This is a genomic window from Rothia nasimurium (assembly GCF_049068285.1).
GTDB lineage: Bacteria > Actinomycetota > Actinomycetes > Actinomycetales > Micrococcaceae > Rothia > Rothia nasimurium_I.
The window spans coordinates 1-57,671 of record NZ_JBLKPV010000011.1; the positions used below are offsets into that span (position 1 = coordinate 1).

Genomic DNA, 57,671 nt, shown 5'->3' on the forward strand with positions numbered 1-57,671 from the left:
CATGTCCTAAACCCTGATAACGCAACTGCTGAAAATTCGTTGAGGTACCTCAAAGAAATATTGTTCCAGCTCATGTGGTATCTGCAAGAGTTCACAGATGTTGATATCAAATCAAACCTTACCGATAACTTCCACGTTCCTGAAACTCAAGATCTTTACCAGACTGCCGCCAGGAAGCTCATCTATGTTCAAAGTGTTGATAATTCATCTGGGGAGCTAGGGTTTTTTGAAGGAACCCGCAAGGTGGGTGAAACCAGCGTTTCACAACACGATTTAGAGAAGGACTGGTCCCCCAATAGTGACTTCTTAAGGTCTCAAGCAGCTAGCCGCATTAACAGTTACATGAGAACATCTGGTCTGCCTTACAACCTGGAATGGGCCGAGCTCGCCTATATTAGCTCAACGAATACCTGGTTCAATGATAGAGATGTCCATAAGGTTCTTACAAATTCTGGATACAAGAGGGCTGAAAACCTATCAGGCAAGGAATGGTTTAAGGTTGATTTTATTGCAGCAAAAGAAGCAATTGTAGCTGTAAAAAATGGCCAGGATTCATTAGATTCAAAATACAAGGCACCATCAACACCAGAACAGGTCACAGTCGGAGAAATTACTCTTCGACCAAGCCAGCTTGATGCTTTAAATAAAACCAAGAGGGTATTCAAAACCAAGAAGAAGGATATGCTCTGGAATGCCAAAATGCGTTTTGGTAAGACCTTAACGACCTTACAGCTTATCAAGGATTTAGGTTTTAAGAAGGTACTATTGATGACCCACCGCCCGGTGGTCAAGGATTCTTGGTTTGAAGATTTCTCTAAAATGAAGATGGAGGAAGCTGGTTATAGCTATGGCTCCGTCAGAAAGGGGAAAAGTCTAGAAGAACTGAAGGCTGGAGATACTCCCTTCATCTACTTTGCTTCAATTCAGTATCTTCGCCATAGCGGCGGAGAAACTAATTTGAAAAATTTTGCTGACATTGACTGGGATTTTATCGTCATTGATGAAGCCCATGAGGGCACCCAAACCGAGCTCAGTGAACATGTCATGAAGGAGATTCGTAAAGAAAGTACAAAGGTACTGGAACTTTCTGGGACGCCCTTTAACCTCCTGAGCAAGTATGAAGATGATCAAATTTATACTTGGGACTACACCATGGAGCAGGAGGCCAAGCTCCGATTTTCGCTGGAAAACCCAGATCAGCCCAACCCTTACGGGGCTCTACCCAGGGTGAATATGTTTACCTTCCAGATGGAAAAACAGGAAGGTTATCTTGACGACCGGGGTTCCTTCAACTTCAGGGAATTCTTCAGGGTTGATGAAAACAATCAGTTCATCCACCAGTCTGATGTTTCTGCCTTCTTAGACAATATCTCTGGGCGGAAGAATAAGAATTCAAACTACCCCTTTGCTCGTGAAGAGTTCCGCCAGAGACTCCGGCATACCTTATGGCTACTTCCTGGTGTAAAGGAAGCGAAAGCACTTGAAGATTTACTTGTTGGCCACCCTGTTTTTGGTAAAGAGTACAACATTGTAAATGTCGTCAATAATAAGGATGGCGACAACGGGGGCGAAGCCACCCACGATGACCTAGAAAAAGTTCGTTCAGCTATCGGGGCCGATCCCAGCCAAAGTAAGTCAATCACATTGACGGTTCGCAAACTCACCACAGGTGTGAATGTCCCTGAGTGGACTGGTGTTGTGTTCCTTTCAAATACATCAAGTCCTACGAGTTATCTTCAGGCTGCTTTTAGGGCCCAGACGCCTTTCTCCGATCCGGTTCTTGGCCCCAAGGAAGAATGCTACGTCTTTGACTTTGCACCGGACAGGGCGCTGACCGTCATGGCTGAAGCAGCCCAAATCAATTCAGGGGTAGGCAAAAAGAACACCCAGGAGCAAAGAGACTCCATGGCTCAATTGCTCAATTTCATGCCGATCTTGAGCCACGAGGGCCATGACATGAAGTCGTTCAATGTCGACCAAATGTTAACTCAGCTGAAGAAGGTTTATGCGGAGAAGGCCGTTCGTTCAGGTTTTGAGGACGACAGCCTGTATAACGATGAGCTCCTCACCCTTACCTCAGATGACGCTTCACTCTTCAACCATGTAAAAGCAATTGTTGGCACTACTAAGACTGAGCGTAGCGCTAATGTGACTATTAGCGACAACGGTCTAACAGATGAAGAGTATGATACTGGCCAGAGGGCTCAGAAGAAAAAACCTCGTGAACGTACCCAGGAAGAAAAAGACGCTCTTGAGAAAATCAAGGCAGCCCAAAAGCAACGCAAGGCGATGATTTCTATTCTGCGTGGTGTTTCTATCCGTATTCCGATGATGATTTACGGTATGCCTGTAGATCTGAGTGAGGATATCACGATTGATGGATTCGTGAAATCTGTTGATGATGAGTCCTGGACCGAGTTCATGCCCAAAGGCTTTACCAAGGCCATGTTCCGGCAGATTACTAAATACTACGATTCTGAAGTCTTCATTGAGGCCGGAAAGATTATCCGTCGCAAGGCTAAATCATTTGACCAGCTCGACCTGGTGGAGCGGGCTGAAAAGGTTGCAGAGCTCTTTGGAACCTTCAAAAATCCAGATAAGGAAACTGTTCTAACTCCCTGGAGGGTAGTTAACCTGCAGCTAATCAAGACGCTTGGTGGCCTTAGCTTCTACGACGAAGACTTCAAGTACACCAGCTCAGGTGGTGTCTATCAGAGCAATTGGGTTTCTCAAGCTGGAATTACTGATAAGGTGTACCAGCCGGGTATACGGTTCTTGGATATCAATGCCAAGACCGGCCTCTATCCCCTCCATGTGGCTATGAGTCTCTACCATCAGGCTCTCTCTCAGAATGACGGTGGTAGGTTCGCCCCGGTTGAGGTCTATCAGAGGATCCTTAAGGAGCAGATCTTTGCAATTGCTAAGACTCCCATGGCTGCCACTATCACTCAGCGGACACTGGCAGGCTACCGGAGCTTAGAGACAAATATTGTTTATATAAAGGGTTTTGACCAGGACCTACAGGCCAACCTTAATGCAGGTCTAGAAAAAGTAGAAAAGGCTTTTAAATCAGTGAAGTTTGATGTTGTTGTGGGAAATCCGCCATACCAGAAGGACGCGGCTGGCGATAGTAGCAAGCAGGATCCCATCTATCATCGCTTTATGGAATTATCCTATAAACTTGCGAATAAGGTTGCTCTTATTACCCCTGCACGCTTCCTCTTTAACGCAGGCGGTACTCCAAAAGATTTTAATCAGAAGATGCTTGAGGATCAGCACCTTAAAGTCATCTATTATGAGCAGGATAGCTCCAAGGTTTTCCCTTCTACTGATATCAAGGGCGGAGTTGTTGTTACCTACCGGGACAAGGACATTGTTTCTGGTCCCATTGGTACATTTATTTCCAGCCAGGAACTAACTTCCATTGCGAACAAGGTAGCTCCCCTTCTAAATACTCCTTTGAGTACTATCATCAGCGGACGCGGCGTATACCAGCTTTCGAACATGGCTCATCAGGACTTTCCTGAGATTGAGCGTTTGCAGTCTAAAGGACATAAGAATGATATTGGCACCTCGGCCTTTAAAGTCCTCAAAGACACTGTGTTACATGAAGAGAAACCGACAGACGGCCATAAATACATCCAATTATTAGGACTTGACGAAAAGAAGAGGGCCTACCGCTGGATTCGGGAAGATTATGTTTCAGCACCAGCTAGCTTGAATAAGTATAAAGTAATTCTCCCAAAATCAAACGGTAGCGGCGCAATCGGAGAGGTCCTATCCACCCCCTCGTCGGGTCCCCCCTCGTCGGGTCCCCCCTCGTCGGGTCCCCCCTCGTCGGGTTCACCGAAACTTTTATTTCAATCGGTGAATTTGAAACTCAACTGGAAGCCGATAACTGTTTAAAGTATATCAAAACTAAGTTTTGCAGAGCAAATCTTGGGACATTAAAAATTACGCAAGATAATACCCGAGATAAATGGCAAAAAGTTCCCCTGCAGGATTTCAGCAAAAAATCTGACATTCCATGGCATCTAAACATAAGAGAGCTAGACCAATATTTATACCAAAAATACAACCTTTCACCTGAAGATATTGAATTCATAGAATCCAGAGTTAGCCCCATGGACTAACAAAACACCTGCCTGGCAAACCACATGCCAGGCAGGTATTTTTTAGAATGTTTTTCCACCTGAAAGGTGGAAAAATTTTAATTTTTCCCTAAAAGCCACCGGAATTACATATTCCGTAATAATTGCCACTAATAGGCTTTACCAGGCGTCCTTGCCCTCGTCCCATTCTTCGTTGCGCTTCTTGGCCTTTTCCATGGCCTGCTCTGCTTCTTCGCGGGTGGCAAAGGGGCCCCAGAGCTCGGTGATCTTTGACTGCTGGCCTTCTTCGACCTGGCCAGTACTCAGGTTGTACCAGTACTGGGTGTCGTGGGGGCCGGGGGTGTAGTCGTTCAGTGACATGGCGTCTCCTTCTCATTGCCAAAAGTGTTGCACGCACCACTCTACGCCCGGTTAGGCAAAAGATACAGCTTTTGGCACCGGCTGCAGGCCCCAGCCCTAGCTACAAGCCGATAAGCTAGAGAGCATGTCGACATCAACTGTAAGCCACAACCTCCCCGCCGAGCCGGGCAAAGCCCCCATAGGCAACCTGACCCCCGGCGTCGTTGCCCCCATGCGCCCGGTACCGGCGCACATCGTCCGCCCCGAATACGTAGGCAAGCCCGAAGCCAATGAAGGCCAAGGCTCAAACTTCTACACCCCCGAAGAAGTTGAAAAAGTGCGGGCCGCCGGCAAAATCGCCGCCGGAGCCATTGTAGAAGCCGAAAAAATAGCGGTACCCGGCACCACCACCAACGAGATTGACGTGCTGGTGCACGAATACATCTGCGACCACGGGGCCTACCCCTCAACCGTTGACTACCGGGGCTTCACCAAGAGCGTCTGCACCTCCCTCAACGAGGTCATCTGCCACGGTATCCCCGACTCCACCGTCCTTGAAGACGGCGATATTCTCAACCTCGACGTGACCGCCTACCTGCATGACATGCACGGGGACACCAACCGCACCCTGCTCGTAGGGAACGTGGACGAAGAATCCCGCCTGCTGGTCGAGCGCACCGAAGAAGCCCTCAACCGGGCCATGAAGGCCGTGCGCCCCGGCCGGGAAATCAACGTCATTGGCCGCGTCATTGAAAAGTACGCCGCCCGCTTCGGCTACGGCGTCGTGCGCGACTTCACCGGCCACGGGGTCGGCCGCGAATTCCACTCCGGCCTGATTATCCCCCACTACGACGCAGCCCCGGCCTACAACACCGTCATCGAAGAAGGCATGATCTTCACCATCGAACCCATGCTCACCCTCGGCACCATCGAATGGGACATGTGGGAGGACGACTGGACGGTCGTCACCCGCGACCGCAAGCGCACCGCCCAGTTCGAACACACCATGGTGGTCACCGCTGACGGCGTCGATATTTTGACCCTACCCTAAAACACAATCCCCCGGCCCTGCACCGGGACAACCTCACAAGGAGCACCCATGAGCGAGAACACCGCACCCCAGTTCCCTGCCCCCACCCCGGCCGACCTCCGCATCGGTATTGATATCGGTGGCACCGGCATGAAGGGCGGTATCGTTGATACCCGCACCGGTGAGCTCATCGGCGAGCGCTTCCGCATCCCAACCCCCCAGCCTGCAACCCCCGAAGCCTGCGCCGCTGTCGTCCAGGAAATCGTCGCTGAGTTGCAGGGCCGGGAGCTGGCTCCGGAGCCTTCTTCCTCTGTGGGTATTGACTTCCCCGCCATCGTGAAAAACGGGGTGACCCTGTCAGCAGCCAATGTTGATGATTCCTGGATTGGGGCTGATCTGGAGGGCATTATGAGCGCTGCCCTGGGTGGCCGCCCCGTCCACGCCCTCAATGACGCGGACGCAGCCGGTTTGGCTGAGGCTGTCTTCGGCCAGGGTAAGGGGGTCAAGGGCCTGGTGGCTGTTATTACCCTGGGCACCGGTATTGGTTCTGCCCTGATTATGAACGGGCAGCTGATTCCTAACACTGAGCTGGGCCACCTGGAAATTGATGGCCATAACGCTGAGTCTCGCGCCTCAGCCCGGGCCCGGGAGATCCACGAGTACTCCTGGAAGAAGTACGGCAAGAAGCTGCACCGCTACTTCTCCCATGTTGAGTTCCTCTTCTCCCCTGACCTTTTCGTCATCGGTGGCGGTATCTCGAAGAACCCCGAGAAGTTCATGCCCTATTTTGAGGATGAGATCCGCACCCCCATGGTCATGGCAACCTTGCGGAACAATGCCGGTATTGTGGGTGCTGCCCTCTGGGCGGCCCAGCAGGAAGGCTAAGAATCCCGGCAAGCGGGTGGAGTAGCCGTATGAGCTCCCCTCCCCCTGCTTGAGCTGTTATATCTCCCACACATTTTCACTCCTGTTGATGCAGGTTCAGGACGGCCCGCCCCGCCCACTAGCCCCTCTGGCTGGTGGTGCGGGGCAGGCCGTCCTTCTTGTGGCACGGCACCTTGTGTTTCTTTCATTTTTCTTTCATCTTGGCTCCCTACAGTGGAAGAAATACTCGCCCGCCCCGGTTTTACCGGCCCACGAAAATGCCATTACCGATGACTTCGACCTTTGAGGAGGAGCTACGCCTGGATCCTATCCGGGTTGTGCTCTATAGCCATGATTCCCAGGGATTAGGCCACGTCCGCCGAAACCTGGCCCTGGCCCACCATATTGCCCAGACCGTCCCGGCTCTGACCGGCCGCCCGGTGGCTGGCCTGCTGGTGTCGGGCCTGCCCCATGCGGCAGCGTTCCCCCTCCCTGCAGGTTTTGACTGGGTTTTTATTCCAAGTGTTCATAAGGCCAAGGGCCAGTACGCCTCCCGCTCCCTGGGCACAACCACCCAGTTGTTGGTGAAACTCCGCTCCCAGCTGCTTGAAGCCTCCCTGCTGGGGTTTGCCCCGGATGTAGTTATTATTGACCGCCATATTTACGGGGTAATGCGGGAGCTGCAGGGGCCTTTGGCCACCTTACGGCAGCACCATCCCGGTACCCATATCGTCCTGGGTTTGCGAGAGATTTTGGACGCCCCTGAGGTGGCCCACGCAGAGTGGTTCAAGAATGGGGACCCCCAGGACTTGCGGGAGGTCATTGACTCCCTGTGGGTCTACGGGGATCCTGTGATTCATGACCCCGTCAAGAGCGGGGAGATCCCTGCCGTCCTTGCCGATAAGGCGCGGTTTACCGGCTACCTGGCCCTGGGCCGGGAACTCACCGAGCCTGAGGGACAGGCCCACCCCGAGGCCCCCTTCGTCCTGACCACCGCTGGCGGTGGGGAGGACGGGTACGCCCTCCTAGAAACCATGGTGCAGGTTGCGCCACCGGCCGGGTATGACCATCTGGTGGTCACCGGCCCCCAGTTAGCAGCTGAACGGTTCCACCGCCTGGTGGAGCAGGCTGCCGCCGGGGTCCAGGTGATCCATTCCCTGCCCGGTTTAAGTCAGCTGATTGGGCAGGCCTCTGCCGTGGTCTGCATGGGCGGCTACAACACCACCAACGAGGTGCTTGCCACCGATACCCCGGCCCTCATCGTCCCGCGGGAGACCCCCCGCACCGAGCAGTTAATCCGGGCCAGGGCCCTGGCAGCTGCGGGGGTAGCAGACTACTGCCGCACCCAGGACCTCACCCCGGAGAAAGCCAGCGCCTGGGTAGCCCAGGCCACCAGCCAGACCCTTGATCGCAGCCACATCGAGAGGGACGGACTCTGGCGGGCAGCCACCCTGGTTGCTGAAATTCTGGCCCCAACCCCAGAGGCCCAGCCCGCCCCGTCACATCCCACTACCCCGTCACTTACCCAGCAGGAGGACGCATGAGCCGCATCGGCTACATACTCAAGGTCTACCCCCGTTTCTCAGAAACCTTTGTGGTCACTGAGATCCTGGCCCGGGAAGCTGCCGGTGAGGACCTATCCATTTACGCCCTGCGTCCGACCACCGATACCCGCTTCCACCCCGAGCTAGCCCGGGTGCAGGCCCCCGTCACCTGGATACCCCGCTCCTCCCAGGCCGCCCGCTTCTGGGAGCAGGTTGCTTCATCCCTCACGGACGAAGACATGCGCCAGCGTTTTGCAGCGATCCTTCCCCAGCTCCTAGACCTTTCAGCCAGCGACGTCGCCCAGGGGGTGGCCCTCGCTGCCCGGGTCCGCAAAGACGGTATCACCCACCTGCACGCCCACTTTGCCTCCCTGGCAGGACGCATGGCCTGGGTAGCTTCCCAGCTGACCGGGATCCCCTACACCGTCACCACCCACGCCAAAGACATCTTCCACGAGTCCGTGGACATGACCTGGCTGCGCCGGATCTGCGCTGACGCCCAATCGGTCATTGCTATCTCTGAGTATAACCGCGCCTACCTGGAGCGGGTTCTTGAGGGCACCGGGGCTAATATCGTCTTGCAGTACAACGCCTTAGAACTTGACCGCTTCCCCTTCCAGCTGCCCCCTGTCCCGTCCGCCGACCAGCCCCTGCAGATCGCAGCGGTCGGCCGCCACGTCCCTAAGAAGGGCTTTGTCCAGCTGCTGGACGCTCTAGCTCTGCTGGAGAAGCAGGGCATCGATTTCAGGCTCACCCTGGGAGGCTCCGGGGAACTGACAGGCCAGCTCAAAGAACAGGTCACCCGGCTTGATCTTGACCAGAAGGTGACCATGCCCGGGCCTCTCACCCAAGAAGAGGTGCGCCACATGCTGGCCGAGGCCCACGTCTTTGCTGCCCCCTGCGTCCCGGCAGAGGACGGCAACGTTGACGGGCTGCCCACAGTCGTCCTCGAAGCCATGGCCTGCGGAACCCCGGTTATCGCAACGGCCGTCACCGGCCTTCCCGAAGTAATCCACCACCAAACCACCGGCCTGCTCCTAGAACCCCACGATGTTGAGGCCCTGGCTGAGGCCCTGGCAGCAATCGCCTTAGGCCAGGTCGATACCCGGGCCCTGGCCACCGGCGCCCGAGCCCTCATCGACCAGAACTTTGACAGCCGCACCCAGGCCCAGGCCCTAGCAGCCCTTGAGAAAGTAGAAAACTAATGCGTATCGCCTACGTTTGTGTAGACCCCGGCATTCCGGTCTTTGGCACCAAGGGCGCCAGCGTCCATATCCAAGAGGTAGTGCGCGAGTTCCTAGCCCTCGGGCACGAGGTCAAGGTCTTTGCGGTGCGATCGGGCAAGCAGGTTCCAGCGGATCTAGTCAACCTGCCCACTGCCTTCTACCCCATTGCCACCAAGGAAGCAGCCGACCGGGAAGAAGCCCAGCAGGAAGTCTCCCACCAGATTGTGGCCGATATCCAGGCCTGGGGGGCTGACCTCGTCTACGAGCGCTACTCCCTCTTCTCAACCGTCATTGCTGACTCCGCCGCCCCCGGCGTCCTAGAAATCAATGCTCCCCTGATTGACGAGCAGAAACAGCACCGGGTTCTGGTTCACCAGCAGGCTGCAGAAGAGGCCCTGGTTGCCCAGCTGCGCTCGGCCACCCTAGCCTATGCCGTCTCAGACCAGGTTGCAGCCTGGGCCCAGCAGAAAGCAGCGGGGGCCACCGTCCCGGCCATCCCCAACGGGGTCAGCACCACCCGAATCACCCCCTCCCCCGAAGAGGCAGGGATTCCGGTCGTCACCTTCGTGGGCACCCTCAAGCCCTGGCACGGGGTAGCAGACCTCATCACCGCAGCCTCCCTAGCCCGCCAGCCCTGGCGCCTTCGTATCCTGGGAGATGGGCCCGAGAGGGAAAACCTCCAGGCCCAGGCCGCTGAACTTGGCCTAGAGGTCGAGTTCTCCGGTGCCCTAGCCCCCGAGGACATGCCCGCAGCCCTGGCCGGCTCCGCCATAGGAGTTGCCCCCTACCCGGCCCCGTCTGCCAGCGACGACCACTACTTCTCCCCCCTGAAGGTCTATGAGTATCTGGCAGCCGGCCTGCCCGTCGTCGCCACCGCCATCGGCCAAATCCCCGACATTATCGACGGGGCAGGCACCCTGGTTCCCGGTTCCGACGCCCCCGCCCTGGCAGCCGCTATCGACGAGCTGGCAGCTAACTCCCAGCTCAGGCAAACCTACGGCAGGCAGGCCCGTCACCTGGCCGAAACCCGTCATTCTTGGGCTCAGGTTGTCGAACAGGTCTTTACCCTAGCCCAGGTTCCGGGCGGTGACGTAGCCCGTGGCTAAACGCATTCAAAAGAAGGCCCTGCGCCGCACCCTCGAACTGATCGGGCCCGACATCAAGCCCCAGCGAACCCTGGCAGCCAGCGGCACCCTGGCCCTCCTCTTTGAGGTGGCTTTCCGGGTTCTCGAACCCTGGCCCCTGAAAATCGTGGTGGACGCCCTCTCCGTCAGCCTAGGTGCCCAGCAGACCGGCCCGGCTGCCTCCTGGACCCTGCTCATCTGGTGTGCTCTGGCCCTGGTCGGAATCGTCAGCATGCGGGCCCTGTCCAACTACCTGGCCACCGTTGCCTTTACCCTGGTCGGGTCGCGGGCTTCCACCCTGCTGCGGGCCCGCGTCTTCAACCATGTGCAGAGCCTGCCCCAGGGCTTCCATGCCCGCAACCGCTCAGCTGATACCGTCCAAAGAATTGTCGGGGACGTCGCCAAGCTCCAAGAAGTAGCCGTCACCGCCGGCCTGCCCCTGATTGCCAACATGCTGACCCTGGTGGTCATGCTGGTGGTTATGCTGATTATTGACCCCATTCTTTCCCTGGTGGTGGTCGTCGCCCTGGTCATCTTCCCCCTCATCTCCCGGGGAACGGCCAAGAAAATTGCCCAGGCCTCCCGCAAGACCCGCAAGGCTGAGGGCCAGCTGGCCAACACGGCCCAGGAATCCCTCTCCTCTATTAAGGTGGTGCAGGCCTACGGGCTGGAAGACCACATCGGCCAGCGGTTTGTCTCAGCGAATAAGAAGTCGCTGAAGGACGGGGTGCGGGCCCGGCGCCTGGCAGCCCGTCTAGAGCGCGGAACCGACGTCATCGTCGGCGTTGCCACAGCAGCTGTCATGCTTGGTGGAGCCTGGCGGGTGATGGAAAACCACATGACTATCGGCGACCTCGTCCTCTTTACCACCTACCTCAAGACCACCATGAAACCCCTGCGGGACATGGCCAAATACACCGGCCGTATCGCCCGGGCAACCGCCAGCGGCGAGCGCGTAGCTGACCTGATGGACATCGAAAATGACCTGGTTCAGCTGGCTGAACCTGAGAAGCTAGGGGCTATTGAAGGCCGCCTTGTCTTCTCTGATGTCTACACCGAATACGAGGGCCACCCGGTTCTTCGGGGCCTGAATCTGACGGTTGAGCCCGGTGAGTTTGTGGCTGTTATTGGCCCGTCAGGGGCGGGTAAGTCCACCCTGGTGAGCCTGCTGGGCCGCTCCCAAGACCCTGTCTGGGGAACGGTCAGTATCGATTCAACCACCATTGCAACCACCGATATGGAGGAGCTGCGCTCAAACATCTCCCTGTTGCACCAGGAGGCTGTACTCTTTACGGCGACTATCCGGGAGAACATCCGGTACGGCCGCTTTGATGCTACCGATGAAGAGATTGAGGCTGCTGCCCGGGCAGCCCACGCGGCCCCCTTCATTGAGAAGCTCCCGGACGGCTATGACACCATGGTCGGTGAGCGCGGTGGCACCCTCTCTGGTGGCCAGCGGCAGCGTATCGCCATTGCCCGGGCCCTGCTGCGCAATACCCCGATTGTGGTGCTCGATGAGGCAACCACCGGTTTGGATCCTGAGTCTGCCGGTTTGGTCATGGACGCCATTGAGCAGCTGGTGGACGGGAAGACGACCCTGGCGGTGACCCACGATACTGAAGTTGCCCTGCGGGCTGACCGGGTGGTCTGGTTGCAGGACGGCCAGGTTCAGATGGACGGGTCGCCCGCCGACCTGCTGAAGTCGTCAAAGGTTTTCCGGGCTTGGGTCTCTGCCGGTGAGCAGAGTCCCCATGAGCTAAGAGTGGAGGAATAGTGGGTATTGATGTAACGGTTCAAGCCCTCGACAGGTTCTTGGAACCCGGCTACCTGGCTGATCGGCTGGGTCAGCCGGTGGAAATTGCCAGCCTGCGGGTCAAGCCCGGCACCTCCCTGCTCGCTGCCCTACGGACGTCCTCACCCGCCGGGCTGCCCGGTGGGTCTGAGGCCAAGGACGGGCAGCCCCCGGCCTGGGTGCGGCTCATGTGGCCAGCAGGTTCCCGGAAGGTAGTCCGTCACCAACAGAAGGCACAGGCTCTCGGGCTTGAGGCTCCGGTGGTAGATGCGGCCCTACGATTCCTGCCGGGGGCTGTACTGCAGGTTGGCCCCCTGGCGGCTGACCCCAAGCTCATGAAGCCCCTGGCTGCTACCGGCGTCCTGACCCTGCCTGCTGCCCAGGTTCTGCGCTACAACCCGGCCCGCCGGGCCGTCGTTGCCTACCGGGACATGACCACCGGGGGCACCCGGGTGGTACGGGTCCTGGCCGGGGGGCAGGTGGCTGATATAGCCGTCCACCAGTTCTTAGCCGAGCACCTGCCCGTCCCCGATTGCCTGCCTGCCGATTCAGCCACGGGTCTGCCCGCCCTGGCCTTTGTGGGGGAGGCTGACCTCTCGAAGAATCAGACTCCTGAGCAGGCTGAGGCCGCCGGGGCCCTTTTCGCCCGCCTCCACGCTGTGACCCCCAGCCCCGATCTGGCCCAGCACCTCGAAGGGGCGCAATCTGACGGGGCCCAGCAGTTGCAGGTTCATGCTGCCGTCCTCGACTCCCTTGCCCCTGATCTAGCAGCCCGCTGCTTTAAACTAGCTGGCCGCCTACCTTCTCTGAGCGGCCAGGCGGTGCTCGTCCACGGGGACGCCTCCCCCGACCAGGTGCTGACAGAAGGCCGGGGGGCCGCCGCCCGCTACTGGCTCACCGACTTCGACCGGGCCCACCTGGCTCCGGCAGCAACTGACCTCGGCTCCTACCTGGCCACCAGCGATTCGGTGGCCGGGGCGGCCTTCCTGCAGGGCTACTACGGGGCCGGGGGAAACCCGGTAGCCGGGGACCAGATCCAGCTAGCCACCGCCCACGCCCTAGCCCACCGACTCACAGCCCCCCTGCGGGCCGGTCAGCCCAGCTGGCGCACCGATATCGCCCACCAACTCACCCGACTTGAGGAACTGCTATGACCCTCTCCCCTGCCCTGGCAGCCGTCCGCGCAGCCCATGCAGACCAAAACCCCGGACCTGTGCGCCGGGCCTGGCCGGGTGCCGACGGTAGCTTCACCGCTGAAATCAAGGACGGCTCCGGCCAGCTTCGCGCAGCCACCATCAGCGCCGACGGCCACCTCCAGCTGCTCCCCTACGGCCAGGACAGCAAACTGCCAGCCCTAGAAGCTGATCTTGCTGCCCCAGAAACCAGCCTGCTGGTCCACCGGGCCGGAAAACGGGCCGTCGTCAAGCACCCCGAACAGGTCACCAAGCATTTAAAGGCCGCCAAGGTCGCCGGGGTTGTCGCAGCCAGCCAGGCCGTGGGTAGTTTCGCCTCTGAGGTCGGGTTTACAACAGCCCAGGTCACAGACGTCACCGACCACTCCCTAGCCTTTAGCCTCATTCCCGGCACCACCCCCTACGATCTTGCCGATCAAAGTATCGAAGCCTGGCAGCGGTTCGCTACCCTCTGGCCCCGATTCCTGGCAGCCGGGGCCCACTACCGGGCAGCAGGAGGTGCCCTGCCCAGCCCCGCTTGCCCCTTCATCCCAGCAGACCACGGTGTCTCCCAGGAGAAGGCCGTCCTCGACCAGTGGCTGGCCCAGGCTGAAGCCCACGGCTCCCTCAGCGGGCCGGGAATCGATACAGGCGCTCTTGAGGGCCTCAAGGAAACAGCAGATGACACCATGGCCCAGCTGGTAGACGGCCAGCCCAGCCCCACCGCCCTACTCCACCGCGACCTACACGATAAGCAGCTGCTCTGGGACGGGGCCAACCTGGGTATCCTCGACCTCGACACCGCCGCCTGGGGCGAACCCGAACTCGATTTGGGCAACCTTCTTGCCCACCTTGAACTTAGGACGGTCCAGGGCCGGATTAGCTACGACACCTACCTCAGGCAGCTAGAACATGTTCAAGGAATGGCCGTCAACACCGTCAAAAACCTCGACCGGCTGAGCCTCTACACCCAGGCCGCCCGCATTCGAATCGCCTGCATCTACAGTTTCAGGCCCTCCTCAGCTAGCTGGCTCGGCACCTGGATCACCCGCACCCTAATCTAAACCAGTCATCTGCGCTTCACCCAGCTGGGGGTTAGTGCCATCACATACCCAGCCAACCCAACACGACCTATTATTTGAAATAACTCCACCACTGTTAGGAACCCAAACCATGAAAATCTCTGTCATCGGCTGTGGCTACCTTGGCGCCGTCCACGCAGCAGCAATGGCCCACCTGGGCCACCAAACCCTGGGCGTCGACGTCGACGCCGCCAAAATCGAAGCCCTTTCAGCGGGCAAGGCCCCCTTCTTTGAACCCGGCTTCCCCGAACTGCTCCAAGGCGCTCTCGACGCCGGTACCCTCAGCTTCGCCCTGGCTCCCGCCAGCGAAGAACTTGCGGACGTCGACGTCCACTTCATCGCCGTTGGCACCCCCCAGTCTGAAGACGGCAAAGCTGCCAACCTGACCTACGTCGAGGCAGCCCTCGACATGATACTGGCCGCCCTCCCCGAAACCGGCCCCACCGAAGACGGCACCCCCCGCACCGTCATCGTCGGCAAATCAACCGTGCCCGTTGGCACCGCCGAACGCCTCGCTCAGCGGGCAGAAGCTGCCGGGGCCGTTCTGCTCTGGAACCCCGAGTTCCTGCGCGAGGGCTTTGCGGTCAAGGACACCCTCCACCCCGACCGCCTGGTCTACGGCCTACCCGACACCCCCGCCGGTATCCGCGGAGCGGCCGCCCTCGACTCGGTCTACGCCCCCCTGCTGGCTGAAGGTATCCCACTCATCAAGACCAACTACCCCACCGCAGAACTCGTCAAGGTCGCCGCAAACTCCTTCCTGGCCACCAAGATCTCCTTCATTAACGCTATGGCCGAACTCTGCGAAGCCACCGGCGGCGACGTCACCGAACTAGCCCACGCTATCGGCTACGACGAACGCATCGGCAACAAGTTCCTCAAGGCAGGTGTCGGCTTCGGCGGCGGCTGCCTGCCCAAGGACATCCGCGCCTTCATGGCCCGGGCCGAAGAACTCGGAGTCTTTGACGCCGTCTCCTTCCTGCGCGACGTCGATGCCATCAACCAGCGTCGCCGCGACCGCGTCGTTACCCAAACCATCCAGGCCTTCAGCGGGAACATGGACCTGGCCCGCATCACCGTCCTCGGCGCAGCCTTCAAACCAAATTCCGACGACATCCGCGACTCACCTGCCCTCGACATCGCCGTCCGCCTGGCCGAGACCGGGGCCTCTGTCACGATCAGCGACCCCGAAGCCCTGCAGGGGGTGGCAGCCCGTTACCCGGCCCTGACCTGCGTCCGCGACCCCTACCAGGCCCTCGAAGGGGCCCAAATGGTCTTGCTACTGACCGAATGGGGCGAGTTCCTGGAGCTAGACCCTGCCCGGGCCGCCACCCTAGTTGAAACCGCCCGCATCATCGACGGACGCAACGCCCTTGACCGCGATAACTGGCAGGCATCAGGTTGGGACTACCAGGGCCTGGGCCGCTAAAGAAACCCAGCAACCTCAGCTAGCCCACCTGAAAAGCACCAGACATTAAAGAGTTTGGCCCGCCCACAGAAGACTGTGGGCGGGCCAAACTTTAGCGTGCTCAGAGTCCGTGCAGAGCAGGGCTCCTGAGGGTCACCGTCAGCTGGGCTGAGACCAACTAAAGCAGGGTAGGCTGCTCCCCTGCCCCCAGGCCAGCCTCCCGCAGGGCCGCAATGGCCCGTTCAAAATCATCCAGGGACTCAAAGGCCTGGTAGACGCTGGCAAAGCGGAGGTAAGCTACCGTATCCAGCTTAGACAGGGGCTCAAGAATGGAAAGCCCAACCTCATGGGCATCAATCTCAGCCAGGCCCTTAGCCCGAATCGACTCCTCAACCTCCTGGGCCAGCTTGGCCAGATCGTCTTCGCTGACCGGGCGCCCCTGGCAGGCTTTGCGCACACCAGAAATAATTTTGGCCCGGTTGAAAGGCTCAGTGACTCCGCTTCGCTTGATGACTGAAACAGCGGTGGTCTCAACCGTCGTAAAGCGCTTTCCGCAGGATTCACAGCGGCGACGGCGGCGGATTGCTGAATTGTCTTCGGTCGTGCGAGAATCAACGACCTTGGAGGTCGAGTTGCGGCAGTAGGGGCAGTTCATGCGTCCTCCTTATCGGCTACCACGGGTACGGGCTGTGATAGCTTCACCGTGGGCGGGCAGGTCTTCATCCTGGGCAACAGCAACGATGGCATCTCCAATTTCAGCCAGGGCACCTTCGCTGTAGTTGATGAGCTGAACTGCCTTCATAAAGACGGTGGTGTTCAGCCCCGAGGCGTAGGCAGCGGAGCCACCTGTGGGCAGAACGTGGTTGGACCCGGCCGCGTAGTCGCCCAGGGGTACCGGCGAGTAGGGGCCGATGAAGATAGCGCCAGCATTTCTCACGCGAGCAGCAACCTCTTCTGCCTTCTCAGTGTGGATTTCAAGGTGCTCGGCGGCGTAGGCATCTGCTACGGCGATGGAAGCTTCGAGGGTATCGGTGAGCACAACACCCGACTGGGGGCCGGTCAGAGCGGTAGCCACCCGCTCGCTGTGTTTGGTCGCAGCTGCTCGTTGGTTGATGGCGTCCTGCACTGCGGCAGCGAGGGTAGGGCTGTGGGTAATCAGGACGGACCCGGCGTTAGGGTCGTGTTCTGCCTGAGAAATCAGGTCGGCGGCAACATAGTCGGGGTTGGCGGTGTCGTCGGCAATGACCGCGATTTCGGTGGTGCCGGCTTCGCCGTCTACACCTACAACACCTTGCAGGGCCCGCTTGGCCATGGCGACAAAGATGTTGCCGGGGCCGGTGATGGTGTCGACGGGTTCGAGGACGTCACCGGCGTCGTCCAGGCCGTAGGCCATAGCACCGAGGGCCCCGGCACCGCCAATGGCCCAGACTTCGGTGATACCCAGCAGGCCAGCTGCACCCAGAATGGTGGGGTGGGGCAGACCGCCGAATTCTTTTTGGGGTGGGGTGCAGAGCACAATGGAGCCAACACCGGCTGCCTGGGCGGGCACGGTGTTCATGATGACCGATGAGGGGTAGACAGCCAGGCCGCCGGGCACGTACACGCCTGCACGGCGCACGGGGGTCCAGCGGTTGGTGAGGACGGCCCCGGGGGCAACTTCGATGGTCTGGTCAGCGGGGCGCTGGGCTGCTGCAAAAGCGCGGGTGCGTTCGATAGCGATTTCAAGCCCGGCCCTAACCTTTGGATCCAGGGCGGCGACGGCGTCGTCAATGGCACTTTGAGGCACGCGCAGGGCCCCCTGGTCTACGCCGTCAAAACGGGCGGAGAGTTCACGCAGGTAGTCAGCCCCGCGGGCCTGTACGTTTTCAAGGATCTCGTGGACGGTGGTGAGCGCGTTCCCTACGAACTCTGTGGTCTGGCGCGGGACGAGGCGGCGCAGCTCGGCGTAGGAATGGGAGGTTCCGCGCAGGTCGATGGTGCGCAGGGTGAAGTCTGCTGAGGTTACTGAGTTCTGGGTGTTTTCTGTTGTGCTCACCCTCTTAGTTTACAGGCGACTGTGGCGCTTACTCCCGAATGGGGCAGTTAGAGTGCCCCGCTCGGGAGTAAGTGGCACATTCGCCAAGTGCTCTACTCTGACTAGTCTCTATGACGACTCTGTGACTTAACCCATGAGACCCCTCTCACATTAAAGTGAGGTGAACACAAGCAGCCCCTTATACTCAAACTGTCTGGAAATCCCAACAGGTAGGAGCAAGGTAGCTCCGCCTGACACGTTTCCACCTCCCCCACCCCGCGTCACACCCAGCCCAGTAGCGTACATGTGGCGCACCCTATCATTGCAAGGACACACCATGAAGCGTTCCCTCAAGGCCACCCTCGCAGGTGGCGCAGCCATCATCCTTCTTGCCGGCGGCGCAGGCACCTTTGCCCGCTGGTACGACACCTCCGAGGTCGGCCAGACCACCATCACCACCGGCCAGCTCTCCCTCTTCACCGGAGCAGGAATGTGGCAAATCAACACCGCCACCAACCCCCAGGTCAGCTGGCCGTTTGACCCTGCAACCGACAAGATCGTCCCCGGTGACGTGCTCACCTACACCACCACCGCCACCCCCACCATCATCGGTAAGAACCTGGTTGCTGAGCTCACTGCCTCAATGGACGGCACCGGCCTTGAGGACCTCATTAGCCCCCAGCCTCAGCCTGGCAAAATCCACTACACTGCCGTCGTCACCGATGATCGGGGAACCCCGGTCACTACCCTCACCGAAGCAAATTCCGGTACGACCTACAATGTCACCCTGACCCTGACCTTCCCCGAATACACCAACACCACCGAGGCATCAGCTACCGGCAGCAGCACCCCTGATGACACCTGGTACGGCCAGCTGATGCAGGATAAGACCATTAATCTGAATGCCCTGAAGGTAACTGTTGCCCAGACTAATCGCTAGTCTCTAACCCCATGCCCCCGCAAGCCCGTCAGCCCTTGAGGCCGGTAGCCAGGCGCCTACGTCGTGCCATGATCGCTACCGGTCTGGGGGCTGTCGTGTTTTTTGCTGGGGTTTCTGGGGAGACGACCCTGGCCCGGCTTGCTGATTCCCAGCAGCCTACCGGCCCCCAGCAGCTCACCACGGGGGCCCTCAATCTGGAGGTTGGCGCTTTCACAGGAGGCAGTATCTACGGGGTGCAGGCCCATCCTGTTTCTGCCCAGCGGTCGATTCCCCAGGCTACCTGCCAGGTTCTTCCCGCGCCTCGGGAAGCTGACTCTTTCCCGGATTTATCTGGGTTCACAACACCTGGAACCCGGGTGCAGGATGTCTGCTCGCTGCCCAATTCAGCCACGTCCCTAACCCTCTCGGGTGGGGATCTTGTCGCCCTCACCTATGAGCTCACCCTCACCGCCGAGGGTAAGAACCTGACCGGCCACCTGGTCCTGGCCCCAGAAGATTCCCAGCTGCCTGCCCCCTACCAGATCCTGGGTGCCCGGCTGGTTGCCCAGGGGCAGGACGGCGGCCAGGCGGCCAAAGCTGGAAGTGACGGCATCGTCCGCCTCCCCTTTGGCCCCGGTGAGGGAGCCCCCAGGACCTTTACCCTGACTGTCCTGACCCGGGTAGCCGGCTCTGCTGCGTCCGCTGAAGAGCTAGCTCACCTGACCCAGCAAATCTGGGTGCCCCGGTTCAGGGTCTATGCAGAGCAGGATTCCCGATGAAAAAACGTGCCATTCTAGCCCTTGCCGCCCTGCTCCTGGTGGCTGCCCCCACCGGGGCGGGTACCGACGCCAGGTTTGCCACGCCCCCTGCCACCCTGGGCGGGGAATTGACCCTCACCACAGACCAGCACGGGGTAAGTACAGACCTCGATCCCACGACCTTTCTCCCCCAGTCCCTGACCTCAAGCCCGGGAATTGTGGTCACCAGTCAAGCCACTACCGGGGATATAGCCCTACGCATCAGCGACCTTTCGGTGAGTCTGCCTGAGCAGCAGGCCGGTTTGCGCAACTCCCTCTGGAAAGACATGAGCCGGTACGGCATGACCTACTCGGTCTACCTCACCGCTGACCTGACCCCCGGCTCCTGCGCCGGGGTGGAGCACTCCCCAGATGCCCAGCGCATTACCCCCGTCTACCAGAGCCTTGACCTCTCCCAGGGGCCCCAAGCCCTCCCCCTTGAGAACTCGCCGGGCCCCCTGATGTCGGCCCAGGGCGTCCTTCACCTGGCCCCGGGGCAGGGGATTAAGCTGTGCCCTCGGGTGACCGAGCCGAAAAATACCTCCCCTGAGGCCCTGCTCTCCTTCTATCTTGAACAGCTGCTTGAAGCCCTCACCACCACGGTCACGGTTGAAACAGCCCTGCCCGGTGCGTCCCCGCTCACCCCTCAGCCAGCCCCCGGATTGGCTGATGTGAGGTGGTCTACTTCAGCTTCGGCCTCCGTTACCACGGCGCTGAATCTTCCAGCGGTCCAGCCCCAGACCGGCCCGGCCCACCACGGTTTTGAAAACCGTAAGTACGCGGCAACTGCCCGCTATGACGTGCTGAAATGGCGCTGGCCTACCTCCTGGGCTGTGGACGGACGTCCGCGCGGCAGCACCCTCTACGGGGTGCAGGTTCTCTACCGCCCCACAGGCACAGACAAGCCCTTCACCCCGCTCTCAGGATCAATTGACGCGTCGGCAGCCTTCACCCGGGTTGTGGACCAGGCCGACGGTATCTATCGGCCTGAGCAGTATGTAGCCTGGGCTACTGAAGATTGGCGACGCGGGGCGGTGGGCCTGCACCTGGCCAACTGGGCTGATCTGGGTTCCCCCCTACCGGCCCCGTCCGGCCAATACAGCTACGGGCTGGACCTCAAGTTCCGCTTTTTGATTGCGGACGCCGGGGGCACGGCCTCGGGCTACTACATGGATTCCCCCTTCTACTACCAGACCCAGCAGACCTTCCGCCGGGCCAAGCCCACCCTGGCCACAGATGAAGTCAGCCAGACTTATCAGGTGGTTGAGGTCCCTGCTGAAAGTAACCTTCCTGACTACTACCAGGGGTGGGGGGTCAGCCGGTGATGTTCCTGAACAGCGGCCGCGGTTCTGCCCCGGCACATCAAGAAACCGGTAGCCAGGCCCCGGATCAGACCGGGGCGAGGGGCCCCCTTGCCCGCCTGGCCAGCGTCCTGACCCTGGTGCTGGGCCTGGCCGTCCTGACCCTGCTGTTCCTCACCGTGGCCTTGCCCGCCCTGCTGGGCTGGGTGCCATTGACCGTCCAGAGCGGGTCCATGGAGCCTACCTACCCTGTTGGCTCCCAGCTGGTGGTCGCCCCGGTGGAGGGCCAGGCCCGCAAGGAGCTGGTGACCGGGCAGGTCATTACCTTCATGCCCAACCCTGATGACCCCACCCTGGTCACCCACCGGATTCAGTCGGTGGCTATCCAGGCGGACGGGCAGGTTGCCTACCGCACCCGCGGGGACGGCAACCAGGTGGATGACCCAGAGCCGGTCTACGACAAACAGGTGCGGGCGGTGGCCAAGTACCATGTGCCCTATATGGGGTATGTTGCCCAGTGGCTGGATCCGGCCAGTAAGCGGACGCTGACCATGGTGACTGTTGCCCTGCTTGCGGGCTATGCCCTCTATCAGGTGGTAGCTGCCGGGGTTGAGAAGGCCCGGCGGGCTGGGACGGCGCAGGAGCAGAGCGATGCTTGAGGCTCTGTTTCTGACCCTTGGTTCCCCTCTTGAGGTGTGCCCGGCAGGGAATCTAGCTGATGTGGTTGTTACTGATTCGTCCGGCCAGCAGGCGGCCCTGGGCCCTGAGTTCACGGGGCTGGATCTTACCCTAGGCCCTCTTGCCCCGGGCAGTTCACAGGATTATCGCCTGAGCCTGGTGAATACCAGTGAGGTGAGCACCTATGAGCTGGTGGTGACGCTTGAGGGGGTTGAGGTCCCGCAGGTGCTGGTAACAGGAGCCCACCCGCTTCTGGTTCAGGCTGGTCTTTCAACCGGGGAGGTGAGGCAGTTTGCTGGCCCTGCTCAGGGGGTGGCGGTGTACCAGTCCTTGGGGAGCCTGGGCCCGGGCCAGAGGGCTGATGTGGTCCTTGATTTTGCCTTGGGTGCTTCGCCAATTCTTTCCCGCGATGGGATGGATGAACAGGCGGTTTTTGAGGTTGACCTGGGGGCTACCGTGGATTGCCGGCAGAGTGTAGAAGGCCAGGACGAGGTGGAGCCCGGCGGGGATATGCCCGGCGAGAGCCAGCCTGATGGCGGTCAGGTGAGCGATCATCAGGTTGATAGCAAGCCCACGGACCTAGCCCGTCAGGGTAGCCCAGGCCCGCAGTCCTTGGCCCGCACAGGCCTGTCTTCCCTGGCCCTGCTGGGGCTGGGTGCTGGCCTGGTGCTGGTAGGGCTTGCCTGCCGGGCAGGTTGGCGGCGGTCTTCTGCTTCTTAGGCGGGGTTAGCTGGTAGCTGCTGATTGAGCTTCTGGGCGATGGCTTGTCAGCCGAGCGGACGTTTGCTGGCTGGGAGTTTGTCGACGATGGTGAGGTAGGACTCGGCAATCAGTTCTGCCAGGAGGTCTTGGGTGAGGTCTTCGCTGGTGGTGAGGGTGTACCAGTGGGTTTTGTTCATGTGCCAGGCTTCTTGGGCAGCCGGGTGGGTTTCGATGATGGCGGCGACGTCTGCCGGGTCGGCTTTGAGGTTGACCAGCTGGGTGCCGTCCTTCTCGGCCAGCACCATGAACCATTTGCCGGCAACGCGAGCTGCTTCGGCCTCACTGCGGGGGCTAAAGCGGTAGATTTCAGCCCCGGGCAGGGCCAGGGCGTGCGCGGACGCCGCCTCGTAGAGGGCGCGGGAAGTGGTAAGGGGCATGGGGTCCAAGTTTATGTAGTCATCCATCTTGTGAGCCTGTTTCACCTGCACTTATGAACATGCATTATTGCCTATTTACTATACCGATTCTTTATAAAATAAGTTGAGTTCATAACATCAATAGACTCACCAGTAAACCCCATTAATTTCATTTCATCACTTAAATCACCGAGTGAATATTTAACCCTTCCCCCACTAGTGTTTTCAATTTCAAGCAGACCCTCAACGTCACTCTGATTTTCGAATATTGGAATTTCAGAAATAATTGAACTATTTGAATACTTATCTTCTAAATATTCATACCCATAATTTATTTCATGATACTTTGAGATAAAGTTATAAATTTTCATCTCAAGAGAAGAGTTAACATAGTACAAGTATGAAATCTTACCCTGAGGCCATGACTTCCACATCCTCTTCGGAGCTGGCAGCCAGCCTCGATCGCGATCAAAATGATGGAATAAACCAGACTCTAGGATACAGTGATTTCCATAATGGAGTACAGCCTGCTGATAGCTGCTTACTTTTTTCTCTGAATCAAAGATGGAAGCTTTAAGCAACCAGGGAAAAAAATCACCTGTCACAAGCCGCTCACCTATTGGAAGATCTCTAAAACAGAACCAATAATTTGGATCAAAATTGTAGATATATTTTGTTTCATTTTCTACAAGCGACCACTCCTGTGGCTTTTCAAGAAGCAGCTCGAATCTCTGCTGAACGTTTAGGTCCAGCCCAAACTTTTTTCGCATTAAAGCCTCTACCTGAAAAGTATTTGCAGATTTATTGAGAGGTGTATTCCTGCTCCCAATTCGGCAAAATATTTGCCCTGGCCCAATATTTACGACACCGTCTTTGCCGCCACCTCTGGATCCTCTAGTATATTTTTCGATAAGATACAGGGGGACATCTCGTGAATTTCCAATCTCCAGAATATCAACTGTTTTACCCCAGTAATCAACTTCACGCACTGTCAATACAGGTGTTGAACTAGATAATTTAAGCTCTTGAAAAATTGAAATTATCTGCTCAGTATTTTTTCTGTTTACATCATTTTCAAGACCGATAACAGACAGGTCATCTGCAATGCCAAAAATTATGTAGCAGGTACGCTGATGTGCAGTGTTAACGAATGCAAGAATATCAGCAATCAGTTTAGCTGTATTTGTATGCCATTCCTGCTTGTAGTCCAGCCAATCAGATTCAGGAAGTTTTCCATCAATAATATTGATATAGTCCATCCGGCTCAATTTCTATCCCACGTACTTCAGCTTCTGCAGCTCCGGCACGTACTCGAAATCCACGATGTCACCATTGATGACCATAAGTACAGCCTGATCAATAACCTCTAGGGGTACTATGAACCACTCTGAGGGTTTGAAAGGCTGCCCAGCTTCGTCGCTCAAAACGATATCCAGGCGAACATCACAAAAGATTTTGTGGAGGAGGTGTTCCAGCTTTGAGATCCTCAAGTTCTGCACCGCGTATTCTGCAACCACTTCAACAGGCGCCATCAGGTAGGTGGGCTCAGTCTCTGCATGAGCAATTCGCTTCTGCACAGGCCCACGCGAAAATCCGATCTTGTAAAGGTCACGAAGCTGCGCAATATCTGGGTTAGTGCTCAGCGATTTGAGCACGTAAATATAGCCATCAGGCAAGAAGGTATCGCCCAGCTCTTCAGTAACGAACCCACTATGGCTGGTTTCTTGTAGGGCAAGCCCGTCTTTCTCGCCCAAGCGCCCAGCTAACGACTGACGGTACATAGAGGACTCAGTTCCATTTTCAAAAATGACTCGTAGACGTTCCTTAGGTACCTTCCGATCGCCATTCTTAACGTATTCGGTCTCCCCCACCTCTGCCACGTAAAGCATGACTCCGCCCAGTACAAAGAAACGCCCCTGCTTGATAGTTGAGACACCTGAGAATTTACCAAGTTTCAGCTCGCCGGTTTCTAGTTGCTGGTGCTTGAGCTCAAAGAAAAGCTTGAATTTTTCAAAGTCTTCGGCCTTTTTACGCTGAGCTACATCGAACTCATCGGGTTCACGTTGGAGCTCCTCCATGCCGGTGAAGTCGTAGATATCATTCCCGTCTTCAAGCAGGTCGAGTACATCGATGTCACTTTCAAATAGCTCATCTACGCTGGTGGGGGCTTCGGGTAGAGCCAGAAGGTCAAACTCATCTAGGTGCCGTACCAGGTCAGCTTTGGCTTCATCGTTGAGAAAGCCCACTAATCGTGCCCCTAGTTTACGTTCAGAAATCTCAAGAGTATCTGGCGAGGGCAGGCGGTCGTGCTCCCGTCGGAAATCTACGATTTCTAGGAAGGCACGTTCAAGCCGGTCGGTAGCGGTGATGGGCTTGGGTTTTTCGGGGGTGTCGAGCAGCCCGTCGGTGTCATCAGCAATGAGCTGGTCTAACAATTCATCGAATGAGGGTTTCTCAGTGCTCATGGTTTAGCCTTCCTAGCTCTGTGACTCTGTTTCGGGTGCCTGCCCAGCAGCTGCCCGTCTCTGTTCCCGTTCTCGCTTGGCTTTTTGCAGGATGAGTAGGGCTTCGGCGTAGGTACGTTCGGTTGCGTCTTCGGTTCGGCGGTCGGGTTTGCGGCCGTTGACCTGTGCCCACATTTTAATTTTGGGGTAGAGCGCCAAGGCTTCTTCCGGTGTCATCACGATTTTATTGGTGGCTATGGTATCTGAAATAAGCCGAAGCACATTGGGGGTGACTGACTTAGAGAGCACCTCAAAGGCTTTCTGGAAGGGGTTAATAGTATCAATCAGGTTGATGTTGAGGTCATCAATGTTGATGAACTTATCAGCCATCATCACAAATTTTTTGTCACCTACGTTGCGTACTTCGCCGTTCTTGACGACGGAGTCGACAACGACCTGCTGACGGACTTCTTCTACTTCTTCATCGTTGAGATCCGGGTACTGGGTGCGGATAATTTTGGGGATGATGACCTTGTTGGTGGTTTCTGCATCAAGGGCTCCTGTGGCGGCTCGGGCAAAGGAGTCGTCTTGCAGGATTTTGGCTTTGAGGTCGTTAAGGTCGGTGCGGACGATTTGGCGTACTCGTTCTGTTGAGGGTTCTTTGAAGCCTTTGATGGAGATGGTGCCGGGGTCAGGGTAGTCGTCGTTCCCCTTTTTGGCTTTGAAGTTGAAGTTGGGGGCTAGTACCTGTTCCATGAGCAGGGATGCTGTGATGGCTTTGAGGGTGTTGTTGACGGAGACTGTGACCTGGCTTTGGGCGGCGTCTGGTTCGGCGATGAGGTTGGTGAATTGGGCGTGGGTTTTGCCTTCTGAGTCTCGGGTGACTCGCCCAATGATTTGGATGACTTCGGTGAGGGAGGCTCGGTAGCCGACGGTGAGGGCGTGTTCTGCGTAGGGCCAATCGAAGCCTTCTTTGGCCATGCCGAGTGCGATGATGATGTCTACTGCGTCGTGTTTTTTGGAGGCGACGGTGGTGAGGTAGGTGAGGGTAGTGCTGCGTTTTTTGGGGTCGGTGTCGTCTACGAGGTCGGCTACGCGAACCAGTTGGCCGGTGTCTTTGCGGCGCATGACGATGATTCCGGTGTCGTCTTCGGTTTCTACGTGGTCGCCGATGGTGTCGAGGATGAAGCCTACTTCTTCGTATTTGTCTTTGGTAGATTCGCCTGATCCAACGCTGGGTATGTGCAGGATGGTTTTTTTGTCGAGGTTGAGTACCTGGTCGATGGCGTCGGTGTAGCGCCCCTGGTAGAAGTGGTGGCCAATTCCTAGGGTTTTGAGGTACTGGTAGCCATTGAGCTGGTCGTAGTAGTTGAAGGTGACGGGGGTGAATTTGGCTTCGTCTTCGGGGGTGAGTACGGGGACGGAGTCGCCGCGGAAGTAGGAGCCTGTCATGGCGACGATGTGGGCGTCGGAGTGAGCCATGATGTCGCTGAGTAGGGAGCCGAGGCGGCTGTTGTCGAGGTCTGCTGAGACGTGGTGGAATTCGTCGATGGCGAGTACGGTGCCGTTGAATTCTTCGGGGGCGAGTTTTTCGAAGGCGAAGCGTAGGGTGGCGTGGGTGCAAACCAGGACGGTGTCGGGGCCTTTAAGGAAGGCGGTGAAGCGGTCTACTTTTCCGCTGGATGAGCCGGGGGTGCAGAGGTTGTTTTCGGGTTTGACCTCCCAGTCGGCGAAGAAGCCGTGGGCGGTGAGGTTGGTGCTGGAGAAGGATGCGCCGATGGAGCGTTCGGGTACGGCGACGATGACCTTGGTGCAGCCTTGGTTGAAGAGTTTGTCGAGGCCGACGAACATGAGGGCACGGGATTTGCCGGAGGCCGGGGGTGCTTTGACCAGTAGGTATTGGGCGGCTCGTTCGGCGTAGACGCGGCGCTGCATTTCGCGCATGCCCAGTTCGTCGGTGGTGACGGAGGTGCCTGCCTGGGCGTAGGTGACGTTGACGATGTTCTTGGTCTTGTCGCTTGGGTTGCTCATGGTTAGTTCTCGTGGGTGGTGGGTGTGGTGGCAGGTGCGGACGAGGTCACCTTGGGGGTGCGGGCCCGGCGGCTGGTTTTCTTGGCGGCTTTGGCAGCTGCTTCGCGTTCTGCTTCTTCGGCGGTCATTTTTTCGTAGAGGTCAAAGAGTACTGCCAGACGTTCTTCGTCGGTTTCGAAGGGTTTTTTGGAGTAGAGAGAGTCGACGAGGTAATCGATGGCCAGGTGGGCGTTTTTCAGGTCGTCTGGCATTTTGTCGGGGTCGTAGAGTTCAGCCAGGGTCTTCTCGCAGTGGTACTCCCGGACGTCAAGGACGCGCAGGGCAGCAGCGGTCAGCTTCTCCTTAGTCTTCTCATTGAGCGGAGGAACTGGGAAAGTGTTGTAGACCAGAGTATTGGAGTAGCGGTAATCAGTTTTTAGCTTCCCGCCCACGGAAGATAACCAGGCCATATGCAACCGTGAGGTGAGGAGAGCAAAGAGCCAGGGCTCAGCGTCATAAATCGCATATGCAAGATTTGAGATAACGGAGTCAGCGCCCACAAAGCCAATCGGAATATAGAGGCTTATTCATAAGGGGTGTCCCGCAGCCAAAAACAGCAACCCCCGCACCACCGAAAACACCCGCCGGTACACCTCCAACGGTCGCCTGAACCCCGAATGCAGCACACGCCAGGTTTTGATCTGAGCAATCACCCGCTCCACCACCGACCGCAACCGATTAATCACCCGATTATTTCGCTTCTGCTCCTTGGTGAGCTTCTGCCCAGGCTTACGCCTGGTCGGGGCTGCTAACCCCAGCCCCACATAGCCCTTATCAGCCAAAGTCGAAGAATCCAGCAGCTTCTCAAGCCCATGAGCCCGAAAAGCATGAGCATCATGCCTAGCCCCAGGTAGCGGGTCGGTGATAGCCAGGAGCCTACCGTCAAGGGTGCAAATGACCTGGTGGTTGAACCCGGCTCGTTTATGCTTACCCGAAAAGTTTGTTTTTCCTAGTGAACGCCAGTTCCAGGTGGGCACCAGAGTGCCGTCAATCACCAGAGAACCAGGTACGTTCAGTCGCTTTTCCAAGGACTTCTCCAGGGGCTTGAGGACCTTCAAAAGGGCTTGCTCGATGGTGTTGATGGTTCGTGAGATGGTGGGCTGAGAGACTCGGGCAAAGTGGGCTAGGGTTTCTTGGGTGATGTTTTGTCGGTAGCTGAGCAGGGTGACTTTAAGGGCCTTAGCTAGGGTGAGCCTGCGGGGTTTTTGGTCTGGTTTGACCCAGGTGAGGTGCTCGGCGAGGGTTGTGAGGAGCGTGGCGAATTGCGTGGCGGTGAGGCCGGTTGTACGCTGGTGTAGCAACGGTTCTTCCGGTATGGCTTGAGGTTATTTGTAGTGATTTAACCCTTTTATTTTTGCCGCTGGTGGGGCCGTTGTCTAGTTGGTGGGGGTGGGGGTGTTGACCCCCTTATGAATAACCCTCATAGGAACGCCGCTCAGAAGAAACGCTTGGAACAATAATAGAATCTGTAGATTTATATGCAATCTGTTTAAATTTCCAGGGCTTCTCAGCTAGCTCTCTTGTCGATTTATCATTACGATTTAACCTGTAGGCAGCAACTCTTGTGAGACGTTTAGAAATCTCCTCTATTTTCTCAGCTTGGGAAATTTCATTATCTTCAATCCATAGGGTATAACGCTCCTCACCCTTGATGTAATCACTAGCTCCAACATATCTTTTCAGATACCTAACAGCTTCTGGATTATCTGCAAGCAACAAAGATTTCTCCCTTACAGAAAACCCAAGGTGGCCATCCGCCGAGGGCTGAGATCCTCGCACCATCTTTGGAAAATCCATTGCAAGAGGCTTACTTCTTCTACTAAAAATAATATTCGGACCATCAACCAAAAAGCTATTTATATTATTAACCACTTTCCGAATACCTTCTTCAAAAATAAATTTATTACTGTTTGAGATATTTCGAAGACCAATAACGACAACAGTCACCCCAGCATTCCTCTTTGCATTATTCTCCCATTTAAAGGAGGTATAAGTGTAGCCGATTTCGATTCCACCGCTGAGAATCGTGGGAAACATCAGTGATACGTGGTCACCTTGGGCTACTGAGTTTGTTGAAACAAAGGCTAGCTGGGCCTTTGTGCCGCGGATATAGTCAGCTCCCTTGACGAACCAGAGAGCAATATAATCAAGATTTTTAGAGAAAGGCCTCTCCCCAAATACGTGGGGGAAGTCTTCCTTTTGCTCCTTGGTTTGCATGGAAGATCCCACATAGGGTGGGTTGCCGATGAGGTAGATTTCGTCGGTGCCCTTGTTGGGGCAGACCTGGTTCCAGTCGAGGCGGGTAGCGTTACCGGCCTTAATTTGGCCTGTCTCCTTGAGGGGAATCAGGGGGATTTCGATGCTGAATTTTTCTTTGAACTCCCGGTTCATCTGGTGCTTGGCAATCCAGAGGGAGAGCACCGCTATTTCTACCGCAAAGTCGTCGATTTCAATGCCGTAGAAGTGTTCAATGGAAATCTGGGAGTCATGGTAGAGGAAGCCCTGCTTGTTACCGCCAATTACCTGGAGGCGCTCTAAGATAGCGTGTTCCAGGCGGCGGAGTTCCTTGTATGCAATGACCAAGAAATTACCGGACCCACAGGCAGGGTCAAAGATTCGGATCGTCGCTATGCGATCCAGTAGTTTCTGCAGTTTCTTGACGCTGTTGTAGGCTGCGTCGAACTCTTCGCGCAACTCATCCAGGAAAAGGGGTTCAATCGTTTTGAGAATGTTCGGCACCGAGGTGTAGTGCTGACCCAAGTCAGAGCGCTGCCCCGGGGCAACCACTGCCTGGAACATGGAACCGAAAATATCCGGGTTGATTTCCTGCCATTTCAGGGTACCCAGTTCGATGAGGGATTCCCGTGCCTTCTGGGTAAAGGCAGGTACCACGAGCCCGTCGTTCTCACCCCCCCTACTGAACAGTCGGCCGTTCACGTAGGGGAAGTCCGCAAAAACCCCGGTTTTCTCCTGGCGGTTAGAGGTATCAAGGGCATCAAAGAGACCTGTCAAGAATTCCTGGGTGTCGCTACCGTCCGCCTGGGTAAAGCTGCTGACCGCATTCGTGAACTGGTTGTCAGCAAAAATTCCGGTGTCCTCTGCAAAGAAGCAGAAGAGCAGGCGGGTAAAGAAAACGTTGAGCAGGTGGCGGGCGCTCTCCGACTCAGTTACATGCGGATTGGCTGAAAGGAGTTCGTCAAAGAGCTTGCCCATCTTTTCAGCTGCCTTGACATCAGCGTGGGCTTCTGATGTGTACTGGGCTTTTTCCATCCCGGCCCAGGGAAGGAAAAAGGTGAACTTCTGGTCAATCTGGGAAATAGGGGTTGCGAGAGTTTCACCGGTTTTAGTGTCAGCGGCCAGTAGTTCCTGGTAGTCAGTCACGATAATAAACCGCGGGGAATAGCGGGTAACGTGGGCTGCGAGCCGGAGTTTTTCTAAAAGTTCTAGGGTGTCTTGTCCGGGCCGGGTTTCGCTGAAGTAGACGTAGTTCTTCAGGGCTACCTCGCGGTCAGGATCCTGGGCTACATTCAGGTGTCCGCTTTTGAGGCGGCTAATGGTGCTTTTGGGGCGACCGTAAGCTGCCAGCAGGTCGAAGATGAAGTCCTGGTCATAGACTTCACGCCGCCCTAGCGGCTTCATGCGTTCCTCAATTGCGGAAAGGTTCAACCGAGCCATGCCACTCCCCTATGGTGATAAGATTTCGACTTCTTTAAGGATACCCATTCTGGGCTTCGGCTAGACGATGTAGACACTGCAGCCTCACAGCGAATGGCTTTCTGACTTCTATCCACCCTGGGATAATTGGAGCATGGTGTCCACAGCTACTATTGACCTCTGGTCATTTTTGAAAACTGAAGCCGTTCCGCTGACCGTCATAACAGCAATTCTTGGTGTTATCTTTGCGGTGCTTAACCTCATGAAGCTAGCGTCAGACTCTCGCGAGCGCACCAGGCCCTACATTGCTCTCGAACCGAGGTTGGGCGTCCATCTCAACGGTGCAATTGATTTAGTGGTTACTAACTACGGTCAGTCCCCCGCACACAACGTTGTTCTCAAGCCGCTTGGTAAACTAGAGGGCGGAGAAAATGAGTATATTTTGCCGCTTCTGAATAAGGTCTTCAATCGCCCTTTCTATTTAGCTCCACATGCAAGTTTCAGAATCATATGGCGGACAGTCAAAGCAGAAAAAGTCGGAGGAACTCCAGAAGTTCTAGATGTAGAAGTTACATATACATGGGATAAACCTGGCTTGTTCAGAAGAAAATTTCAGTACACAGAAGTGATAACCGTTGATACAGGTTTTACTGCCGCAGCTCCTGTTCCGGTTACGGGGCCAAAAAGAACGAGTGGGGATTCTAGAGATAAGGCTTTAGTTAACATCGACAATGCAATTAGGACGTTGAGTCAGCACGTTGCAAATCGCTACTAGGGAATTTTCAGCATCAGGTGAACATTCATTGACGGTTCGTTCAGAGATGTTTCTTCAAGAAAAGGAACACAGGAAGGAGCAACTCCTCAACCTCGTGTGCCGATGTGAAAAGCGTAGAGTTGGTTAGATTCACTCAAAGAACCTGCTTGTTTTACCCCTACCCTCCACGATGCTATGGGCGGTGGTCTCTCGGAGAAACCGGGGTCGTATACCCCTTCCACGTATGACTAGAGTGAGAAAAGAGTTTGAATACTTCTGGCATGAGAGGTTGCCCAAGACCGGCTCGTACATAGAGATCATCCAACGAGGCAATGACATCCGCAACAGATCGAGGCTCAAACTGCCCCACTAGCCTTTTAGCTTTTACTCGTACATTGTTAGGGGTAGGGCCAGCATCAATCACCGAGTGGTGCCATAAGCGACTATGATGAGCACATCTATTTCTCAGGTACACCAGCGCCCTAATTCTATAGGCAAAGCCTGCTTTAGCTACCCCGAGTTCTTGAGCTACTTTTCGGGCTAGTTCTCCACTATCACCTAGCTCAATCACTTTAGATAGGGTGCCAAAGGAAAATGCCTCAACCGCAGACCAAATCGGTAAAGACTGAAGGCCGTCTTCTTGGCCGGCACCCTGTTCCACATACTTCAAGATGTGCCGATCACGGCTCCTATCTATATCCCTGGTACAGGCTAACCGAACATGGTCACCAGATGACCCATAAAAATCAGAATCTAGATAACGGCGGTATGCTTCATAGTCTCGGGCCAGTACCCTAGCAAGTACTGTTCTGAGTAGCAGCTCAATCTCGGTTAGGCGAGCAAGTAGCAAAGCACGCAGCCTCGCGTCATCATCATAAACCCGACAAATAGCACTGAACGATACTCCGGTGCGAAATGTATCATCACCTCGTTCTGGAGCGACCTGAAAATACCGGGCATACCCTGAAAATCTGTAATAGTTATTGGTCCTGAAGAATTCTAGACAGGCATCTAAATTATCTACCGCTAGACCCCGTTTCACCACGAGATCGGCCTGTTCTTCTGGGGTAAGGTAGGGCTTCATTGCACACCTTTCAGATGCAAAAGGCCCCTCCCATTTGAGCTTCTGCGATAGGCTTGGGAGGGGGACGATTGTCTCCATCATAGCATTGATACAGGCTATATGAAACTCGATAAACCTTAAAGAGCAGGGCCAGCGCTGAGGCAGCCGCCGCCATGCAGAGTCAGCCTGAGCCTTCTGGCTCTCCCGGTAGACTGAGTTCCATGGAAACCCTCATGCTCACCCTGAGTTCCGGCGCTGTCAGCGGGATCCGCCCCTACCTGATGCTCCTGCTCCTGGGTCTTTCTGGCCGCTTCTTCGGCCTGGACATCGTCCCTGCCGCCCTGCAACGCACCGATGTGCTCGTGATCGCCGGCGTCCTCGTCCTCGTGGATTTTGCCGCCGATAAAATTGCCCTCTTCGACTCCTTCTGGGACACCGCCCACACCATCATCCGCCCCGTCGCCGGCGGCGCAATCGGCTACCTCCTCGGCGGAGAAACAAGCACCGCCAATGCGCTCGTTCTGGCTGCCGTCGGTGCTGCCAGCGCCTTCGGTATCCACGCCACCAAAACCAGTGCCCGCGCCGTCGTCAATCTCTCCCCCGAACCTGTCTCTAATATCGCCGTGAGCACCGGTGAAGATATCGCCGCCTTCTTCTTCGGTATCTTCGCCCTCATCCTTCCAATTCTGGCTGGCTTCGTCGCCCTGACCGTCATCATTCTGGGGGTCTTCATTACCGCCTACCTGATCCGCCGCGTCATTCCCCTGCTCAAAAAGCGGAGGGAAGGACGAACGGCCTAGCTGCCCCAGGCCTCCGGCGGGAAACTTAAACGAACTGCGGGGTTTCTTTCGAGATGCGGTAAGAATCACCGCGTTTCGAAAGAAACCCCGCAAGTCACGATTCAGACGCAATAGGTATCGAGCACATAGACCAGCGCACGAACACCACGCACCCTAGGCGCCAGTTAGCCTACTTACCCTGGGCTGCAGCCTCGTCGGTTGAGGCAACGGTGAAGCGGGTACCTGCGTGGGCGGGGTTTTCGATTTCATCCAGGGCTGCTACGGCAAAGTCCTGGGTGGAAACGAACATGCCTGCGGGTACGTCCAGCTCAGTGCGGTAATCACCGGTGCGGGCGCCGGGAGCGATCATGGGTGAGGGAGCCAGCATGGTCCAGTTCAGGCCGGACGCTGCCCGGTAGTCACCCAGAATCTCAGCGAAGGTCTTGGCTTCGGGCAGGTATTCTGCGGGGAAGTCGGGGCTCTCCAACAGCATGCCTTCCCCGGCATTCAGGGCACCGGCACCGCCGACGACCAGGAAGCGGCCGGTGGGGGCAGCAGCAATGAGGGCACGGTGGGCGGCAATAGCAGCGGAGTAGTCAGCGCGGCTAGCTACGGAAATGACGGTGGCATCGGAAGAGTTAATGACCTCAACCATGGCTTCGGTGTTAGCCAGGTCAAGTGCTGAGGTGCCAGCTGAGCCGCTGCGGGTGTAGCTGGTGACTTCGTGGCCTCGGTTCTTAGCTTCTGCGACGATGTCTGAGCCGACCATACCTGCTGCGCCGATCACTGAGATGTTCATGGGGTTCTCCTAGATGAAGTGGTTTTCGTTTTCTGATAGTTCTATAGTATGTTTTAGTTACTAATTACCTCAACGTAACCATTGAAAGTTTTTCAAAAAACTTTTCGAAAGGCCCATCATGCCCCTATCTGCCCAAGTCAGCGCGGACGTCCGCCCCGCTTCCCCGCCCGCCGTAGAGCAGCTGCCCGCCGACGTCCTCAACAAGCACTGCCCCTCGCGCACCGTCCTGCGCCACCTGACCGACCGCTGGACGCCCCTGATTGTTGCCGTGCTCGCTGACGGGGAACCTGTGCGCTTCAAGGACCTCAAAACCACCATCCAGGGCATCTCCCCCAAGGTTCTCACCGAAACCCTGCGATCCATGGAACGCGACGGACTCCTCACCCGCCACATCACCGCCAGCGTCCCCCCGCGCGTAGACTACCAACTCACCCACTTAGGACGCACCACCGTCGACCCCCTGGCAGCCGTCCGCATCTGGGCCGAAACCCACCTTGATGAGGTGTTAGCCAACCGCGAGCGCTACGACTCCCAGCTTTAACGAGCTGCGGGGTTTCCTTCGAAATGCAGCAGGAAGCACCGCATTTCGAAGGAAACCCCGCATGTCACCATGTGGAATCCAGTTCTGGCTCCTTAGAAGTCCAGGCAGGCCGGGCCAAGCAGCACCTTCAAGTCCCCAAACAGGGCCGGGTTGGGGGTCACCCGCAAATCAGCCCCCAGCCTCAGCATGACGCGCTTGGTACGGGTCATCAGTGCAATGCGCACCTCGGACTCGCCCTTGTGATTCTTGAGAATATCCCGCAACTGGTGCAGGGTTTCCTCGGTGGCCTTGTACTCGGGGACGACGATGGTGACCGGCCCGCCGGTACCGTCGGCTGAGATCTCCGGTATGTGTAGCTCTTGGGCACTGAGGGTAACTGAGCCGTCATCACGGCGCTGCAGGCGGCCCTTAATGGTACAAATCAGGTCTTCAGCCAGCACACCGGCAATCGGCTCATAGGCCCGCCCAAAGAACATCACTTCCATGGAGCCGGTGCGGTCTTCAATTTCGATACGGGCATAGGGGTTGCCAGAGTTTTTAGCGATGCGGCGGGAGACGCTGGTGATCATACCGGCAACCGTGACAATCGCGCCGTCCGGCTTGACCGAATCTTCTGACACCAGCCCCTGAATGGTTGAGTCGGAGAGGGAATCTAGGGCTTCTTCCAGGCCGCGCAGGGGGTGGTCTGAGACGTAGAGGCCCAGCATTTCGCGCTCAAAGTTGAGTTTGTCGCGCTTCTCCCATTCGGGAACATCGGGGATCTGGACGGCAAAGTCGTTAGCCGGGCTGTCGTCCTCAAGCCCCAGCCCCCCAAAGAGGTCAAACTGGCCAGCTGCCTCTTGACGCTTGACCGAGACGGTGGCGTCAATGGCCTCTTCGTGGACCATAGAGAGAGGTCGCCGGTCATGGCCCAGGGAGTCGAAGGCCCCGGCCTTAATCAGAGAGTCCACGGTTCGCTTGTTGCAGACCACCATGGGCACCTTGGCCAGGAAGTCGTTGAAGTTCTCGTAGCGACCCTTTTCTTCGCGGGTCTCAACCATGGCAGAGACCACGTTGGCCCCCACGTTACGGATCGCGCCCATGCCGAAGCGGATGTCGTCCCCCACAGGGGTGAAGTTCAGGGCGGACTCGTTCACATCGGGCGGCAGCACCGTGATCTTCATGTGGCGGCACTCGTTCAGGTAGAGGGCCAGCTTGTCCTTATCGTCGCCGACGGACGTGAGCAGGGCGGCCATGTATTCCTGGGGGTAGTGGGCCTTCAGGTAGGCCGTCCAGTAGGAAACCAGACCGTAGGCAGCCGTGTGGGCCTTGTTAAAGGCGTAGTCAGAGAAGGGTAGCAGAATATCCCAGAGAGCCTTGACCGCCCCCTCGGAGTAGCCGTTATCAAGCATGCCCTGGTGGAAGGTGGCGTACTGCTTATCCAGCTCCTCCTTCTTCTTCTTACCCATAGCGCGGCGAAGAATATCTGCCTCACCCAGGGAGTAGTTAGCCACCTTCTGGGCGATCGCCATGACCTGTTCCTGGTAGACGATCAGGCCGTAGGTGGTATCGAGAATTTCAGCCAGGGGCTCTTCCAGCTCCGGGTGAATGGGGGTTACTTCCTGCAGACCGTTCTTACGCAGGGCGTAGTTGGTGTGGGAGTTAGCGCCCATGGGGCCGGGCCGGTAGAGGGCCAAAACCGCCGAAATGTGCTCAAAGTGGTCAGGCTGCATGAGCTTGAGCAGCTGGCGCATGGGCCCGCCATCGAGCTGGAAAACACCCAGAGTATCACCGCGGGCCAGTAGCTTATAGGACTCAGCATCATCCAGCTCTAGGGTTTCCAGATCCAGGTCTTCGCCACGGTTGAGCTTAATGTTCTCAATCGCATCCGAGATGATGGTCAGGTTACGCAGGCCCAAGAAGTCCATCTTAATGAGCCCCAGCCCCTCACAGGTGGGGTAATCAAACTGGGTGATGACCTGACCGTCCTGCTCACGGCGCATAATCGGAATGACGTCAATCAGATCATGACTCGACATGATAACGCCCGCAGCGTGAACACCCCACTGGCGTTTGAGGCCTTCCAGACCCTTAGCCGTTTCAAAAACCTTAGAGGCATCAGGGTCGGTTTCAATCAGGTCGCGCAGTTCCTGGGCGTCCTTGTATCGCTTATCGTCGGGGTTGTAGACATTTGCCAGGGCAATGTTCTTGCCCATGACGTCCTCGGGCATGGCCTTGGTCAGGCGCTCGCCAGTGGAGAAGGGGTAGCCCAGCACACGGGAGGAGTCCTTGAGGGCCTGCTTGGCCTTGATGGTGCCGTAGGTGACGATCATGGCCACCTTGTCTTCGCCGTACTTCTCGGTCACATAGTGAATCACTTCAGAACGGCGGCGATCATCGAAGTCCACGTCGAAGTCGGGCATGGAGACGCGGTCGGGGTTGAGGAAGCGTTCGAAAATCAGGTCGTGTTCTAGGGGATTGAGGTCAGTGATACGCATGGCGTAGGCCACCATAGAGCCCGCGCCTGAACCACGGCCAGGCCCTACGCGGATCCCGTTTTTCTTGGCCCAGTTGATGAAGTCAGCAACCACCAGGAAGTAGCCGGGGAAGCCCATCTGGGCAATAATGCCGACCTCGTATTCTGCCTGCTTGCGGACGTCGTCCGGCACCCCCTTGGGGAAGCGGTAGTGCAGGCCCCGTTCCACTTCTTTGACGAACCAGGATTCCTCGCTCTCCCCCTCGGGCACGGGGAAGTTGGGCATGTAGTTGGCTTTGGTATTGAATTCAACATGGCAGCGCTCGGCGATTTCCATGGTGTTGTTGCAGGCCTCGGGGTAGTCGCGGAAGAGCTCCCGCATTTCAGCCGGGGATTTGAGGTAGAAGTTGTCGGCGTCAAACTTGAAGCGCTTGGGGTCTTGCAGGGTTGAGCCGGATTGGACGCAGAGCAGGGCGGCGTGGGCCTTGGCGTCTTCTTCGTGGGTGTAGTGAAGGTCGTTGGTGGCAACCAGGGGCAGGTTGAGCTCCTTGGCCAGTTTGATGAGGTCGGCCATGACATTCTTTTCAATATCAAGGCCGTGGTCCATCAGCTCGCAGTAGAAGTTTTCTTTGCCGAAGATGTCCCGAAAATCGCTGGCGGCCTGCATAGCTTCCTTGTACTGGCCCAGGCGCAGGCGGGTTTGCACCTCCCCGGAGGGGCAGCCGGTGGTGGCGATCAGGCCCTTGCCGTAGGTTTGCAGCAGCTCCTTATCCATGCGGGGCTTGTAGAAATGCCCTTCCAGGGAGGCCAGGGAGGACGCCCTGAAGAGGTTATGCATACCCTGGGTATTCTCAGCCCACATGGTCATGTGGGTGTAGGCACCGCCACCGGAAACGTCATCACGGCCGCCTTCACCGAACTTGACGCGGGTGCGGTCCTGGCGGGCAGTGCCCGGAGTCAGGTAGGCTTCCACACCGATGATGGGCTTGACCCCGGCATTGTTGGCCTTGTTCCAGAAGTCGAAGGCACCAAAAAGAAAGCCGTGGTCAGTGGTGGCCAAAGCGTTCATGCCCAGTTTCTTGGACTGCTCAAAGAGGTCCGTCAGGCGGGCAGCACCGTCGAGCATTGAATACTCGGTGTGCACATGCAGGTGGGTAAAATCAGCGGTGGTCACGGTGCTGCCTCTCGTCTTGTCTCTACTTCTAGTGCCCGAAATTGCCCTCGCGCAGGGCCTCAAGTGCGTAGGCCAGATCCTGCGGGTAGGGGCTTTCAAATTCGACGTACTCGCCGGTGCTGGGGTGGGTGAAGCCCAGCCGGTGGGCGTGCAGCCACTGGCGGGTGAGGCCCAGGTGGGCAGAGAGGGCCGGGTCAGCCCCGTAGGTCAAATCCCCGGCACAGGGGTGGCGCAGGGCTGAGAAATGCACACGGATCTGGTGGGTTCGGCCGGTTTCCAGGTGAACTTCCACCAAGGACGCCGGACCAAAGGCCTCCTGGACCTCATAGTGGGTGATAGCCGGCTTCCCGTCCTCATTGACCGCAAACTTCCATTCGCTGCCCGGGTGGCGGCCGATAGGGGCGTCAATGGTGCCCTTGAGGGGGTCGGGTAGCCCCTGAACCAGGGTGTGGTAAACCTTGGTGACAGTTCTTTCCTTGAAAGCATTTTTCATGACCGAGTAGGCCTGCTCATTCTTGGTCACCACCATGAGGCCCGAGGTGCCAACGTCCAGGCGGTGGACAATGCCCTGGCGCTCAGCGGCCCCGCTGGTGGCGATTTCAATACCTGCGTGTTTGAGGGCCCCGACGACGGTCGGTCCGTGCCAGCCCATAGAGGGGTGGGCCGCAACACCGGTTGGCTTATCCACCACGACGATGTCAGCGTCCTGGTAAACGATTGAAAAGCCATCAACCTGCTCAGCCTGAATCTGAGTCAAATCACGCGGAGGGGCACCGGCTGCCCGCACGAGCTGGCCCTCAGCGACCTTCGATGAGGCTTTCGCCTTGACCGGCCGTCCTGCAGCGTCAAGAAGGTGAACTTCCCCCTCCTTGAACCAGCTGCTCACCGTCGCCCGCGACTGCCCGCTCACCTCAGCCAGCAGGGAATCCAGCCGGGAGCCAGCCTGTTCAGCTGCCACAACAAATTCAAGCTCAATCTGCTCACTCACGCTCTTTACCCCTCATTCTCATCAGATACGTCAGCCTTCACCTCACGCAGGCCATCTAGCCGGTAGCCCAGGAAGGTCAGGGCAACAATAGCCGCCATCGACACACAGATTGCGGCATCAGCAATATTAAAAATTGCAAAGTTGGGAACAGAAATATAATCCACCACATGCCCAACACCAAAGCCAGGAGCCCGGAAGAGCCGGTCATGAAGATTCCCAACAATGCCTCCGGTGAGGGTGGCCAGTAGAATCACCCAGGGCAGGGTCCGGGCCCGCAGCACAAAGTAGAAAGCCACCAGGGCGCCCAGCGTAGAGATGATGGTGAAAATCCAGGTTGAGCCCTCGCCCATTGAGAAGGCTGCCCCGGGGTTCAGGTAGTAACGCCACCAGAGCAAACCATCAATCACCGTAATGCTTTGGCCCACTGTCATGTGAGTCTCCACCAGGTGCTTCACCCACTGGTCAGCCCCATAGACCAGGGCAAAGAGCACAAGGGCCAGCCCGGCCTTCGCTCCCCCAGCTACGGTTCTTACCGGCACAAGACGCACCTGATGCTCTACTGGTTTTGCCACAACCCCAACCGGCCCTTCCTCAACAAAAAACTCTGCACACCAGCTTATCGCGAATGCTCACAGACGGGGAACAGAGTAGAACTATCTTAAACATCTCAGGCGGTATCTTCACCTGAAGATACCGCCTGAGAGAAAGTCTATTTCAGCACTTAGTTGTTGCTGAAGACACCGCCACGCTGGGCGTTGAAGCTACCGAAACCGGCTGCCTGCTGGGGGGAAGAGGCTTCAGCGGCAGGGCCACCCTTGGGTTCAAGACCGGTGGTCTCTTCCAGGGTCGAAAGCTGCTTGTTGAGGTAGTCACGCAGGGAGGTGCGGTACTGGGACTCGAAGCTACGCAGGTCAGCGACAGACTTTTCAAGATTGGACTTGGTCTGTTCCAGATCACCCAGGATCTTGCTGGACTCAGTCTTAGCTTCGGAGACAAGCTTTGAGGCTTCTTCGCGGCCCTCGTTGATCAGACGCTCGCGTTCGCGCTTGCCCTCGAAGACGTAGTCGTCGTGGACCTTCTGGGCCATGGCCAGCAGGCCGGTTGCGCTGGAGGAACCCATAGCTGCTTCAGGGGCAGGAGCAGCGGGGGCTGCAGCTGCAACAGGAGCAGGGGTCTCAACAACGGGCTCAGCGACAGCAGGTGCGGCTGCTTCGGCGGGAGCCAGTGAAATCTTTGCTTCTGCTTCTTCAAGCTGGCGCTTGAGGCTGGCGTTCTCCGCGTTCAGGCGGCGAAGCTCAATAACAATCTCGTCAAGGAAATCGTCAACCTCTTCAGGGTTGTAGCCTTCCTTGAACTTGGTCGGCTGGAAGCGCTTATTGATGACTTCCTCAGGCGTGAGTGCCACGACTTTCACCTCTTACTTCTAAAATCTCTTATGTCACCCTGGCAGTGCCGGTGCTGAATGTAGGCGTGCACTAGGTCCCAGATAGTAGCTGGTTGAACAGCCTAAGGCTCACAGAAAGAAAATACCCACGGCTCCAGGGTGAAAAGCCTGAATGAGCACTTTGTTTCTTTGAGGCACCTGGTCTAGACCTAAACGTCCCCCTTTTTTAGCACAACATAAAATTACCTGGGTTTAGGCAAAGTTTCAACGGTCTGACGGATTTTTCACAAAACTGTGTCAAACGTGTTGCCTACCCGCTTTCCTTGACCGTGTGTTCTTTACCCCTGAATCAACGACCAGGAGTTACCCTCCCCACCCTAGGAAAAAATAGCGGTGAGGTTGAGCAGTATCTGGTAGAGGAAGTACAGGGCTAATAGGAGCACCATGAAACCAAGGTCCAGGGAGATACCGCCCAGGTTGAGGGGGCGAATATAGCGGCGGGCCAGGTTCATGGGAGGATCGGTGACGGCATAGACAAGTGAAGATGCCACCAAAACTGCCCCCCGCGGCCGCCAGTAACGGGCGAAAGTCTGCACCCAGTCCAGCACCAGACGCACCATAAAAAGTACGATGAGCAGGTAAACAGCAATGGAGAGCAGAGCGAAAAGGTACCCCAGCACGATCTCTAACCCTTAAAAGTGGTTAAAGGGGGTCACGTCGTCGCCATCGAGCGCAACGGGAACCTCAGTGCCTTCAGCTCCGAGCACCTCGAGGTTGGCAGGGGTCAGCAGGAAGACCTTGTCGGTGACGCGCTCAATGGAGCCGTTCAAGGCAAAGGCCAGGCCTGAGGAGAAGTCGATGAGGCGCTTTGCATCCGCCTCCCCCATTTCGGTGACGTTCATGATGACGGGGATGTTCTCCCGGAAGGATTCACCGATGATCTTGGCGTCATTGTAGGAGCGGGGGTGGATGGTGGTAATTTGGCGCAATTCTTCGCTACTTTCTGACGTATTTGACGGGGTCTTGGCAGGTAGGGGGCTAAGGGTAGCCTGGGCAGACGCAGCTTCTGCAGGTTCCCATGAGGGAGCGCGACGTGACCGGTCGTGGTCACCTGAAGGGGCTGCGTCAAGCTCCAGGAGGTCTTCCTCAGCCTCGTCCGCAAATGGGTCTGCCGATACTGGCGCTGCTGCCACCGGGCGGGGCTGGGCAGGGCGGGCAGGAGCAGGTGACTCAAGCCCTAGAAGGACGTCCCGCTGGGCTGAGGCTTCTTCGATACGCTGCTGGTCAGCAGGGCCGTCATATGAGTTTTCGTCAATATCCTTGCCAGCTTCGACCGGCTCGTAGACGGTTTCTTCGTACACGGTCTGAGGACGGCGGGCATGGGCCTGCCTTTCGGTTTCCTCATCGGAGTGGCTAAGTCCTAGGTAAGCCAAAGCCTGTTGAATTGTGCGAGCCATGTGCGCCCTTCCTGTGAACTGCCCCTGCTAGTTTCCTGGCGTTTGAGGTTGATATCAAGGTCCACCTGAAATTTTACGGTATCAAATAGTGCTTGTCTTTTCGACGGCCCCGCGCGGAACCTGCTGAGATTCCTAGGCTTGGGGCCGGGCACCCATAATCTGAGATCCAATACGAACAGTGGTGGCCCCCCAGCGGATAGCTTCTGCCAGGTCATGGCTCATACCGGCTGATATCTCGGTGGCTTCAGGGTATTCTGCGGTGAGTTTCTGAGAGTAGCCATAGAGACGTTCGAAAGCGGCGTTAGCGTCCTGGCCCAGCGGGGCAACAGCCATGAGGCCGCCTAGGGTCAAGCCTGGTAGGGAGTGAATGAGTTCCGCTATCGACAGCAGGTCAGCCGGATCCGCCCCGCCCCGGGCCCCCAGGGCAGCCTGGCCTGCGGTTGCTGCGGCGGTTTCGTCCAAGCCCACCTGGATCAGGCAGCGAAGCCCACCGCTGGCATGGGCCGCAGGTGCTGGAGCCTCACCAGCCTCCCAGCGGGCAAGCCGGTTGAGGTAGGCCTTGGACAGGGCCTCGGCTAACTGGGGCCGGTCCACTGACTGCACCTCGGTGGCATACTGCACCACCGACTTAGCCTTGTTAGTCTGGAGCTGGCCTATGAAAGACCAGAGCAGGGGGTCAGCTTCCCCTGTGTATTCAGCGAGGGCAGCAGCCTTAGCCGAGGCTTCCTGGTCGCGGTTCTCCCCCACCCGGCGGACCCCTAAATCATAGAGGGCGGCGGCATCAGCTGCCGGGAAGAACTTGGTCACCACGATCAGTTCGGGTTGGGCAGAATCAGGCTGGCGGGCCCCGGAGGTGTCGGTGGCGGCTTCAGCCAGGCGGTCCTGCACAGCGCGGAAGTTGGCAGCCAGTTCTGCCCGGCGCTCTTCGCTGACGGTAAGTGACATGGTTACTCCTTGGTGGTTTGGTCTGAACTGCATGCTTCTACCCATACAAGGCCGGCTATCCGACCGGCTTCTTCACCGCGCTGGGTATGGCCCCGGTGGGAATAGAGGTCCGGGGTCTCGAAGGTGCAGGCAGCTAGCTCTTGGGAAATTGAGGTCACCTGCGGTATTTCTTTGAGGACGGCCACCGCCCCGGCAGGTAGATCAAGGCCGGGTGTTCCCCATGAGGTTTCTGACTTCACTTCGGGTATCAGGGCCACTGACTCACGTTGCATCTGCTCGGGAACCTCATAACAGCGGCCACAGATCGAAGGACCGATCCAGGCTTTAATATTGCCTGCTCCCCGGGCGACCATATCTGAGATTTCAGCTTGGATGACCCCGTCCAGCAGGCCCTTCCGGCCCGCATGGGCCACACCCAGTACTGGGGCCCCGGTCTGCTGGTGCTCCCCCACAAAAACCAGGGGAATGCAGTCTGCCACCATGATCGCTAACGGAGTCCCGAAGCTGGAGGCAGCATCTGCTTCGGGGGCTGCAGCCCGCATGTCCTCTGGGCTCAACCCCTTGAGTTCCTGCCTCTTATCAGCGTTGTACACGGTAGTGCCGTGAACCTGGTTCAGGTAGGTGAACCCGCAGCTGGCCTTTTCGCCCAGTAGGGCCCGGTCCAGGGCTGAGCGGTCTGCCAGGATGCCGGGTAGGTCTTCACCGACGTGCAGGCCCAGGTTGCCAGCCCGCATCGAGGTGAAGCCCACATGCACGGTCGATCCGTTGGCTGTTGAAACTGTTGCGCGGGAAAAAAGAAGATCTTCCATACCTATGTGCTGTCCTCACAAAACTGAAGGGGGTGAAAGCTTAGATAAATAAGCTTTCACCCCCTAGCCTAGCCGGTCTAACCGGTGTGGCTTGTCAGGTTTTACTTCAGGAAGTCGGGGACGTCCAGGGTGTCGCGGCGGGTGGCCGGGGAGTCCTCAACAACCGGGGGCAGATCCACGTCAAAGCCTGCGTTGGTGGGAACATCGTTACCGCTGTTGTTCCAGCTGTTACCAGCGGGGGCTGAGCCGAAACCACCGGCAGCTGCGGGGGCAGCTGAGGAGCTACCACCGAAAGCCTGCTGGGTACGGGTTGCCTGGGTAGCGGCGCCGTTGTTGTTGTTAGCGTTGGTCTCAGGGTTGACGGAGTCAAAGCCAGCTGCAATGACGGTGACGCGGGCTTCATCACCCAGGGCGTCGTCAATGACGGCACCGAAGATGATGTTGGCATCGGGGTGAGCGACTTCCTGAACCAGGCGGGCTGCTTCGTTGATCTCGAAGAGGCCCAGATCTGAACCGCCCTGGATGGAGAGCAGGACGCCGTGAGCACCGTCGATGGATGCTTCGAGCAGGGGGGAGGCAATAGCCAGTTCGGCAGCCTTGACCGCGCGGTCTTCACCGGAAGCTGAGCCAATACCCATGAGGGCTGAACCTGCACCCTGCATGACGGACTTGACGTCAGCGAAGTCGAGGTTGATCAGGCCGGGGGTGGTGATCAGGTCGGTAATGCCCTGGACACCGGAGAGCAGAACCTGGTCTGCTGACTTGAAGGCATCAAGCATAGAGACGTTGCGGTCTGAAATGGAGAGCAGACGGTCGTTGGGGATAACAATCAGGGTGTCAACTTCATCGCGCAGGGCAGCGATACCGGTCTCTGCCTGGTTGGAGCGACGGCGGCCTTCGAAGGTGAAGGGGCGGGTGACAACACCAATGGTCAGGGCACCGAGTGAGCGGGCAATACGGGCGACGACGGGGGCGCCACCGGTACCGGTGCCACCACCTTCACCGGCGGTCACGAAGACCATGTCTGCGCCCTTGAGGACCTCTTCGATTTCCTGCTCGTGGTCTTCAGCAGCCTGGCGGCCAACGTCAGGGTTTGCACCTGCGCCAAGACCGCGGGTCAGCTCACGACCAACGTCGAGCTTGACGTCAGCGTCTGACATGAGCAGGGCCTGGGCGTCGGTGTTAATTGCGATGAACTCTACACCGCGCAGGCCAACCTCAATCATGCGGTTGACAGCGTTGACGCCACCGCCGCCGATACCGACGACCTTAATTACTGCCAGGTAGTTCTGGGGAGCTGCTGTATCCATGGATTCCCTACTGTTTGTGTTTACATCAGACCAAATCCAACCTTTGATTGAAGGTTGAGATTCGGAATAAACCTATAAATCAATCAATGAAAGATTATCAAGGACCCGGGGCTATTGTCGCCCCGGTTCCATAAATGGGCTGATATTTTCAGGAAAATACCCGGAAAATAAAAAGCTCAAGCTGAGGTTTATACTATTTGACCGTAGGAACCAGGGGGCTGGACACATCATAGGTTTCAACGGCCTGTTGGGAACCTACAGACTCCATTAACTGAACTAAAACCTTAGCTTTAAGGTCACTTTGGTCGGGGGTGCCCCAGATGACCCTGGTCCCATCAGCCATAATCAAAGCAATGCTTGAGGCCGAATCGGCTTCCGCCTTGGCAACCTGCCCCAAGATAGATCCCGGCAGGTGGGCCAAAACTCCAGTTACCGTCGAAAAAGCGGTTGTTTCAACAATTTCAAGGCCGCCAGCAACCAGGGGAACCCCGGCAGCTTCAGGAGAGGCAGTCTGGCCCAGAATCGCCCCTTCGTTATCAACCAGGATGAACTTTCCGTCCTCTTCAACAACGGCAACAGGCACCCGCTCATGGAGTTTCACGACCAAATCGTGGGGTGGATTCACTTCTAGGCTAATGCCGTACAGAAGCTCTTCGTTTCCAATAATCTGGGCAACCTCAGCCTCCGTAATCCGGGTGAGGGGAACACCTTCCAGCTGGCGCAGCTCCTGTTCCAGGCTCGTCTGATCCAACAGATTAGCTCCTTGCACAGTAATAGTGCGGGTAGCCAACAAAGGAGAGAAAAAGACGACCACCACAAAGAGGGCAACAAGAAGAAAAGTACCTAACCCGGCATACCCAATCTTCTTCCAGGAGATCGCCCTGCGAGGCCGCAAAGGAATCGGGGCCCCTGCTCCCCCGCCGTCCTCAGTCTGAGAATCCTTCTTGGTAGCCTCGGCTGCGGCCTGGGCCTGCTGCCACTGGGCAAAGCGACTATTAGCCCGAATATCCACCAGGTTATCTACCTGACTATCGAGCTGGGAGACCTTGGAGGAATTGAGGCGGATTCTAGGCTTCTTCCCTCGTGAGGACTCGCCGGCTTGGTTCTCCTCAGCCACTAGTTTCCAGCGCTTTCTTTAGCCGCCAGACGCTCCACCAGCTGGGCCCCGAGAACGGTCACATCCCCTGCACCGACAGTCATAATGATGTCACCGGGAAGGGCAGAAGCAACCACTGCTTCGATGGCCTCAGCAGCTGAGGGGGCGTAGTGAACCTCGGAGTGCCCGGCCTCGGTAATCAGATGGCTGGCAACGCCCTCCATGGGCAGTTCCCGTGCCGGGTAGATATCAAGGACGTAGGAGCGGTCTGCCTGCGAGAGGGACTGGGCGAACTCGGCGGCAAATTCCTTAGTGCGGGAGAAAAGGTGGGGCTGGAAGATCACATAGAGGTTATGGCCAGCTGCCACGGTCCGTCCGGTTTCCAAGGCCCGGTGGACCTCGGTGGGATGGTGGGCGTAATCGTCAAAGACCTTAACCCCGGCCGCTTCACCGCGCAGGGTGAAACGGCGGTCGGTGCCTGAGAACCGGCCCAGGGCAGCCACTGCCTCTTCGGGGGCCACACCCGCAATCAAGGCACAGATAAAGGAGGCCGTAGCGTTGAGCTGGTTATGGATACCGGGAACAGGCAGGGTCAGGGTGATATGTCCGGTGTGCTGCACTCCCCCCAGGGTAAAGTCCCACACCAGATTAGATGAACAATCGGTGCCCTCGGAGGTAATGCCGGTGAGCCGCACCATGGCAGACTCGCCCTCACCGTAGGTGACAACCTGCACGCCAGCGTCGATAGCGCGGGCTGCCAAATCAGCTGCCCCTTCATCATCAGAACAGGTCACAAAAACACCGCCGGGCGCCATGGAAGCAATGAAACGGTTAAAAGCCTCAAAGACCCTTTCGTTGGTCCCATAGAAATCCAGGTGGTCAGGCTCAGCGTTGGTAATGACCGCAATCTCAGGACGGTAGCGCACAAAGGAGCCATCGGACTCGTCGGCTTCAGCCACAAACCAGGACTCAGGGCCAGAAGCCCCCAGATGGGCATTGGTGTTATAGCCAGCAATAGTAGAACCCACCGCAAAGGAAGGAGCCAAGCCGAGGCCGTCCAGCATCACTGAAATCATGGAGCTGGTAGTGGTTTTCCCGTGGGTGCCAGCAACCGCAACCACCTTTGCATCCCGCATGGTCGCAGCCAGGGCCTCAGACCGGTGCAGGATTCGCAGCCCCCGGGCCCGGGCAGCTGCCAGCTCAGGGTTCTCCTCCTTAATTGCGGTAGAGACCACCACGGTGTCAACACCCTCGATATTCTCAGCGCTCTGGGGAACAGATACCTTAGCCCCCATCTGGCGCAGGGCCTCCACAGCCGGGCTTTCAGCCTGGTCAGAACCGCTGACCGTCATACCGGCAGCCAGCATCAGGCGGGCAATGGCCGACATGCCAGCGCCCCCGATACCCACAAAATGTACAGCACCCAGCTGGTCCAAAGCAGGACGCTCCGGGAAAGGAGGGTTCAAGGGTGCGGGGAGGTCGATCGAAAGATCCATCATTGACTTGCTCATGCGCGGGCCGCCTTCAATACTTCATCTGCCATTACATACGCGGCATCACGGATACCGTGCTGATAGGACTTTTCTGCCATCTGAGAAAGGTGTTCGGAATCAGCCAAGAGGGCCGGGACATTCGCCCGGTACCACTCAGCGGTAAAATCAGAATCCTTCACCAGGATCCCTGCCCCCGCAGCCACCAGGGAGGAAGCGTTCAAAGCCTGCTCCCCGTTGCCGATGGGCAGGGGAACAAAAATTGCTGGAACACCAACTGCCGCCACTTCGCTGACGGTGGCCGCGCCAGAGCGCACCACCATCAGGTCAGCCGCCGCGTAGACGTCCTCCATCGAGGTAATAAACTCAACCTGCTTGTAGCCGGGAGCCTCCCGGAGCTGGCCGTGAGCGTCCTTCAGGGCCTTGCCCCGGCCGGTAATGTGGAGCATCTGGTAACCGGCCTCATGAATCTCATCAATGATCTCTGAGACGGCCTTATTCATACTCAAAGCCCCCAGAGAACCGCCAGTTACCACCACGGTTGGTGTAGAAATATCCAGCCCAAGCCGCTCCCTGGCCCCTGCCTGCTCAGCGGCCCGATCCAGGTTGGCAACGTTCTGCCGCATGGGCATACCCACAGTTCGGGCCCCGGGTAGGGGTGTCTCGGGGAAGGCAGTTGCCACCAGGGCAGCCTTCTTCGCCCCCACCTTGTTCGCCAGGCCGGGCTTAGCGTTTGCCTCATGAATAATGACGGGGATACCCAGCTTATGGGCCGCCAGGTACATGGGGGTACATACATAACCGCCCACACCCACCACAACGTCAGCTCCAGCGTCCGTCAGGATCTTCTTGGCCTGCTGTAGCGAACGCACAAAGGCCACAGGGAACTTCAGCGCCGCCATGTTAGGACGGCGGGGAAAGGGAACCCGAGGAATATAGGCAATCTCGTACCCAGCAGCAGGAATCAGGCGGGCTTCCATGCCGTCTTCGGTACCCACAGTCAAGATTGAGGCTGCAGGCTCGCGCTCCTGGATCGCTCGAGCTATGGCCAGCATGGGGTTAATATGCCCAGCTGTGCCGCCACCGGCAAGCACTACGGTCGGTGCCTCGGTCATAGGTATTCACTCCCTCGGGGTATATATGCCCCTTTATTTTAGCCGGGGTTGGGGCTAAGCACACATTCTCCCCGCTCTCAGTGAGCCTTCTTACCCCTTTCGATCGGTGGGAAGCTGCCGGGCCTTGCGGATAGTACGCAGGCCAGCAGGCACCCGACGTTCCGGGGCAGGCACCTGAGCTTCAGGACGGCGCGGGTGGGAAGCACCGACATCAGCCTGCGGGGTAGGAGCCTTCGCTGACTTCTGGGCAGCTTGTTGCTGGTAGGCCTGCTGGGCCTGCTGCACCTGGGCAGAAGGGCGGGCTCCACTGACAGAACTCGACCGCCGCGCTTTAGCGGCCTCCACGCTTTCGGTGGGTGAGGGGGTGTGCGAGCGCCGAACCGTCGCTGAGCTAGGACGGGTGTGGGCTGCTGATGCCCGTACCGGCCGGGGGGCTGCCGTCCGGGTCTGCGGGTCTGTCTTCCCGTCTACCAGGGAGTGGACGCGGGCCATGAACTTATCGAGGGTCCAGCCGGTGCCGTCGGGGTCACGGTTGATGATTTCCTGTTCAGCTGCTGCCAGATCTGCCAGTCGCTGGCGGCGGGCCCGGTCTTTCGCGTCCTTTGCGTTAATGGGGACCGAGCTCTCCCCCATGATCGGGTTCAGAGGGGTCTGCCGGGCAAAGGCTATCAAGATGCCCAGCCCGGCCAGGGAGGCCACCAGGGATGAACCACCGGCTGAGATGAAGGGCAAGGGGACGCCGATAACAGGGAGCAGGCCAACAACCATACCGATGTTCATCAGGGCTTGGCCCGCGATCCAGGCAATCAGGCCGAGAGTAGCGTAGCGGATGAAGAGGTCAGAGGAGCGGAGCATGATCCGGATGGAGCAGTAGATTAGGGTTGCGTAGAGGAGCAGGACGGCAAGGCCACCGACCATCCCCAGTTCTTCACCGATGACTGCAAAAATATAGTCGTTGTGGGCCTCAGCCAGGTAGTTGTACTTCTGGCGGGATTGGCCTAGTCCAACCCCCCAGAAACCGCCTGTTGCCAGGGCAGCTAGGCCGGAGTTTGCCTGGTCGCAGGAGGCTTCGACACATTCTTTCCAGAACATGAGGGTGTTGAGGATACGCTCTAGTCGGTTGGCACTCACAACCACCAGGCCGATCGCAGCCACAGCTGCCAGACCGGAGGCGGCGATAATCAATTCCCGGGCGGGTTTGGCCGCAATGAAAATAGCCGTGAAGAAGATGCCGTAGACCAGCACTGTACCGGCATCATGGCCGGCTAGAATCAGGGCAACTACCAGGCCGAAGCCCAGCACAGCGGGCATCAGGCCCTTGTAGATGTTCTGGGCCGGGGTGCCGCCGTCCAGACGGCCCTGGCGGGAATAGACGGAGGCCAGCCAGAGGATCATCAGGGGTTTGACGAACTCTGAAGGCTGGATCGAGTAACCACCGGGCAGAGGCAACCAGTTTCGGTTACCACCGATATTTTCACCCCTGAAAATCACCGCAACCAGCAGGGCGGCCCCGACACCCAGCAGGAGGGTGAGGGTCAGGGGCTTGCGGTACCAGGTGACGGGCACCAGATAGCCCACCACCAGCATGAGCACAAAGCCCAGCCCCCCGTAGATGGTCTGAGACTTAGCCTGGCCGAAGGGGTTAGCCCCCGCAGAAATCTGTTCAACGCTGGAGGCTGAGAGCACCATCATGATGCCGAACAGGGTCAGCAAAAGGGCGGTTGCGGTGAGCACAATGGGCACATCGGTGAGCACCATGGTGCTTAAGCGAATCTGGGCATTTTCCCATAACTGGACCAGCCACCTCCAGCCTCGGCGGAGGTGGCCGGGCTGGCGTCGGGAGTTTGATGGTTGGGCAACGCTCATGGGATCGGTTCTCTTCTCTTCGGGGGTGGTCTTCGAGGGTGAGGACGGGAAGGCCCCGGGTCGGTCTTGAACGGTGGTCGTCAGTTGCAGGAGGGGAAACCAGCTCAAGCGCTGATTTCCCCTCACAAGGTTTGATTAGGAGTTGAGCTGGTTGACCAGGTCGGTCACAGCGTCAATGAAGGTATTACCCCGGTCTGCATAGGAAACGAACTGGTCCATGGAGGCTGCTGCTGGGGCCATGAGAACAGTGTCATTGGGTTCTGAGAGTTCGTGGGCCTTGGCTACAGCAAGTTTCATCACGGCCTGGCCGTCTGTCTTATCTGCTAACAGGGAGCTTTCGGTGATGTTATGTACCTTGACCTCGGGGGCGTGCTCGGCCAGCGCTTGCAGGAGGTTGGCGGTGTCAGTACCGATCACGACAACTGCTTTGAGGCGGCTCTTGTGGTCGAGTACGAGGTCGTCGTAGGTGACGCCCTTGGACAGGCCACCTGCCACCCAAATAACAGGGTTGAAGGAGGCCAAGGAAGCGTTGGCTGCGTGGGGGTTGGTGGCCTTGGAATCGTTGACCCACAGGACGCCGTGGGTATTGGCGACCAGCTGTATGCGGTGGGCCCCCGGTTCATATTTCTGAAGGCCAGCCTTGACCTTTTCAGGGGTGATACCTGCTGCCCGGGTCAGGGCTGCAGCCACCAGGGCATTTTCGACGGTGTGCTTGGTGGGGAGCTGACCGGTGTCTGCAACCTCAGCTAGCTCAAGGGCCTGGTTGCGGCGGTCGTCCAGGAAGGCCCGGTCCACCAAAAGGCCGTCAATCACACCAACCATAGACAGGGAGGGGGTGTCAGCCCAGAAGCCAATGGCCCGGGCCCCCTCCACCACGTCGGCCTCTTCGACCATGCGGACGATTTCAGGCTGGTTGGCGTTGAAGATGCAGGCTACCTGGGTATTCTCGTAGATCCGGGCCTTATCGGCCAGATAGTTGTCATAGCCCTCGTGCCAGTCAACGTGGTCTTCAGCCACGTTGAGCACAACTGAGGCCAGGGGGGACATGGAATAGGTCCAGTGCAGCTGGAAGCTGGAGAGCTCAACGGCAAAGAAGTCGTAGTCAACGGGGTCGCGCAGGGCGTCCAAGATAGGGGTGCCGACGTTGCCCACAGCAATTGCCTTGTGGCCTGCTGTTTGCAGGATTGATTCGGTCATCCCTACGGTGGTGGTTTTACCGTTGGTTCCGGTAATGGCCAGCCAGGGGGCTGTCTTACGTCCCTCGCGTTGACGCAGGCGCCAGGCCAGCTCAACGTCGCCCCAGATCTGAATCTTCTGGGCTACAGCGTCAGCAAGGATTCCCAGGGTTGGGGGCAGGCCCGGAGAAGTCACCACGAGGTCAGCAGGTTCTCCTTCGACCAGGGGCAAGGAGTCCATGGCACCGGGGCCCAGGACGGAACCGGCAGCACCCACAATCTTGAGGGTATCGGCCTTACCGCGGGTAGCTTCTGAATCTGAGCCATCGACTACGATCACGCGGGCACCCAGTTCAATCAGGGTATCGGCTGCTGAAAAACCTGAGATACCCAAACCGGCAACCACCACGCGTAGGCCAGCCCAGTCAGACTCCCAGCGGGTCAGCTTTTCCAGGCGTTCATACCCGTAGACGGGATTAGCATTGCTTGCCTGCATTAGAAGACACCTCCGTTGCTCAGGAGCCAGTCACCGTAGAAGACGCCCAGGGCGATGGCCACAAAGAGGCCAGCGAGAATCCAGAAGCGAATCACGACGTTCACTTCGGTCCAGCCCTTGAGTTCAAAGTGGTGCTGCAGGGGGGCCATGCGGAAAATACGCTTACCCCCGCTCATCTTAAAGTAGCCCACCTGAATAATCACGGAGAGGGCAATCATGACGAAGAGACCGGCGATAATCGGCAGAAGCATCTGGGTGCGGGTGATGATAGCGAAAGCTGCCAAGGCACCGCCCAGTCCCAGGGAGCCGGTATCGCCCATGAAGATAGTTGCCGGTGAGGTATTCCACCAGAGGAAGCCGATCAGGGCACCAATCAGGGAGGCTGCCAGCATAGCCATCTGGCCTGAATCAGGAACCTCATAGCAGACATTATCGAGGGAGCCGGGGGCACACAGGTGCTGCTGCTGCCACATAGAAATCAGCAGGTAGCCGCTAAAGACCATAATGGCTGCACCTGTTGCCAAACCGTCCAGCCCGTCAGTCAGGTTCACGGCGTTGGTGGTGGCAGTCGCGATCAGGTTGGCCCAGATAATGAAGAGGATAATGCCCACCACAGGCCCGGCAAAGGCCAAATCCAACCAGGGGATATCGCGGGTGAAGGAAAGGTTGAAGGAGGCAGGTGACCAGCCCCGCTCGTCCTTAATCAGCAGGGCACCGACCGCAAAGAGGGTACCAATGAGCCCCTGGAGCACGATTTTGCCCTTGGGAGTCAGGCCCTCACTCTGCTTCTTCCAAATCTTCTGGAAGTCATCGATAAAGCCAACGCCAGCCATACCCAGCATGAGGAACATGGACAACAAGACCGAAGCGGACGGAGCCAGGTTGGTTCCCGTCAGCAGGGCTGAGAGGCCAAGGGCCAGGAAAAAACCAAGAACGGTAGCAATCATCATCATGACGCCACCCATGGTCGGGGTGCCCCGCTTGGTCTGGTGGGAGGTCGGGCCGTCCTCACGGATAAACTGGCCAAACTGCTGCTTGACCAGCCATTTGGTGTAGAGCGGGGTGCCTGCAATCGAAATGATCAGGCCAAAAGCTGCAGCCAACAGGATTGAAATCATGTGGTGTCTTCGCCTTCCCTCTTATGCGTTGGTGGGAGTTTGGGAATCGGTGCCGGTTTTAGCGCCACTAGTTGAGTTTAGCGCCTGGACAAAGTCTCCGGCGCTCAGCCAAGAGCTACGGGCTCCAGTTTGGCCCCCATCTTCCGTGAGGTTTCCCTCATAGTCGGCAACCTGTTGGCCCAAAACACCCAGACCTGCCCCATTTGATGATTTAAAGAGCACAATATCCCCTGGCTCTACCTGGCCCTTGAGCAGTTCAAAAGCCTCGTCAGCGGTGGCCACCCAGGTGGCTTCATTTCCCCAGGAGCCTTCAAGGTGGGCCGTGTTGTAGATAGGCTTGGCGATGTCCCCCACAGCGATGAGCTTGGAAATATTGAGGCGGACAGCCAGCTGGCCAATGCGGTCGTGCTCGGTAAGGGTGGCCTCCCCGAGTTCCAGCATGGCCCCCAGGACGGCCCAGGTCCGGTTGGTTGAGGGCAGACGGCCCAGCTGGGCTAGGGTCTGCAGGGCTGCGGTCATAGATTCAGGGTTGGCGTTATAGGCGTCATTGATGACGGTGACGCCGTCGGGGCGGTCGGTTCGCTGCATCCGCCACTTGGAGGCAGCTCCGCTGGTGGAAAGCTGCCGGACAATAGCTTCGGGGGCAATACCCACCTGGTAGGCAACAGTTGCTGCAGCCAGCAGGTTATAGACGTGGTGCTCCCCAATCAGCTGGGAGGCTACTTCAAAAGACTCCCCTTCGGGGAAGGTCACAGTGAATACAGGTTTGCCTTCGTCATTGGTGCGAAGATTAGTGGCAGTAATCCTGTTTTCCGCCACACCGGGGTTGGCTGAGGTGGTCACCTCAGCTTCCCGGCCTTCAACGCCGAAGTAGGTGACGGGGGTAGAGGCCCGGTTAATCATGCGGCGGACCCGGTAGTCGTCAATGTTGAGGCCCAGCCCCAGGCTCACCCCTTCAGCCATTTCGCCCTTGGTCGCTTCAATATTATCGACCCCGCCAAATTCACCGGCATGGGCGGTGCCAACCTTGAGGACGACGCCGTAGTCCGGCTTGATCATGTCGGTCAGGTACTTGATATTGCCAACACGGTCAGCTCCCATTTCAATAACCAGGTATCGAGTCTCTTCCTCAGCCCGGAAAACGGTCAGGGGGACCCCGACCTCCCCGTTGAAGGAACCAACGGGGGCAACGGTCTTGCCCTCGGCTCCGAAGATGGCAGCCAACAGGTCCTTTGTGGTGGTTTTTCCAGCTGAACCGGTGATTCCGACAACCGTGATTTCTCCACGCTCTCGCAGGCGGGCGACAATATAGGCTGCCAGGCGTCCCATAGCCAGAACGACGTCGTCCACCAGAACCGAGGGGTAGATTCGGCCCGAAGCGTCCTGAACCTCACGTTCAACTAGAGCTAGAGGTGCTCCGGCCTCAAAGGCAGCAGGGAGGAAACGATGACCGTCCGTCACTTCTCCGGGCTTGGCCAAGAAAAGGCAGCCCTCCCCCACTTCACGGGAGTCAGTAGTAGCAGAAGTGCAGGTCAGAGCGGAGGCAGCAGCCTCATCAAGCCCCAGCAGGGCACCTGAGGTGGCTTCTGCGATCTCTAAAGCTGAAAGTTCAATCATAGGTTTATCTTCTGTTACTTCTGGAGGTTCTGGTAGGCGGGAAGGACGGAGAAACCTGCAGCCAGCAGGGCCCGGGCAGTTTCAACCCGGTCGTCCATTTCAATATCGGTTCCGGCAACGTCCTGGGCCACTTCATGGCCGCGGCCTGCCACCAGAATGGAATCGTGGGGGCCAGCTAGGGCAATAGCTTCATCAATAGCCCGGGTACGAGGTTCGATATTCAGCACCTGCTGGGCCCGGGCCCCGGAATCCACCGCGGCCTGGGCTCCCCCAGCCACAGCCTCCCGGATGGGGGCCGGATCCTCCCCGTGGGGGTCATCGTCAGTCACAATGACCAGGTCTGCATAGGTTGCAGCAATCTCACCCATCAGGGGACGCTTGGTCTGGTCACGTTCACCGGTGGCCCCAAAGACAATAATGACCTTGCCGTCTTCAGAGGCCGGTTCAATCGCCTCCAAAGCCCGCTTGAGGGCATCGGGGTTATGGGCAAAATCGACCAGGGCGGTGGGCTCAGTTGAGATTAGCTGCATCCGGCCCGGAACCACCGGGGTCAGGGTCTCAGGCTGAGCCAAGACCTCAACAATCCTGCTCCGTTCCACCTCATTCTGGGCAGATTCGAATACCATCAGGGCAGCCAAAGCAGCGTTAGAAACATTGAAGTCCGCAGGCAGGTGGGTTGAGCTCTTCAACTCAAAACCGTCCCCCCGCCGCAGGGTAAAGGAATGCCCGATACCTTCGCGGGCCACCTGGGTAAGGGCCCAATCCAGCTGGCCCAGATGGGGAGCCCCGGCCAGGTCATCCGCATAGCCGGCTCCATAGTTGGTCGCCAGGCGTACAACAGCCAAAGTCCCCAACTGCTTGACGGCTACGTCCGCCATCTTCTGGCCCCACTCATCGTCTACGGTAATTACCGCCCGACGGGTACGCTCGGGAGTAAAAAGCTCAGCCTTGGACTCAAAGTAGCTCTGCATCGTTCCATGCAAATCCAGGTGGTCCTGGGTCAGGTTGGTAAAACCGGCAACGTCATAGCGCACGCCGTCAACCCGGTGATAATCCAGGGCATGGGAGGAAACCTCCATAGCGGCGCTCGTAATCCCCTGCTGACGCATGAGGGCAATCAGGGAGTGCACGTGGGGGGATTCAGGGGTGGTGAGCTTGGACGGAATAGCCTGGCCACCGGCCAGAATCTCAATGGTGCCAATCAAACCGGTGGTGTGACCCAGCGCCTGCATGATCGAGTTGGTCATGTAGGTGCTCGTAGTCTTTCCGTTGGTACCGGTGATACCGAACAGGCGGGGTCCTGCTCCCCCGGCAGGCTGGGAGGAATAAATCCGGGCGGCCAAGGGGCCAATTGCTTTCCGAACCTGGTCGGTAACGATCACACTGAACCCTTCAGGCAGGGCCTGAGAGCCCTGGGCAATCTTTAGCCCGGCAGCGTCCGTTAGCATGGCAACGGCACCGAGTTCAAGGGCTGAGGACAAAAAGCTGGCACCGTGGGCGCGGGCACCGCCGAGGGCAACGTAGAGGTCACCGGGCTGGACTTCACGGGAGTCAAGGGTGATACCGGTAATAGGCTGGTCTGAGATCTGGGCCAGGCTGGAATCCAGACCAATTTCAGTCAACCAGCCTGCCACCTCTTCTGCTGGCCGAGGGGTGATCTGGGCTGGCCGCAGGGTCTGGGCGTTACCCTTCAGCTGGGGTTTCTCAGTCAAGGTATCCCTCCAAGGTGGTAAGAACGGGGCCAGAGCCGCTAGTCGGCCTTGTATCATGCCCGTTAGCTGATTCGGTGCGGTTGCACCCGGGGTTTGCCGGCTCTAAACAGGCCTCCCGGCTGGTGTGCGATGTAATAGGGTCTACTTTAGCCGTTTTCATCGTGGCCTTCGGCAAATTTAGGGGTTTCCTGAGGCTCAGTGGTGGAGCGCGGCACGTTATAGATGTGCAGGGTCTTCTCCATAATGCTGGAGAACTGGGTGGTTGTTCCGGCAGTTCCTACGGCTGCTGCTGTGGTTTGCGGACGATGGATGGTTACCGAGACGAGGAAACGCGGGTTTTCGGTGGGGGCAACACCGACGAAGGAGGTTGTCCAGCCGTCGTAGGTGCTAGACCCCTCTCCAACGTTTTCTGCAGTACCGGTTTTACCGGCTACCCGGTAGCCCTCCACCTGGGCAGTTTTGGCACCGCCCTGGTAGACCACTGATTCCATCACTTGCAGGGTCTTGCGGGCGGTGTCTTCGCTGATAATCCGGGTGCCTTCTGCGATGGGTCGGACTTCTTCTGTGCCGTCGGTGTCGATGACCGCGTCCACGATACGGGGCTTGAGCATGACGCCCTTATTCGCGATGGCCTGGTAGATCATGGCAGTTTGCAGGGCTGACTGGGCAACGCCCTGGCCAAAGAGGACGGTGTACTGCTGGCGGATGTCCCAGTCCCGCCAGTCGTGAATCAGGCCCTGAGATTCACCGGTCAGTTCGATACCGGTGAATTCCCCGATGCCAAATTTTTTGAGCCAGTTGTAGCGCTGTTCTTTGCTGAGCTTGCTCCCCATCATGACA

Annotated in this window: 48 protein-coding genes (1 of these 48 running past the window's edge); 18 read left to right on the plus strand and 30 right to left on the minus strand. The window is 57.8% G+C overall.

Annotation, left to right across the window (positions count from 1 at the left end):
* Nucleotides 1-60: 60 nt before the first annotated feature.
* Nucleotides 61-3,906 carry an Eco57I restriction-modification methylase domain-containing protein gene (locus tag ACMXX3_RS09740; protein WP_421084513.1) on the plus strand — a complete coding sequence of 1,282 codons (3,846 nt, stop codon included), beginning with the start codon at nt 61-63 and terminating at the stop codon, nt 3,904-3,906.
* A 365-nt stretch (nt 3,907-4,271) separates the two neighbouring features.
* Here the strand turns inward: ACMXX3_RS09740 and ACMXX3_RS09745 are convergent, their stop codons facing one another.
* On the minus strand, nt 4,272-4,472 hold the full coding sequence (locus tag ACMXX3_RS09745) for an SPOR domain-containing protein (RefSeq protein WP_135011355.1): 201 nt from the start codon (nt 4,470-4,472) through the stop codon (nt 4,272-4,274).
* 124 nt (nt 4,473-4,596) lie between these two features.
* Between ACMXX3_RS09745 and map the strand changes: the two genes are divergently transcribed.
* The 9 genes from map to ACMXX3_RS09790 all read left to right on the plus strand — a co-directional run bounded on the left by map (nt 4,597) and on the right by ACMXX3_RS09790 (nt 15,714).
* On the plus strand, nt 4,597-5,502 hold the full coding sequence (gene map / locus ACMXX3_RS09750; RefSeq protein ID WP_421084514.1) for a type I methionyl aminopeptidase: 906 nt from the start codon (nt 4,597-4,599) through the stop codon (nt 5,500-5,502).
* Nucleotides 5,503-5,550: 48 nt separating this feature from the next.
* Entirely contained in the window at nt 5,551-6,366 is an 816-nt protein-coding gene (ppgK, locus tag ACMXX3_RS09755; RefSeq protein WP_421084515.1) for a polyphosphate--glucose phosphotransferase, read from the plus strand.
* Nucleotides 6,367-6,635: 269 nt separating this feature from the next.
* A complete protein-coding gene (locus ACMXX3_RS09760; RefSeq protein WP_421084516.1) occupies nt 6,636-7,889 on the plus strand; it encodes a glycosyltransferase family protein in 1,254 nt (417 codons plus the stop codon).
* On the plus strand, nt 7,886-9,094 hold the full coding sequence (locus ACMXX3_RS09765; RefSeq protein WP_421084517.1) for a glycosyltransferase family 4 protein: 1,209 nt from the start codon (nt 7,886-7,888) through the stop codon (nt 9,092-9,094). The genes ACMXX3_RS09760 and ACMXX3_RS09765 overlap by 4 nt, the downstream gene beginning before the upstream one ends.
* A complete protein-coding gene (locus tag ACMXX3_RS09770; RefSeq protein WP_421084518.1) occupies nt 9,094-10,221 on the plus strand; it encodes a glycosyltransferase family 4 protein in 1,128 nt (375 codons plus the stop codon). The genes ACMXX3_RS09765 and ACMXX3_RS09770 overlap by 1 nt, the downstream gene beginning before the upstream one ends.
* Nucleotides 10,214-12,013: an ABC transporter ATP-binding protein gene (locus tag ACMXX3_RS09775; RefSeq protein ID WP_421084519.1), complete on the plus strand. Its 1,800-nt coding sequence runs from the start codon at nt 10,214-10,216 to the stop codon at nt 12,011-12,013. The genes ACMXX3_RS09770 and ACMXX3_RS09775 overlap by 8 nt, the downstream gene beginning before the upstream one ends.
* A complete protein-coding gene (locus tag ACMXX3_RS09780; RefSeq protein ID WP_421084520.1) occupies nt 12,013-13,185 on the plus strand; it encodes an aminoglycoside phosphotransferase family protein in 1,173 nt (390 codons plus the stop codon). Before ACMXX3_RS09775 ends, ACMXX3_RS09780 begins: the two co-directional genes overlap by 1 nt.
* A complete protein-coding gene (locus ACMXX3_RS09785) occupies nt 13,182-14,267 on the plus strand; it encodes a phosphotransferase (RefSeq protein WP_421084521.1) in 1,086 nt (361 codons plus the stop codon). Before ACMXX3_RS09780 ends, ACMXX3_RS09785 begins: the two co-directional genes overlap by 4 nt.
* A 109-nt stretch (nt 14,268-14,376) precedes the next feature.
* The gene (locus ACMXX3_RS09790) at nt 14,377-15,714 is read left to right on the plus strand and encodes a UDP-glucose dehydrogenase family protein (protein WP_421084522.1); all 1,338 of its coding nucleotides are present in this window, start codon (nt 14,377-14,379) and stop codon (nt 15,712-15,714) included.
* Between the two features lie 157 nt (nt 15,715-15,871).
* Here ACMXX3_RS09790 and nrdR read toward each other — a convergent pair whose 3' ends face one another.
* Together nrdR and hisD are read right to left on the minus strand one after the other, a co-directional pair.
* Nucleotides 15,872-16,348 (minus strand): transcriptional regulator NrdR, encoded by a 477-nt coding sequence (gene nrdR / locus ACMXX3_RS09795; protein WP_421084523.1) that lies wholly within the window; start codon nt 16,346-16,348, stop codon nt 15,872-15,874.
* A gap of 9 nt (nt 16,349-16,357) precedes the next feature.
* The gene (gene hisD, locus ACMXX3_RS09800) at nt 16,358-17,728 is read right to left on the minus strand and encodes a histidinol dehydrogenase (RefSeq protein ID WP_421084524.1); all 1,371 of its coding nucleotides are present in this window, start codon (nt 17,726-17,728) and stop codon (nt 16,358-16,360) included.
* Between the two features lie 316 nt (nt 17,729-18,044).
* On the opposite strand from hisD, the gene ACMXX3_RS09805 reads away from it, so the two are divergent.
* The 5 genes from ACMXX3_RS09805 (at nt 18,045) to ACMXX3_RS09825 (ending at nt 22,122) form a co-directional block, all read left to right on the plus strand.
* Nucleotides 18,045-18,647 carry an alternate-type signal peptide domain-containing protein gene (locus ACMXX3_RS09805; protein WP_421084525.1) on the plus strand — a complete coding sequence of 201 codons (603 nt, stop codon included), beginning with the start codon at nt 18,045-18,047 and terminating at the stop codon, nt 18,645-18,647.
* Between the two features lie 11 nt (nt 18,648-18,658).
* Nucleotides 18,659-19,405, plus strand: a complete 747-nt coding sequence (locus ACMXX3_RS09810; RefSeq protein WP_421084526.1) for a hypothetical protein — start codon at nt 18,659-18,661, stop codon at nt 19,403-19,405.
* Entirely contained in the window at nt 19,402-20,748 is a 1,347-nt protein-coding gene (locus ACMXX3_RS09815) for a hypothetical protein (RefSeq protein ID WP_421084527.1), read from the plus strand. The genes ACMXX3_RS09810 and ACMXX3_RS09815 overlap by 4 nt, the downstream gene beginning before the upstream one ends.
* Nucleotides 20,748-21,383 (plus strand): signal peptidase I, encoded by a 636-nt coding sequence (locus ACMXX3_RS09820; protein WP_421084528.1) that lies wholly within the window; start codon nt 20,748-20,750, stop codon nt 21,381-21,383. Before ACMXX3_RS09815 ends, ACMXX3_RS09820 begins: the two co-directional genes overlap by 1 nt.
* A 61-nt stretch (nt 21,384-21,444) precedes the next feature.
* The gene (locus ACMXX3_RS09825) at nt 21,445-22,122 is read left to right on the plus strand and encodes a hypothetical protein (RefSeq protein ID WP_421084529.1); all 678 of its coding nucleotides are present in this window, start codon (nt 21,445-21,447) and stop codon (nt 22,120-22,122) included.
* A gap of 47 nt (nt 22,123-22,169) precedes the next feature.
* Here ACMXX3_RS09825 and ACMXX3_RS09830 read toward each other — a convergent pair whose 3' ends face one another.
* From ACMXX3_RS09830 to ACMXX3_RS09860, 7 genes are all read right to left on the minus strand, one after another.
* Nucleotides 22,170-22,541 (minus strand): MmcQ/YjbR family DNA-binding protein, encoded by a 372-nt coding sequence (locus ACMXX3_RS09830; RefSeq protein WP_421084530.1) that lies wholly within the window; start codon nt 22,539-22,541, stop codon nt 22,170-22,172.
* A gap of 71 nt (nt 22,542-22,612) precedes the next feature.
* Nucleotides 22,613-23,779, minus strand: coding sequence for an ATP-binding protein (locus tag ACMXX3_RS09835; protein ID WP_421084531.1), 1,167 nt, complete (start codon nt 23,777-23,779; stop codon nt 22,613-22,615).
* Between the two features lie 12 nt (nt 23,780-23,791).
* On the minus strand, nt 23,792-24,985 hold the full coding sequence (locus ACMXX3_RS09840) for a GIY-YIG nuclease family protein (protein WP_421084532.1): 1,194 nt from the start codon (nt 24,983-24,985) through the stop codon (nt 23,792-23,794).
* A gap of 12 nt (nt 24,986-24,997) precedes the next feature.
* Entirely contained in the window at nt 24,998-26,995 is a 1,998-nt protein-coding gene (locus tag ACMXX3_RS09845) for a DEAD/DEAH box helicase (protein ID WP_421084533.1), read from the minus strand.
* Between the two features lie 2 nt (nt 26,996-26,997).
* Nucleotides 26,998-27,561 carry a type IIL restriction-modification enzyme MmeI gene (locus ACMXX3_RS09850; RefSeq protein WP_421084582.1) on the minus strand — a complete coding sequence of 188 codons (564 nt, stop codon included), beginning with the start codon at nt 27,559-27,561 and terminating at the stop codon, nt 26,998-27,000.
* Nucleotides 27,562-28,335, minus strand: a complete 774-nt coding sequence (locus ACMXX3_RS09855) for a transposase family protein (RefSeq protein ID WP_421084534.1) — start codon at nt 28,333-28,335, stop codon at nt 27,562-27,564.
* A gap of 106 nt (nt 28,336-28,441) precedes the next feature.
* Nucleotides 28,442-30,709, minus strand: a complete 2,268-nt coding sequence (locus tag ACMXX3_RS09860; RefSeq protein ID WP_421084535.1) for a DNA methyltransferase — start codon at nt 30,707-30,709, stop codon at nt 28,442-28,444.
* Nucleotides 30,710-30,842: 133 nt separating this feature from the next.
* On the opposite strand from ACMXX3_RS09860, the gene ACMXX3_RS09865 reads away from it, so the two are divergent.
* A complete protein-coding gene (locus ACMXX3_RS09865; RefSeq protein ID WP_421084536.1) occupies nt 30,843-31,463 on the plus strand; it encodes a hypothetical protein in 621 nt (206 codons plus the stop codon).
* 172 nt (nt 31,464-31,635) lie between these two features.
* Here the strand turns inward: ACMXX3_RS09865 and ACMXX3_RS09870 are convergent, their stop codons facing one another.
* Nucleotides 31,636-32,607 (minus strand): Abi family protein, encoded by a 972-nt coding sequence (locus ACMXX3_RS09870; RefSeq protein ID WP_421084537.1) that lies wholly within the window; start codon nt 32,605-32,607, stop codon nt 31,636-31,638.
* A gap of 119 nt (nt 32,608-32,726) precedes the next feature.
* On the opposite strand from ACMXX3_RS09870, the gene ACMXX3_RS09875 reads away from it, so the two are divergent.
* Nucleotides 32,727-33,305, plus strand: coding sequence for a DUF4126 domain-containing protein (locus ACMXX3_RS09875; protein ID WP_421084538.1), 579 nt, complete (start codon nt 32,727-32,729; stop codon nt 33,303-33,305).
* A gap of 169 nt (nt 33,306-33,474) precedes the next feature.
* Here the strand turns inward: ACMXX3_RS09875 and ACMXX3_RS09880 are convergent, their stop codons facing one another.
* Complete coding sequence (locus tag ACMXX3_RS09880; RefSeq protein ID WP_421084539.1) at nt 33,475-34,083, minus strand: NAD(P)-dependent oxidoreductase; 609 nt, start codon at nt 34,081-34,083, stop codon at nt 33,475-33,477.
* Nucleotides 34,084-34,201: 118 nt separating this feature from the next.
* Between ACMXX3_RS09880 and ACMXX3_RS09885 the strand changes: the two genes are divergently transcribed.
* Complete coding sequence (locus tag ACMXX3_RS09885) at nt 34,202-34,624, plus strand: winged helix-turn-helix transcriptional regulator (RefSeq protein ID WP_421084540.1); 423 nt, start codon at nt 34,202-34,204, stop codon at nt 34,622-34,624.
* A 92-nt stretch (nt 34,625-34,716) separates the two neighbouring features.
* Here ACMXX3_RS09885 and dnaE read toward each other — a convergent pair whose 3' ends face one another.
* The 18 genes from dnaE to ACMXX3_RS09975 form a co-directional block, all read right to left on the minus strand.
* A complete protein-coding gene (gene dnaE, locus ACMXX3_RS09890; RefSeq protein ID WP_421084583.1) occupies nt 34,717-38,205 on the minus strand; it encodes a DNA polymerase III subunit alpha in 3,489 nt (1,162 codons plus the stop codon).
* A 76-nt stretch (nt 38,206-38,281) separates the two neighbouring features.
* Nucleotides 38,282-39,241: an RluA family pseudouridine synthase gene (locus ACMXX3_RS09895; RefSeq protein WP_421084541.1), complete on the minus strand. Its 960-nt coding sequence runs from the start codon at nt 39,239-39,241 to the stop codon at nt 38,282-38,284.
* Between the two features lie 5 nt (nt 39,242-39,246).
* A complete protein-coding gene (lspA, locus tag ACMXX3_RS09900; protein WP_421084542.1) occupies nt 39,247-39,813 on the minus strand; it encodes a signal peptidase II in 567 nt (188 codons plus the stop codon).
* A gap of 149 nt (nt 39,814-39,962) precedes the next feature.
* Complete coding sequence (locus tag ACMXX3_RS09905; RefSeq protein WP_421084543.1) at nt 39,963-40,646, minus strand: DivIVA domain-containing protein; 684 nt, start codon at nt 40,644-40,646, stop codon at nt 39,963-39,965.
* A gap of 356 nt (nt 40,647-41,002) precedes the next feature.
* Nucleotides 41,003-41,305, minus strand: a complete 303-nt coding sequence (locus ACMXX3_RS09910) for a YggT family protein (protein WP_421084544.1) — start codon at nt 41,303-41,305, stop codon at nt 41,003-41,005.
* A gap of 12 nt (nt 41,306-41,317) precedes the next feature.
* Nucleotides 41,318-42,082, minus strand: a complete 765-nt coding sequence (locus ACMXX3_RS09915) for a cell division protein SepF (RefSeq protein WP_421084545.1) — start codon at nt 42,080-42,082, stop codon at nt 41,318-41,320.
* A gap of 132 nt (nt 42,083-42,214) precedes the next feature.
* A complete protein-coding gene (locus ACMXX3_RS09920) occupies nt 42,215-43,027 on the minus strand; it encodes a YggS family pyridoxal phosphate-dependent enzyme (protein ID WP_421084546.1) in 813 nt (270 codons plus the stop codon).
* 2 nt (nt 43,028-43,029) lie between these two features.
* Complete coding sequence (locus ACMXX3_RS09925; protein ID WP_421084547.1) at nt 43,030-43,836, minus strand: laccase domain-containing protein; 807 nt, start codon at nt 43,834-43,836, stop codon at nt 43,030-43,032.
* A 101-nt stretch (nt 43,837-43,937) separates the two neighbouring features.
* The gene (ftsZ, locus tag ACMXX3_RS09930; RefSeq protein WP_421084548.1) at nt 43,938-45,146 is read right to left on the minus strand and encodes a cell division protein FtsZ; all 1,209 of its coding nucleotides are present in this window, start codon (nt 45,144-45,146) and stop codon (nt 43,938-43,940) included.
* Nucleotides 45,147-45,339: 193 nt separating this feature from the next.
* Complete coding sequence (locus ACMXX3_RS09935; RefSeq protein WP_421084549.1) at nt 45,340-46,263, minus strand: cell division protein FtsQ/DivIB; 924 nt, start codon at nt 46,261-46,263, stop codon at nt 45,340-45,342.
* Complete coding sequence (gene murC / locus ACMXX3_RS09940; protein WP_421084550.1) at nt 46,263-47,753, minus strand: UDP-N-acetylmuramate--L-alanine ligase; 1,491 nt, start codon at nt 47,751-47,753, stop codon at nt 46,263-46,265. The genes ACMXX3_RS09935 and murC overlap by 1 nt, the downstream gene beginning before the upstream one ends.
* Nucleotides 47,750-48,847, minus strand: a complete 1,098-nt coding sequence (gene murG, locus ACMXX3_RS09945; protein ID WP_421084551.1) for an undecaprenyldiphospho-muramoylpentapeptide beta-N-acetylglucosaminyltransferase — start codon at nt 48,845-48,847, stop codon at nt 47,750-47,752. The genes murC and murG overlap by 4 nt, the downstream gene beginning before the upstream one ends.
* 90 nt (nt 48,848-48,937) lie before the next feature.
* Complete coding sequence (locus ACMXX3_RS09950; RefSeq protein WP_421084552.1) at nt 48,938-50,821, minus strand: FtsW/RodA/SpoVE family cell cycle protein; 1,884 nt, start codon at nt 50,819-50,821, stop codon at nt 48,938-48,940.
* Between the two features lie 27 nt (nt 50,822-50,848).
* Nucleotides 50,849-52,384 carry a UDP-N-acetylmuramoyl-L-alanine--D-glutamate ligase gene (gene murD, locus ACMXX3_RS09955; RefSeq protein ID WP_421084553.1) on the minus strand — a complete coding sequence of 512 codons (1,536 nt, stop codon included), beginning with the start codon at nt 52,382-52,384 and terminating at the stop codon, nt 50,849-50,851.
* Complete coding sequence (mraY, locus tag ACMXX3_RS09960) at nt 52,384-53,502, minus strand: phospho-N-acetylmuramoyl-pentapeptide-transferase (protein WP_421084554.1); 1,119 nt, start codon at nt 53,500-53,502, stop codon at nt 52,384-52,386. Before mraY ends, murD begins: the two co-directional genes overlap by 1 nt.
* A gap of 21 nt (nt 53,503-53,523) precedes the next feature.
* Nucleotides 53,524-55,119 (minus strand): UDP-N-acetylmuramoyl-tripeptide--D-alanyl-D-alanine ligase, encoded by a 1,596-nt coding sequence (locus ACMXX3_RS09965; RefSeq protein WP_421084555.1) that lies wholly within the window; start codon nt 55,117-55,119, stop codon nt 53,524-53,526.
* A gap of 14 nt (nt 55,120-55,133) precedes the next feature.
* The gene (locus ACMXX3_RS09970) at nt 55,134-56,888 is read right to left on the minus strand and encodes a UDP-N-acetylmuramoyl-L-alanyl-D-glutamate--2,6-diaminopimelate ligase (RefSeq protein ID WP_421084556.1); all 1,755 of its coding nucleotides are present in this window, start codon (nt 56,886-56,888) and stop codon (nt 55,134-55,136) included.
* An 89-nt stretch (nt 56,889-56,977) separates the two neighbouring features.
* Nucleotides 56,978-57,671, minus strand: partial view of a peptidoglycan D,D-transpeptidase FtsI family protein gene (locus ACMXX3_RS09975; protein ID WP_421084557.1) — the 3' end only. Its footprint extends 1,160 nt past the window's final position; 694 of the gene's 1,854 nt are visible here — the last part of the coding sequence; its start codon lies off the right edge, out of view; it ends in the stop codon at nt 56,978-56,980.

What these genes read in the sequence shown, in the direction of transcription:
- ACMXX3_RS09925 (WP_421084547.1), bottom strand. Translation starts at nt 43,836, where the DNA reads ATGGAAGATCTTCTTTTTTCCCGCGCAACAGTTTCAACAGCCAACGGA.
- ACMXX3_RS09760 (WP_421084516.1), top strand. Translation starts at nt 6,636, where the DNA reads ATGACTTCGACCTTTGAGGAGGAGCTACGCCTGGATCCTATCCGGGTT.
- ACMXX3_RS09870 (WP_421084537.1), bottom strand. Translation starts at nt 32,607, where the DNA reads ATGATGGAGACAATCGTCCCCCTCCCAAGCCTATCGCAGAAGCTCAAA.
- ACMXX3_RS09785 (WP_421084521.1), top strand. Translation starts at nt 13,182, where the DNA reads ATGACCCTCTCCCCTGCCCTGGCAGCCGTCCGCGCAGCCCATGCAGAC.
- ACMXX3_RS09815 (WP_421084527.1), top strand. Translation starts at nt 19,402, where the DNA reads ATGAAAAAACGTGCCATTCTAGCCCTTGCCGCCCTGCTCCTGGTGGCT.
- ACMXX3_RS09880 (WP_421084539.1), bottom strand. Translation starts at nt 34,083, where the DNA reads ATGAACATCTCAGTGATCGGCGCAGCAGGTATGGTCGGCTCAGACATC.
- ACMXX3_RS09765 (WP_421084517.1), top strand. Translation starts at nt 7,886, where the DNA reads ATGAGCCGCATCGGCTACATACTCAAGGTCTACCCCCGTTTCTCAGAA.
- ACMXX3_RS09805 (WP_421084525.1), top strand. Translation starts at nt 18,045, where the DNA reads ATGAAGCGTTCCCTCAAGGCCACCCTCGCAGGTGGCGCAGCCATCATC.
- murC (WP_421084550.1), bottom strand. Translation starts at nt 47,753, where the DNA reads ATGAGCAAGTCAATGATGGATCTTTCGATCGACCTCCCCGCACCCTTG.
- mraY (WP_421084554.1), bottom strand. Translation starts at nt 53,502, where the DNA reads ATGATTTCAATCCTGTTGGCTGCAGCTTTTGGCCTGATCATTTCGATT.
- ACMXX3_RS09845 (WP_421084533.1), bottom strand. Translation starts at nt 26,995, where the DNA reads ATGAGCAACCCAAGCGACAAGACCAAGAACATCGTCAACGTCACCTAC.
- ppgK (WP_421084515.1), top strand. Translation starts at nt 5,551, where the DNA reads ATGAGCGAGAACACCGCACCCCAGTTCCCTGCCCCCACCCCGGCCGAC.
- murD (WP_421084553.1), bottom strand. Translation starts at nt 52,384, where the DNA reads ATGCAGGCAAGCAATGCTAATCCCGTCTACGGGTATGAACGCCTGGAA.
- ACMXX3_RS09875 (WP_421084538.1), top strand. Translation starts at nt 32,727, where the DNA reads ATGGAAACCCTCATGCTCACCCTGAGTTCCGGCGCTGTCAGCGGGATC.
- map (WP_421084514.1), top strand. Translation starts at nt 4,597, where the DNA reads ATGTCGACATCAACTGTAAGCCACAACCTCCCCGCCGAGCCGGGCAAA.
- murG (WP_421084551.1), bottom strand. Translation starts at nt 48,847, where the DNA reads ATGACCGAGGCACCGACCGTAGTGCTTGCCGGTGGCGGCACAGCTGGG.
- ACMXX3_RS09920 (WP_421084546.1), bottom strand. Translation starts at nt 43,027, where the DNA reads ATGTCACTTACCGTCAGCGAAGAGCGCCGGGCAGAACTGGCTGCCAAC.
- ACMXX3_RS09885 (WP_421084540.1), top strand. Translation starts at nt 34,202, where the DNA reads ATGCCCCTATCTGCCCAAGTCAGCGCGGACGTCCGCCCCGCTTCCCCG.
- dnaE (WP_421084583.1), bottom strand. Translation starts at nt 38,205, where the DNA reads ATGCTCGACGGTGCTGCCCGCCTGACGGACCTCTTTGAGCAGTCCAAG.
- ACMXX3_RS09915 (WP_421084545.1), bottom strand. Translation starts at nt 42,082, where the DNA reads ATGGCTCGCACAATTCAACAGGCTTTGGCTTACCTAGGACTTAGCCAC.
- nrdR (WP_421084523.1), bottom strand. Translation starts at nt 16,348, where the DNA reads ATGAACTGCCCCTACTGCCGCAACTCGACCTCCAAGGTCGTTGATTCT.
- ACMXX3_RS09840 (WP_421084532.1), bottom strand. Translation starts at nt 24,985, where the DNA reads ATGAGCACTGAGAAACCCTCATTCGATGAATTGTTAGACCAGCTCATT.
- ACMXX3_RS09835 (WP_421084531.1), bottom strand. Translation starts at nt 23,779, where the DNA reads ATGGACTATATCAATATTATTGATGGAAAACTTCCTGAATCTGATTGG.
- ACMXX3_RS09790 (WP_421084522.1), top strand. Translation starts at nt 14,377, where the DNA reads ATGAAAATCTCTGTCATCGGCTGTGGCTACCTTGGCGCCGTCCACGCA.
- ACMXX3_RS09865 (WP_421084536.1), top strand. Translation starts at nt 30,843, where the DNA reads ATGGTGTCCACAGCTACTATTGACCTCTGGTCATTTTTGAAAACTGAA.
- ACMXX3_RS09860 (WP_421084535.1), bottom strand. Translation starts at nt 30,709, where the DNA reads ATGGCTCGGTTGAACCTTTCCGCAATTGAGGAACGCATGAAGCCGCTA.
- ACMXX3_RS09965 (WP_421084555.1), bottom strand. Translation starts at nt 55,119, where the DNA reads ATGATTGAACTTTCAGCTTTAGAGATCGCAGAAGCCACCTCAGGTGCC.
- ACMXX3_RS09970 (WP_421084556.1), bottom strand. Translation starts at nt 56,888, where the DNA reads ATGATACAAGGCCGACTAGCGGCTCTGGCCCCGTTCTTACCACCTTGG.
- ACMXX3_RS09770 (WP_421084518.1), top strand. Translation starts at nt 9,094, where the DNA reads ATGCGTATCGCCTACGTTTGTGTAGACCCCGGCATTCCGGTCTTTGGC.
- ACMXX3_RS09745 (WP_135011355.1), bottom strand. Translation starts at nt 4,472, where the DNA reads ATGTCACTGAACGACTACACCCCCGGCCCCCACGACACCCAGTACTGG.
- ACMXX3_RS09820 (WP_421084528.1), top strand. Translation starts at nt 20,748, where the DNA reads ATGTTCCTGAACAGCGGCCGCGGTTCTGCCCCGGCACATCAAGAAACC.
- ACMXX3_RS09810 (WP_421084526.1), top strand. Translation starts at nt 18,659, where the DNA reads ATGCCCCCGCAAGCCCGTCAGCCCTTGAGGCCGGTAGCCAGGCGCCTA.
- ftsZ (WP_421084548.1), bottom strand. Translation starts at nt 45,146, where the DNA reads ATGGATACAGCAGCTCCCCAGAACTACCTGGCAGTAATTAAGGTCGTC.
- ACMXX3_RS09830 (WP_421084530.1), bottom strand. Translation starts at nt 22,541, where the DNA reads ATGCCCCTTACCACTTCCCGCGCCCTCTACGAGGCGGCGTCCGCGCAC.